We start from the raw sequence: 52157 nt of genomic DNA on the forward strand, positions 1-52157 counted from the left end.
AATCTATGAAATTCTTATTACTTGGCGGAACATCTTTTTTAGGAAGGCATATTGCAGAGGCAGCACTGGCTAAAGGACATGATGTGACATTATTCAACCGGGGCAGAACCAATCCGCATTTGTTTGACGAAACTGAAAAATTAACAGGTGACCGCGATAAAGGTGAACTTGAAGCTCTGAGAAAAGGCGAATGGGATGCGGTCATTGATACATCCGGGTATACTCCGGGGAAAGTCGAGCAAAGTGCTTCATTGCTGAAAGGTCGGATTGATCGTTACATATTCATTTCATCCATTTCCGTGTATAAGGATTTCTTGTCAGGAGAAGCTCACGAAGGCAATGAGACAGGCACTCTTGATAACCCAAATACCGAAGAAGTGAATGGTGAGACATACGGCCCCTTAAAGGCTTTGTGTGAACAAAAACTGGAGGAAATACTCCCTGGAAAGGTCTTGAACATCAGGCCGGGACTGATTGTGGGACCGCACGATACGACGGACAGGTTTACGTACTGGGTCCAGCGGTTTTTAGAAGGCGGGCAAGTTCTGGTTCCTGGGAACAAGGAAAGGGTCATACAGTGGATTGATGTACGAGACCTTGCCCAGTGGATCATCCTGATGGCGGAAGAACGTCAAAAAGGAACTTATAATGTGACTGGACCTCAACAGGGATATACTATGAAAGAGTATGTGGAAGACCTGCTCTTTGTAGGACCGAATGATACAGAAGTTACCTGGGTGGAGGACGGCTTTTTAGTGGAGAGGGAAGTTGTTCCGTTTGTGCAGCTTCCCTTATGGATTCCGGTAAATGATCAGTACCCCGCCGGATATATATCAGCTGATTATTCCAAGGCTTTGCAGAAAGGGCTGGTTCTGCGGAATCCGCGGGAAACCATTCAGGATACACTGAACTGGATCGGAACAAGAGGCCAAGTTGATTTGAAAGCAGGCTTGACGCGTGAGGAGGAGGCTGGCCTTTTACAAAGCTGGTCTGTAGTTGGGCAGCGAAGGGCTAGTATATAAGAATAACAATTGCCGCAACTGGAAATAGTAAAGGTTGCGGTTTTCTTTTTGAGGATAGTAAGACCATAGCGTTTTAAATAGTATGTAGATATCAAGTAATAGGGTAGATTTACTTATTCCCCAATAGGGTAATAAAGAACCAGAGGCAGAATCTGAAAGGAGCATTTTATGATGGAGTATAAAAACATCACAGTAGCCGGAAGCGGCGTTTTGGGAAGCCAGATCGCTTTCCAAACGGCATTCAAGGGATTCAATGTTACTGTCTATGATATCAATGATGAAGCGATTGAAAAGGCAAAAGACCGAGTGGCGAACCTTAAGCCGCGTTATCAGGAAGACTTGGATGCTTCCCAGCAGGAAGTGGATGCTGCATCTGAACGGATGTCCTTCTATTCTGATTTAGGGAAGGCTGTGGAGGACGCCGATTTGGTGATTGAAGCCATTCCGGAAGTAGTGAAGATCAAGACGGATTTTTATGAAAAACTTGGACAAGCTGCGCCGGAAAAAACCGTGTTTGCGACAAATTCATCCACATTACTGCCAAGCCAATTCGCTGAGGCAACGGGACGTCCAGAAAAGTTCCTGGCCCTGCACTTTGCGAATGAAATCTGGAATAATAATACAGCAGAAGTCATGAAGCACCCAGGAACGAATGAAGCTGTCTTTAATGACGTAATGGAATTTGCCAAAGCTATTGGAATGGTAGCCTTGCCTTTACAAAAAGAGCAGCCGGGCTACATCTTGAATTCCTTATTGGTCCCATTGCTGGAGGCAGCCCAGATGCTGCTTGTGAAAGAGGTAGCGGATCCTCAAACCATCGATAAAACATGGATGATTGCCACAGGAGCACCAAAAGGGCCATTTGCCATCTTGGATATTGTCGGCATTACAACTGCCTATAACATTTCCAATGCCAAGGCTGAAGCAACTGGTTCTGAAGAGTTCGCCAAACTCGCTTCTGTCCTGAAAACAGAGTACATCGATAAGGGTAAACTCGGCAGGGAAACAGGGGAAGGGTTCTATACGTATCCAAACCCCGCTTATGAAGAGGACGATTTCCTGAAGGGATAATAAGCACAGTGAAAAACAATCTGGACGAAATCTTTAATGGTTTCGTCCTTTTGTTTGGGCTAGAGCAGAGAATGAATAGAAGCTATTTATGGTGGATTTCCAGTTCTTTCTCCAGGGTTTTAATGTTTCTGACATACATGAAATAAATGGGAGCGAGAAGGATGACAACCATCCAATTCAAACTGGAAATATAAACATTGAAGCTGGAAAGGTTTAAGTTAACCAGGGCTATGAGCAAATTAACGCCGGCCAGGATGCCGAATAAATTGGCAATTCTCCTGTAATGAATGATGCGGGAGGCGCTATCGGAGTAGATTTCAAATGCCCCATCTGCGGTTTTTTTACGGAAATAAACCCAGCGGAAATAGGTGTCAACGAGTTCTACCTTGTTTTCTTCCATGAATTCAATGTACTCTTTACTTTCCTCTTGGTCCGGTAATTGATCAAGCAGTTCAATACGATAGCAATACTCTCCTGGTGTCCCTTCCTCAAAGTGATATGTGCAGAATGTACACTTCTTGAGATGCAGCCCTTTTGCAGCCATCTTGTTAAGCCATTTCTCTTCTTTTTCATAATTAGTAAAGATTTTCCTTATTTTAATTGTCATGGTCCCCGCCCCTTGTCATTTTGTACCCATTCTCGAGTAGTTCCTCCAGTCTTTTCATCTCTGAATGAAGGACTTCCTTTCCCAGGTCCGTGATTTGGTATTCTTTCCTGCGACTGCTGGAATCTTCGCCCTGTAATTCGATCCACTCTTTTTCAACCAAAGACTTTAAAGCCCCATAAAGAGTGCCTGGTCCCAACTCAACTCTTGATCCGCTTATTTCTTTAATGAACTGCGTAATGGCATAGCCGTGCATCGGCTGCTGCAAAGCTAGAAGGATATAGTAAACACCTTCTGTCAGTGCAATGTGTTCTTGATTATTAGTCAAAATTAGAACCTCCTGAGGTATATATATCGTCAGACGATATATCGTATGTTGATTATATCGCCTGACGATGTAATAAGTCAATAGATGAATACATACTTTAGCACTTTAAAGCACCCGGGGACTGTCCCCGGGTGCTTTAAAGTGCTAAAGTATCAAAAGGCAGCCCCATGGCTGCCTTTTGATGGTTATAAGATTGGAGATAATAGCCTTGAAATCGACTCTTTAAAGCGGATCCACAACGGCCGTTTCAAATAGTCTTCCATGGTAAGTTCCCTGCATAAGTGTATATCTTTGAGGAAAATGGAGCCTAATTCCCGTGAAAGCTCAATATCATAAATAAAGGCATTGACCTCAAAATTCAGCCTGAAGCTGCGGACATCAATATTTGCCGTCCCGACAGATGAGGTTTTACTGTCAACAACAATGGTTTTTGCATGGATGAAGCCATTATCATAAATGAAGATCCTGGCACCTGCCTTCAACATTTCCCCTATGTAAGAAAAGGTTGCCCAATAGACAAACATATGGTCAGGCTTGTTTGGGATCATAATTCGCACATCGATCCCGGAAAGAGCGGCAATCCTTAAGGAATCCAGAAGACTGGCATCAGGAATGAAGTAGGGCGTCTGGATATAGATGGATTCCTTGGCGGAGGAAATCATTTTGATGTAACCATTCTTGATTTGCTCCCACTCTGAATCAGGTCCGCTGGTGACAATCTGGACGCCGGCATTGCCTGTGAACTTGGCCATCGGGAAGTACCTGTGCTCCAAGTGTATATCCCTTGAAGCGGATGCCTGGTTCCAATCAAGGATGAACCTTGTCTGCATGGCAAGTACGGCGCTGCCTTCCAGCCTTAAATGAGTATCACGCCAATATCCGAATCGCGGGTTCAGCCCCAAATATTCATCTCCGACATTAAATCCCCCGACATACCCGATTACCCCATCGATAATGACAAGCTTCCGGTGGTTCCGGTAATTCAAACGCGGATTGATATAAGGGATCCTTGAAGGGAAGAAGACTTCCACTTCTCCGCCAGCTTTGATCAATTCACGAAAAAACCGCTTATTCAATGTCCTCGAGCCCATTTCATCATACAACACCCGGACCTTCAGCCCCTGCTTTGCTTTTTCCGTAAGGGCACTCAGGATCCGTTTTCCGAGAGCATCCTTCCTCAGGATATAATATTGAAAATGAATGTGATTTTCAGCTTCATTGATATCCTTTAAAAGAGCATCAAATTTATCTTCTCCATGTGTGTAGACGGTAATGTCGTTATCCTGTGTCAGGACTGCTTCATTATTCATCAAATGCATGTAGATCAGTTCTTTATTTGTACTGATAGTGCTGTCCCTGAAGGAAAATGACTCGCCCTTGATTTCTTTTACCTGCCTTGCAATCAGCTCTTCAATGCCGATTTTTTTCATATCGTCCCATTGAAATAACCGTTTTCTCGTAAGGTTCTGTCCGAACACTAAATACATGATGAAGCCCAGCACCGGGATGAAAACAAGTACCATCAGCCAGGCCCAGGTAGCGCCAGCATCTCGTCTTTCCAAGAAAACGACGACACAGGCAAAGGCAATATTCAAAACTAAAAAGATCCCAAGTAGAATAGACAGGATATTCATATAATTCCCCTCTGAACGTTAAAATAAGAAGTTTGTTTATACTTAGTCATTCTATCATAACGGAAGGTGTTATTCCGTTTCCTTCCAGATAAAGTTTTTCCTTTGTAAGGTTATAACGTTTAAGACTCTTAGTATATTCCCTTCCCGTTGTTCTGATAACATACAATAATTAATTCCTTCATATGATGTAACAGCAGCGAACATTTGCTGCGGCCTGTAAAACCATCATTAATTAAGGGAGGGAAGGGAATGACCAGTTTGGCTTTGCTTGCCAACATTGCTGCTTTTATCATCATTGCAGGGATCCTCTTTTACATGCAGAAGAAACATCTGTCTTTTTCCAAAAGAGTCTTTGCTGCATTAGGCCTGGGAATTGTCTTCGGGTTTGTTCTTCAATGGCTGTACGGACCAGGCGATGAAACTCTGGCACAGTCAATCGATTGGTATAACATTGTCGGTGTCGGTTATATCAAGCTTTTGCAAATGGTTGTCATGCCTCTTGTCTTTGTATCTATTCTTTCTGCTTTTACCAAGCTTAAGCTCGGAAATAACCTCGGGAAAATTGCAATTCTGATTATTGGGCTTCTGGTCGGGACAACGGCCATTGCAGCTGTTATCGGTATCGCGGCTGCACAGGGGTTCGGTCTTGAGGCGATTCAAATCGAACAGGGAGATGCGGAGGCTGCGAGGGGTCTTCAGCTTGAAGAGCGTTCTGCTGCCATGGAGGGTCAAAGTTATCCGCAGCGGATCCTTGAGCTGCTGCCGGCCAATCCGTTTCTTGACTTTACAGGAGAACGTGCCACTTCAACGATTGCAGTGGTGATCTTTGCCGCATTCTTAGGTGTAGCCTATCTGGGAGTCTACCGCAAAGAACAGGAAACGGCAGAGTTCTTCAAAAAAATAGTGGATGCTGTGTATGGGATTGTCATGCGGGTCGTGACGCTTGTACTCCGGCTTACGCCATATGGTGTGTTTGCGATCATGGCCAAAACGGTTGCAACCAGTGATTTTGATGCGATATTGAAACTCGGGAAATTTGTTGCCGCCTCCTATGCTGCCTTGATTGTAATGCTGGCGATCCACTTGATCCTGCTGACACTTGCTGGATTGAATCCGATCACTTACTTGAAAAAAGCATTTCCGGTTCTCACCTTTGCCTTCACTTCCCGTTCAAGTGCAGGAACCCTGCCGTTGACAATTAATGCCCAAACAAAACATATGGGCGTGTCAGAAGGAATCGCCAATTTCTCTGGTTCGTTTGGCTTATCCATTGGGCAAAATGGCTGTGCCGGTGTCTATCCGGCAATGCTGGCCGTCATGATTGCACCGACAGTTGGCATTAACCCAATGACGCCATCCTTTATTTTCACGCTCATTGTCATCGTTGCCATCAGTTCGTTTGGAGTGGCCGGTGTCGGAGGCGGGGCAACCTTTGCGGCCATCCTCGTGCTCTCCGCAATGGATTTGCCCATTGCTCTGGCTGGTTTGTTAATATCGATTGAACCGCTGATCGATATGGGCCGGACTGCTGTCAATGTCAGCGGAGCCATGACCTCAGGATTGATTACAAGTAAAGTGACGAAAGAGATAGATACATCTGTATATGATGACCCGGATGCAGTAGAGGGATAAAATAATGGGGAAGACCTGCCCGCGAGGTATCGGGTGGGTCTTTTTTGCATTGGCGGGGCTTGGCGCCTGTTCATATGACTGTAATTGAGCCGGGGGCGACCGATGAAAATCTTATGAAGTCTTTATAAGCCCAAACCCAGATGTAAAAAGGAATCAGAGTGTCTCATGAAGGGTTCATAAGACCAAAATCAGATGAAAAAAAGAATCAGGGTGTCTCATAAAGCATTCATAAGCCCAAACCCAGAGAAATACTCCAAACAGGGTGTCCCCTAAGACAGTTATACGACCAATACAACAATGAAAATTAACCCTGGATGCTTCATAATGGCATTAAGACAAACCTACCTTTCAAAGACCCATAATGCTGAACTGAAACCGCAAAAAAAAAAACGAAACCCCTAAAGGAGTTTCGCCTTTTCAAAACCATCAACCTAAAAGTAAAATCCGCTTACCCACTCAGCGAGCATCGCGCAGGCGACGGCAGCATACGTTCCGACGACATTTCCCATAATTCCCATCAACAAACCTACAGGTGCAAGGGAAGGCTGGAACACAGAGGCAACAACCGGTGCGGAGCTTGTCCCCCCGATGTTACCTTGGGAACCTACTGCAACAAAGAACAATGGAGCACGAAGCAGTCTGGCAGCCAGGAAAATAACAAAAACGTGAATGGCAAGCCATACGATCCCCATCAATACATATTGTGGTGCTTCCACAACATAAGCCAGGTCTGCTTTAGCCCCGATGGTTGCAAGAAGGATATAAATGCCCGCATATCCGACTTTACTGGCTCCGTAGTTCTCCAGTTTGCTTACCTTTGTAAAAGATAGCAGAATCCCGACAGCCGAAATAATCATGATTGTCCAAGTTCCCGCAGAAAGTACTGAAGTTTCGGGCAGCGTTTCAGCGAAAATACGGACCACATAGGCTACCCCGAAACCAAGACCGAGAATGGCTGCCAGCTGAGGCACATCAATCGGACGGGAGTTCTTCCGCTGAAGTTCGCCCATATCTTCGTTTACTTTTTGTATGATGGAATTGTCCGCTTTATTCCACTTGTTAAACTTGTGCTGGAAGCTGGCAAGGAAAATCATGATTCCCATCCAGCCGTAACCGACAACTGTATCGACGACAATGATTGGTGACAGAATATAGTCCGGTGTGCCTGTAGCTTCGATAAGAGCCGCCATATTGGCGCTTCCGCCAATCCAGCTTCCGGAAAGGGCAGCAACTCCTGTCCATGCTTCTTCAGGAAGGAAAGGCTGGAAGATGGCAAGAGCAATCGGCCCTCCGATAATGACACCGACTGTCCCGGCAAGGAACATCATGATGGCTTTCGGTCCCAGCTTGAGCGTTGCCGGTACATTGGCGGATAGCAGCAGCAAAAGCAGTCCTACTGGTAATATGTATGTGGACACAAAGCTGTATAAATCAGAGCTGTCCGGGATAATACCGACCGTAGTCGAAAGCATTGGAATGAAATACGTCCAAATCAAAGGAGGAGCATAATGAAAAAACTTTTGCAGTAAAGGATTTTTCGACTCTCCCAAGACGAAAATCAGGCCGACTATCGCTGCCAGGTAAGCAAATATGGCCATCGGATCCTGAATTAATGGTGTAGAGAAAAATACCATTCTTTTTACCCCCTATTTTTATAGTACGTTGCCATCATAACATGGAAGCGCTTAAGCCAAGCGAATTTTAAAAAGGAACAATAATCGGAAGATTGGTACATCTAGAAAGTAATGTTTTGGCAGTTCACTGACATGAATTTGTCTTGAAAAAGGGGCAGGATTCTCTTTGATCATGACGAATGTTAAGTGTTAAAGGATAGGTGATTGGAAATGACAGTTATTTATATGGTCAGGCATGCGCATTCGGTATTTAACCTGGAAGAGGAAGAGATAAGGAGCCTATCCGTTCGGGGGATGGCCGATGCGGAACGGGTGAGAGAGATTATGCTGAATGAGAAAATTGATGCGATTTATTCCAGTTCATATACAAGGGCAATCCAGACCGTACAGCCACTGGCAGATGCACTTCATCTTGACATTCAAGCCGATGAGCGATTTCGGGAAAGAGACCTGGCGGCAAAGGATCATGTCCTGGATCATCCTGAGGACGCCATGAAAATGGTGTTTGCTGATGCAGATTACGCATTCCCGGGGGGAGAGAGCAATAATGAGGTAAAGGCGCGAGGGACAGCGGCATTGAAAGAAATTCTCCATAAGCATAGGGGAGAGAAAGTTGCAGTCGGTATACATGGACATGTGATGACGATTATTTTGGGTGCTTTCGATTCGGCTTATGGGACGCTCGACTTTTGGCGCGGGACGACAAAGCCGGACATCTATAAACTCCGTTTTGAAGGGGAAAAGCTGGAAGGGGTCAGCCGGTTGTGGGAAGCCCCTGTAGTGGAAAAAAGCGTATGAATCATACAGTAGAGGTACAGTGGGGTAGCGGGATTGTCGAATTGACTTGGATCGGGTCCGTCCATCTGCCAAAGCTTGAGATGGTAACCAGTGTTCATGGCTGCTGTTTTGTCCAAGGGAAAGTCCTGCTTGTTAATAGTAGGAGCAGAGGATTTACCTTTCCTGGAGGGCATATAGAAGCGGGGGAGACGCCAGAGGAAGCGTTTCACAGAGAAGTGCTTGAAGAGGGATATGTAAAAGGGAGAGCCAGGCAGGTTGGCATGATCGAGGTCAGCCACAGGAATAACCCTCAATTTGACCCAAAAGGAAAGTACCCATTGGTTGGGTACCAGGTTTTTTACCGGATGGATATCGAAGAGGTGCTGCCATTCATACGGAATGAGGAATCTTCTTGCCTGGTCTGGGCGGAGCCTTCAGAAGTCCCGTTTGTAATCGATGACCATGAATTAGCGTTGGAAGCCTTGAAAGAAGCGTTAAAAATGAGTTAAATTCCATAATTTAATACAAGCAGCAAGACACAGGTGATCATCGTGATTCCGATCATCATATACAGGAAGTCGACCAGGTTATCAAGCATGGCTGTCTTTTGTTTTTCGCGCCGGTAGCTTCTTGGTGCACGGCGGGAAGTTTCTGCAGAGCGCATTGGTATTCCCCCTTAATGCCTTATTCATTTTATTTAACAAGGTTCGACAAAAAGGGTTGAATTCCTTCCTGATAATGAAAAAATAACCAGGCGAATATAGAAAGAACGCCCGTATAAACGGACGTTCTTCTGATTAATGAAGTTGATCTTTCTCGGAAATCTGTGTAAGGGCAGCCCCCGCTTTTTGATCGGACTGCTGCTGTACTGCCAAATCACCAAGCGCGAGCATACCGACAAGATTCCCGTTTTCAACAACAGGAAGGCGGCGTACTTGGTGCTGGGACATCAAAGCTGCTGCTTCTTCTACCGACGCTTGGGGAGAAATGGTGACAACGTGAGCCGACATAACCCCTTGAATGGTACCACCTGTTTCGTTATGGGATAAGCCTCTGACAACAAGGTCTCGGTCCGTTACCATACCAACCACTTGACCATTCTGCATTACCGGTAAAGCGCCAACACCTAAAGAGCTCATCTTGCCGGCTGCCGATTGGAAAGTATCCTGTGCTGAACATGCCTCAACATTGGCTGTCATTACATCACGTACTCTCATTCTGATTCCCCCTTGAACGTTTTGGTCAGTACATAGTTAGTATGGGAAATCGATGGTGATTTATTCTGATACAACGCCTTCTAAATCCAACCAGCCGGTTATAACTGATAAGGATAGGCTTCATCAGAGGGAGCATTTTTCTGAAGGATAAGTACGACCAATGGGAACACGAGAACGGCTGAAAAGATGAAGAGAAGGATCAAAGCTAAAGACAAAGGGCTGATTTGCTTCCGATAATCATCCTGATGGTTGGCGATAAAGGCCCTGGATTTTTCATTTCCAATAACAGCAGTGTTTTCAAGCAGGCTATTCGTGTCGAGGCTGTAATAGAAGATTTCCTGCTTATTGAAATGGAAGATTGTGTCGCGGTCAATTTGATATTTCAAAAAGACCATCTTCACTTTCTGTTCTTCCGTTTCTCCATCGTTAATGGCAATATCCAGTGTGAGGTCCACAAAGTCTTTTACATGGACTGATCCGTTCTGGTAGTAAGGGTCGGTGGCTTCAAGTTTTTCATTGATGCTTTCGATGATCGGATCCTCTGCTAAAGCCTTGGTGAAAGGCAGAGAAAAAGTGAGAAAAGGGATGGATAAACACAGGAAAATCATGATTTTTTTCAATTGATTGCCTCCCTAAGCGTTTGTATATATATATGCTTGGGAGAATTATGTTAGGACAAAAACAGCAGAGCCGTCGTATGGACAACTCTGCTACAGAATTCAGTTCCTTATTTTTGAATAAACATCTGTGTCCAGTAGGACCCGTAGGAACCGCCTTTAACGTACCCGACTCCGATATGAGTGTAATTCGGGGTCAGGATGTTCTTTCTGTGGCCGGGACTTTCCATCCAAGCCTGTACAACCGCCTGCGCACTAGGCTGTCCTGCTGCAATGTTTTCTGCAGCGGAACGGTAGTTGATGTTGAAGTTTTTCATCATCGTAAATGGAGATCCATACGTTGGGCTCGTATGTGAAAAATATCCTTTATCTCTCATGTCTGTGGACTTGTAACGGGCTACTCTTGAGAGCTGCCAATCAGCACGCAGAGGCGACAGGCCGTTTTTGGCACGTTCCTGATTCGTCAGTCTGATGACTTCCCCTTCAATGCCTTTTACAACGTCTTTATTAGGGATGGTGATTTTCTGTCCTGGATAAATCAGGTCAGGGTTTGGAATCTGAGTATTGGCATTGATGATTTCAGAAAGCCCGATTTGGTACCTTTGGGAAATTTTCCAAAGTGTATCCCCTTTTTTGACATAGTAAGCATCAGCCGCATGAGAAATGGTTGGAGCAAATAACCCAAAAGCTAAGGACAACGTGACAACAATGGAAATAATTTTAGTTTTCATGGTACATAGGATGTCTTATACATGAATAATTATGTGAGTTTTTTAAAAAAATGATTTTAAAAAGGACATAAAAAAGTGAAGAGGCCAAGGGAAGTGTCTATAGAAGAGTTCTATAGGCATGAAAAGACTATGGAAAGTCTCTTGAGGGCAAGAAAATGTACCCACTGAAACTCCCCCTGGCATGCCGGGCGCCCGCCCCGTGGAGCTGTACATCTGGAGTGAAAGATCAACTTGATCCAAATAGTTAAAAAATTTTCAAAATAAGGTTAAAAGGAATATTAAGTGGTAATATAAAATGGACTTAGGAATTTCGGAAAAAGTGAAACTAAATGTAAATTCGTTCGTAATACGGTAAGAGACAATTTTATGAGAGGGTGTACACAGTGACAAATGAAAATGAACGGTTGAAGAAAGTCGTTTCCAAGCTCTCGAAAGTCGGTGTCAATATTACAAAGACCAAATCCAGAATGGAAGTTTTTCAAGCGCTTAAAACCCTGCAGCCTTTACCAAAACCATTGTCACATGATTCATAAAAATGAAATATGGGACAGACATAAACATCCTTTCCTTTTGATATAATCTAACAAGAAGGGGAGGGGATAGTATGCCTGAATCCATGTTCGATGTAGAAACGTTAAAAGGGATTAGACGCAAGGCTGATGAACTTTCGTATCAGTGTATGAACAGGAAGCTGGCCAATGATCCGCAAGCGCTGAAAATGGCACTGGATAATATTTGCCGGGCACTTGGAACCTTTGCAGAAGTTGAAATCCACAGGATTAAAAATGAAAACATCGCTTATGATCCGCAATCCTATATCAGAGGAAGGCTGGCTTTCGCTTCCAAGGCGATGAAAACGGTTCCTCAAGAGGATTCGAATACAGCCTGACCTGCATCTAACTTTATGTTAGGTGTTTTTTTCTTGCTTGGAAGTGGTATGAATAAAGAGTAATAATAGTGAAAAGAGTTTGGGGGCTGGAGGATAATGAACCGGTATAGAAACGCTTTACTGATCTACAATGGAAAAGCAGGCCAAGAGGACATGGATTCGACCTTGGGAGACTGCATAGGTGAACTGACATCATGTTGTGATGAATTGACTCTATATGGTACCAAAAGCAAATCTGATGCAGAGCGGATATGCAGGGACAAAGGCGGAAACTATGAGCTCATTATCATTCTTGGCGGTGATGGTACCGTTCATGAGTGTGTAAATGGTTTGGCTCAACTCCCGGACAGGCCCAAAACAGCGATTCTTCCAGCTGGAACCTGTAATGACTTCAGCCGCTCTCTAATGATTCCACAGAACATCAAGCAGGCAGCCATGCTGATTAAATATGGCAGGATTGAAGAGATTGATATTGTAAAGGCGAATGACCGTTATTTTTCGAACTTCTGGGGAGTCGGCATTATTGCTGATGCCTCTCAAAATGTAAATGAGGCGGTTAAAGGGATATTCGGCAAGATAAGCTATTACCTCAGTGCCTTCCAAACCTTACAGCAGGCAGAAAGTTTTACCTTTAAAGCTGAGATTGATGGGAAGGCTGTAGAGGAAAAGGCTGTCATGGTGTTTGTCGCCAATGGAAGGTTCATTGGCACAAGTGAACTGCCCCTTTCTCCACAGAAGTATAATGATGGAGTGGTGGATATCTTCATTATAAAAGAAGCAGGATTCACGCTCTTAAAAGAGGTGCTTGCCGCCAAAGGAACGGGCAAGCTGAATGAAAATAGCGGAGAAATCCTTCACTTCCAGGCAAAGAATGCCTCAATAGAGACGAATCCCAGCCAGAGTATTGATATGGATGGCGAGGTATATACTGACACCCCCATGCAAATGGAAGTGTTAAACAAACATATCCCGTTTATAGTCGGGGAGGAAGAGAGAAGAGAAGCAGCAGAGTAACGAAACAAAAATCAGTTGAATCCAGTGGCGGGCAAACTTGATTTGAGCCCTGGATCAAACTGTTTTTTTTTTGACCAGCAGGACAGAAACAGACACATGGACGGGCATTATGATAATCTATAGCAAATAATGTCTGATGATGGTAAACTGATGTAGCGGTTATTTCAGTATATTTAATAGCTACTAGAAAATAAAGTCATCTAAAATTCGGGACGTATTGTGGTTAGCGGTGGTTGATTGGAGTGGAAGGATCGTGACCTCCTCCGGGATTAGCGGGATGCCTTCAGCTCCAGTGTTCAGCGACTAGCTGATGTCGGTCTCTTTCCTTGCGATAAGTCAACATCGACTCATTCTGTTCGTCGTGTTTCCTTTATCTCATGCAAGCGCCGTCCAATCCGTACGGCGCTTAACGGCCGCTTCCGCTTTTTATCAGCTGAGAAGGCTCACCGCCCGCTCAGCGGAGTCACCCATTCTGCCGGAAATGAACCGGCTGATCCAATACTACTAATTAAGCATAGAAAAAGGTAAAGGAGATCATCAAATGTGGGAATGGAAAAATATATATAGAGGTATGATAATGGGCGCGAGTGATGTAATTCCCGGGGTGAGCGGGGGGACGATTGCCGTCATGCTCGGTATTTACGATCGTTTGATTGCAGCTATCAACGGAATTTTCAGTAAAGATTGGAAAGAGCACCTGCGGTTCTTAATACCGCTTGGCATTGGAGTGGTCACATCCATTCTGATACTGGCGAGGCTGATCGAGTGGCTTTTTGAACACTATCCCGAGCCTACTCAATTTCTATTCATGGGCTTGATCATCGGAATCATCCCGTATTTAGCAAAGAAGTCAGAAATGAAATCAAAGTTTAAGTCCAATCATTATATATTGCTCCTGATAGGCGCTGTCATCGTCGCTTCCATGATCTTCTTCAAATCGGAAGAGTCTGCTGTGATAGAGAACATTACAGCAGGAACCTATGTATTGCTGTTTTTCTCAGGCTTTATCGCGAGTGCAGCAATGATTCTCCCGGGCATCAGCGGCTCATTCATCCTGTTGATCATCGGTATCTATTCAACAGTCATCAGCAGTATTTCCAATTTGCAGCTGGATGTCATCTTGGTTGTTGGAATGGGGATCCTGATGGGGATTGTCGTGATGAGTAAGCTTATCAAATTCTTTCTGGAACACTATTCCTCTGGGACGTATGGCCTGATCATCGGCCTTGTCATTGGATCGATCGTGGTCATTTATCCGGGTATTCCTGATAGTGCCGCGCTTATCATTGTGAGTATTATAACATTTCTTGCAGGTCTCTTTTTTGCAAGGGTGCTGGGAAGAATCGAATATTCATAGAAAACAACAGTCCAATTTACAGGTTGCTTTGTAAATTGGACTGTTGTTTTTTTTTGCCCGCGATATTGAGCAGGTGCAAAATCCAGTATCTTTAAGAAAAGTTCGGGGATGGAGAAAACATTTCTCGGGAAATATCGACAATCTACATCTGTTTTGGTGCTTTGATTCCCAGAAGGCTCAATCCGTCACTTAGGGTGTCGGTGACAGCTTTCACCAATAAAAGCCGTGATGGCATTTCTGCATTTTCCTCTACTATTCTTGTTTTTCCATAGTATTTGTTAAAGGCCTTGCTCACAGCAAGTAAATATTTTGCCACTATCGATGGAGAGTAATTGACATATGCGTCTCGCACTGCCTCAGGATACTTGTTCAACATTTTAATGAGTTCCCAGCTCTCTGGGTCCTTCAGGCCGGAAAAATCAGTTTGTTCAGATGGCGCAGCTTTTCTCAAGATGGAGTGGGCTCTTGCATGAGTATATTGGACGTAAGGGCCGGTTTCGCCTTCGAAAGTGAGCATCTCCCCAAGGGAAAACTCAATATCATTCATTCTGTCATTTTTTAAGTCATGGAAGATGACAGCTCCCGTTCCTACCCAGCGTGCGGTTTCCAGAGCGTTTTCAAGGTTCGGATTCTTCTCTTTAATATTAGTATGGGCAATGGCAATGGCTTCCTTCAATACTTCCTCAAGGAGGACGACCCTGCCTTTTCTTGTCGACATTTTTTTGCCGCCCTGAAGGAAAAGTCCGAATGGGATATGAACCATTTGGTCAGCCCACGGCATTCCCAACTTTTCCAAAACACCGATCACCTGGCGGAAATGGATGGTTTGCTCCTGGCCGACAACATAAAGGGCTTGCGAGAAATCATATGTTTTTTTTCTGTAGAGAGCAGCAGAGATATCCCGTGTTGCATAAAGGGTTGCTCCATCTGATTTTTTGATGAGGGACGGCGGAAGACCTTTGTCATCGAGCCACACCACGTCTGCACCTTCTGATGTTTCGAGAAGGCCTTTTTCCTTGATCAGCTCTACAGCTGCTTCCATTTTGTCATTGTAAAAGGATTCGCCATGGTAAGAATCAAAGGAGACACCCAGCAGTTCATAGATTTCTTCAAAGGCGGTAAGAGATTCTTTCTTGAACCAGGTCCAAAGGGCAACCATCTCCGGGTCACCATCTTCCAGAAGCTTAAAGGCTCTTCTGCCTTCATCATTGAGGGATGGATGCACCTCCGCTTCTTCATGAAATTTTTTATAAAGACTGAAGAGTTCGGGGATTGGATTGGTCCTCACCTTTTCCTCATCCCCCCATTTTTTGTAGGCAGTGATCAGTTTTCCAAACTGAGTTCCCCAGTCACCGATATAATTGATTTTGACTGTTTCAAAGCCGCATTTCTCAGCCAGCAGGGCGATCGAGTTACCGATCACCGTTGAGCGAAGGTGCCCCATTGAAAAAGGCTTGGCAATGTTAGGGGAAGACATATCGATGGTGATGACTTTTCCCTCCCCGAAAGTGTGTCTCCCAAATTGATCTCCATTTGCAAAAATGCGGGTCATGATTTCTTTTCCGGTTTCTTTTCTGTTAAAAAAGATATTTACATAGGGCCCGGCAGCTTCTGCTTTTAGCAAGTACGAGCTGGCAAGTGAGCTTGCCAATTCGTTTGCAATGGCTGCAGGTGATTGTTTTTTCTTTTTTGCTAACTGAAAACAGGGGAAGGAAAGGTCTCCCTGGTGGGAAAACTTCGGTGTTTCAATAGCCAGTTTAATTTCTGCTCTGCTCATGTGTTCACCAAGCTGCTCTTTCAATAAATCAGTATAAAAATCATATAAATTCATGAGTTCCACCTCCGACAGAATTGTGCGTTGGATGACCAAGAGCTGTTTTGTGGATACAAAAAAACCCCGTCTCAAAATAGAGACGGGGTTCCCGCGGTACCACTCTTCTTCCCCAAACAGGGCAGCTCATCAGATAACGGGATGTACCCGGCGTATCCTACTGAATGGTTTCGGATATGCTTCTCCAAAGTGCGGTTCATTTCAAGGGGAACGCCGGGCTTCCACCATCCCCGGCTCTCTTAAGTCCTGGCCTTGAAACTACTCTCTTTGTCATCGAACTTATTATTGTTAGAGAGTATTATACACATATCCAATACGAAAGGAAACCTTTTGTATGGAAAATTTTACGAATCGTCTGACGAGAACATGTAATTTTTATGGTAAAACCTCATGCTGAAGACCAATCCCAGGGCGAGCATATTCCCCATCAGAGCGCTTCCCCCGTAGCTGATGAATGGAAGGGGGATACCAGTGATCGGAAGAAGTTGGATTGTCATGCCGATATTCTGGAATACGTGGAAGGTGATCATGCTGATGACACCTGCACAGACATAAGCGCTGAACGGTTCTTTAATATCAAGAGCTGTCTTCGTCAAATGATAGATAAGCAGGAAGAACAAACTGATGACAATACTGGCGCCGATGAATCCAAATTCTTCACCGATGACACTGAAGATGAAGTCTGTATGATTCTCCGGGATATAAACCTGTTTATCCTGGTATCCTTTCCCCAATACCTGTCCGGACCCGATGGCTTTCAGGGAATTGACCAAGTGATAACCTTCTTGCTTTTGATAGTTGTAGGGATCAAGCCAGGAATAGATCCGGCCGAATTGATACGGCTGGACTTTCAGGTATTTCTCCAAAAGCTGTGGTGCGTATACGACCAATGCAAGGATTGAGCCGCCGATCGCAGCGACGCCGGTAAAGATAGGGACAATCAATTTCCATGTGATTCCTGAAACAAGGATCAAGCCTGAGACAATCGCGATGATGACAAGCGATGTACCTAGGTCGGGCTGCAGCATGATCAGTCCAAGAGGAATCATGGTAACCACGCCGATTTTTACAAGTAACATGAAATCGGTCTTTAATGTCTTCTTTGGATTGGCCTCATGGTGGCTGCTGATGACCCTTGCTATGGCGAGAATCAAGAAGGTCTTCATGAATTCAGATGGCTGAATCGAGCCGACTCCCGGAAGTTCGAACCAGCTTTTTGCTCCGTTTCGAACTGGTGCAATACTGGAAGGAGCGATGGCTAACACTCCAAGCAGGAACAGCCCGAATCCATAGGCATACCAGGCAAGTCTTTTGTATTGGTCCGGATCAAACAAAAGAGCGAACCCGATCAGGATAAATCCAACGACATACCAGAAAGCCTGCCTCAATACAAAGTTATATCCGGCATATTGCCCAGTCTGCTGGGCGCTGCTGATGGCAATGGTGCTGACAATGAAGAAGAGGAACAGTAAAAATATTAATCCCCAATCGATTTTATCTGAAAAACGCTGGCGAGTTTCCATTTGCATTCACCTTAATTTCTAATTGAATTCTATAGTACAGTTTAATGGAAGTCCGTGAAATATGAAAATGTTTTTAATAGTAAAATTATGGCTAAAAAGCGCAAGCGGCCTTGAACAGCCCCGACAGGCATAAGACGAGCCGGCAGGAAGGTTGCTCTTTAACCTTCCAGACGGATTGGCTTATGACCCCGAGGGGCTAGGCGCTGTAGCTGGATTGATAAAAAGCGCAAGCGGCCGATCAGCGACGTACTGATTGGAAGGCTCACGCATGAGATAAAGGACACACGGCGAACGCAAGCGAGCCGATGTTGACTTATCGCAAGAAGAGAGCCTGAAATCAGCTAGACGCTGGAGCTGGATTGTGGGGTTAAGAGTACCGCAAATTCCACTCTAACCACCGTCACAACTTGAATAGGCAGCTAATAAAAATGATAAAGCTGTTGAATAAAGGAAAATTGGTTTTGGGTGTAGTGTACTCACTGGTTAAAATGATTGGAGCAATCAATAAAATATTTTTATGTAAAAAGCTGCTCCAAAACCAACCCTCCTTAACTCTATCAAAGAAAGGATTCTGGAACAATCATTCTATTACCCTAAAATGACAAATTAATGCGTCCCGGCAAACAAGAAGGACTGCCGGAGCATGCCGGTCAGTCCTCTTTCATTCTTCTTACTTCAACATAAAAGATATGGTGTCCTTCCATTTCCTTGGCAGTGATTTTATATCCTCCTTCTGTCAGGGAGTCCCCTTGTTTAAGATCATATCTTTGGGTGAGCATCCAGCCGCCGATGGTATCTACTTCTTCGTCAGAAAGGCCAGTCCCGAGCAGGTCATTGAATTCATTGATCAGGAGTTTTGCGTCAAAGATAAAGTGTTCCTCGCCGAGCTTTTGTACATGTGGACGTTCGTCGATATCAAACTCATCCTGGATTTCACCTACTATTTCTTCTATAATATCTTCCGCTGTTACGAGACCTGCAGTACCGCCGTATTCATCAATGAGAATCGCCATATGTGAGCGTTCCTTCTGCATTTTCAGTAAAAGGTTATGAATCGGAATGGTTTCAATGACTCTGATTATCGGTTTGATATAGTTAGGGACCGGCTGATCTTGAGGGCACTCATTGCTCAGGCAGTCAGTCAGAATCTCCTTGATATTGATGAGCCCCAGAATGTTATCTTTATCTCCCTCGATGACAGGATACCGGGTGTAGCCTTCCTCTTTTACTGTCCGGACGATTTCCTTTAATGGTGTATCCTTTTCAAGGCTGACGATTTCCGTTCTGGGAACCATCACTTCTTTGGCGATCCGGTTATCAAATTCAAAGATTTTATTTACATAATCAAGTTCAGATTGATTAATTTCCCCACTTTCATAGCTCTCAGATAAAATGATCCTGAGTTCTTCTTCAGAATGTGCGACTTCATGTTCAGATGCAGTTCCAAGCCCGAACATTCTGGTGATGAAGCGGGCAGAACCATTCAATGTGAAAATGAAAGGATACATGATTTTATAAAAAAGGATTAATGGTTTCGCTGTGAGGAGTGTGATTTGCTCAGCTTTCTGGATTGCCCATGTTTTTGGTGCCAATTCCCCGATGACCACGTGAAGAAATGTAATCACACCAAAGGCAATAATAAAGGAAATGATATGGGATGCCGATTCCGGGACGGCAAAGTTATTAAAGACTGGGTTCAGCAGGACGACAATGGTGGGCTCACCCAGCCACCCCAAACCCAATGCCGTAATGGTAATGCCGAGCTGGCAGGCTGACAGGTATCCATCCAGATTGGAGATGATTCTTTGCGCTGCCACCGCTTTTTCACTTCCTTCGGCAACAAGCTGATCGATACGGCTCGACCTCACTTTGACTATTGCGAACTCGGAAGCGACAAAAAAAGCTGTTAAACCAATTAAGACCGCCACGAGAAACAGATTTAAAGCAATCATATATTAAGGGCCTCCCCTTGGATTTTTAAGAGGAATGGGCCGCTGCACCTCCTGAAAAAACTGTTACCATTACATTCCCCCATTAGATTGTAATTAGTCTTTATACATAGAATAATTCAGGGCAGAGGCCTCTCTACATGATTGAATGAATAAAAAATGAGGCAATACCAAAATAGATGAGCAGCGATAAAATATCATTGATAGTCGTGATTAACGGTCCAGAAGCTACGGCCGGGTCGATCTTCAGTTTATATAATATCAACGGAATCACTGTGCCGGCCATCGTACCGATGATCAGTGTAAGCAGAAGGGAAGAGCCTACCACAAAACCAAGTATGTAACTGCCCTGCCAGACATAAGCAATGACGGCAATCAGGATAGCACAGGTAATACCTATAATCAGTGCTACACCGAATTCCCGTGCAATCAAGCGTAAGACCATTTTCATATCAATATCACGGGAAGCAAGTCCGCGGACAACGACCGCAAGAGACTGTGTGCCGGTGTTACCTGTCATTCCGGCAATCATCGGCATAAAAAAGGCCAGAGCGACAGCCTGTGATAATGTTTCTTCAAAAGAAGCGATGATGCTTCCGGACACAAGCCCGATAAACAGGAGCAAAATCAACCAGGGCAGCCTTCTATATGCAGCAACATGTGATTTTGTATCAAAGTCGATGGCTTTACCGGATGCGGACAATTTTTCTATATCTTCATTGGCTTCCTGGATGACAACGTCGATGATGTCATCGAAAGTAATAATTCCTTTCAATATACCCTCATCGTCAACGACGGGGATGGCGAGGAAGTCATATCGTTCAATCAGCCGTGCGGCTTCCTCCTGGTCCGTTTCCAGCCCGATGGAAATAACACGGGTGTACATGATATCCTTGATCATGTGGTGTGTATCAGCAAGAAGGAGATCGCGGTAGGAGACGACCCCCACCACTTTTCGGCCTTCATCAACCACATACAAATAATTGATGGTTTCGGCAAATTCAGCAAACGTCTTTAGTTTGTCGACGGCTTCCCTGACAGAGTAAGAGTGTCTGATCCAGACAAAGCGGTTGGTCATCAAACGGCCAGCAGTTTCGGGCGGATAATTCATCATATCCTGGACAATGGAAGATTCCTCTTGCGTCATTCCTGACAAAAACTGTTGGATCCGCTCGGGAGACATGTTGTCGAGCAGGGAAGCAATATCATCATTATCCATATCATCAAGGACTTGGCCGGATCGTTCTTTTCCTATCTTTTGGAGGGCAGAAATTTGTTCCGCCTGGTCAAGCTCCTGAATCATATCCGCCAGAACGGGTATAGTTAATTGCAGGAGAAAACGGGACTGATGTTTTTCGGGCAAATCTTTATAAGTCAAAGCCATATCATAGGGCTGCAATTCTTCCATGATTTGCTGGAGTTCAGTGTTCTTTCCCTCTTTTAGGGCTTTGATGGTTAGCAGTGTCAATTGGTCTTGCGGCAATGTCTTGTACATGCTCAGACCTCCCTTGGTGGAGATTTCATCTTTTATTATAAACACAAACTGAATTAAAAAAATGTAATCATAATAAAATATTATTTTCGTCAAAATTTGATAAAATTAACAGTATGAATTCGGATTCCAGAATAAGGGATGTGGTACAACTGAAACAGAACGGCAATTTCAAAGACGTCATCTATGTACACCAAAATGAGATACTGAAATATGTGATGTCTTACGGATTGGAGTTCCGTGATTTCTCGCAAAACCTGCCGCAGCCTCTCAATCATCTGCTGATGATCAAGCATCAATTCGATCACGGATCATTCAATATGAATACCATGATGGAGTATACAAACAAGAAAGAGGTCAGCAAACTGGCGGGAGATAATATACACAATTATGGAGATTTCTGCTGGATCGATTTTGAAGAAGTGGACGGTCTCGATCAGCTCAGCGGACAGGAACTGGCTGAAATCCTCTATTTGGGACATACAAAACAAAGCCTTCATTCTCCTTTTTATTCAAAATTGAATAACCGCTACGTTTATCTTTCCCATGATGACGGATGGTTCAACAAAACCTATTACCGCTATTCTGATGACTTCTACAGTATGCTCGGAAGCACTGTTTCTGCGAAGCTGCTGCAGCAAAAAGGAGACAAGTCCTTGAAGCGCCTCCTGCCCGGCCAAAAGGTTGCCAACCTCCCGGCGATTCCTAAAGAAGTGATGTATTCTTTAAAGGAAAAGATCAAGGAAGGTGTGGCTATCTCAATTGAAAAGACTGTGAGAGGCAGAGGGAATATCAAGATTCCGATTTGGGTCATGGGAGATTACATGAACATGGACACCATGTATGACGACTATAAAACACGTTCGGGCAACCAGCCATACGGATACTTCGTCTTTGATCGGAAAACCAAAGAGTGGGGACTCTACATCAACTAAAAGAACCAGACCAAGCCGTGTGCTTGATCTGGTTCTTTATTTACTGCAGTCCTTTAAAGCGGTGGGGACAGTCCCCCACCGCTTTAAAGGGATAAAGGGCGAACGAAATCAGCCGAGATTGACGAGAAAGTCCAAATCCAGCAATGATTTAGTTAGCAAGCGGTGCTATTTGTCTGAAAGCGCGAATTGATAGTATCCATAGTCATCCGCGTTTCACTTAGATGACCAGAACAAAACCTGTCTAGAAAGAGGATTTCAGGACATGAACAGAAAAAATCCCGTCCCGAAAGTGGATTTCAAGAACATGGATAGGAAGAAACCGGTCCCAAAGAACCTTGAAGGAGGATGATTTTAAGTACTGACCGGAAGAACTCCCGCCTCAAAGAGTCTTGAAAAAAAGCCTGTTTTCAAATATATTGTTGCTATCGGAAAGATCCCAAAAGCCGGATTTTTCCCCTGTATACTAAGTTGAGTTGTTCGCTCTGAACGAAGAGAGAAGCTCTTTTCTCTCTAGCTAAACAGGATTTTTCCCGGTTCATTACGCCACTATCTTTCGGAATTATTATCAAATAGCAACAAAGTGTACGAAAAGAGCTTAAAAAAACAGGACAAGCAGAGCTTATCCTGTCACCGTATGAAATCCGGCCTATTCTCTTCCCACTCTTCACGAAGCACACCCATCCGGATGGAATCATAATATTCTCCATTGTAATAACGGCATTTCCTCAGACGCCCTTCAAGAACCATGCCGATTTTTTCGGCTGCCTTCATCATGCGCTCATTTCCTGACCAGGTGGTGATGCCGACACGCGGGATATCAAGAGTGGCAAACAAATGTTCAACCCATAAAGCCAATGCCTCTGTACCATAGCCGCCGTTCCAATACTCGGGGCGGTAAATCCCGATGCCGGCTTCAAGCCATTTGGTGTCCCGGTTTTCCCAGTAGTAAGTGACAGTGCCGATGATGGTCTCATTGACAACGATGGCCATTCTCTGGTTGTCACGTCCTTCTTTTATTTTTTTCTCGGTCCCTTTTACGTAAGCTTTATAGTTTGGTTTGGGGTGTGGAAAATAAGGGGCATCCCAATTTTTCCACTCAGGCAGAGCATCGCCTTCCCCATAAATTAAATGGAACAGCTCTGGAAGATCTTCAGGTTCGACCGCCCGCAATATCACTTTTGTGCCTATAATTGTCATTGTATCTCTCCTATATCCAATTCAGAAAATTACATCTTTATTTCATTTAAACATATTTGTCTGTTTCTCAAAAGGAAAATCCATTGCAGGATAGACCGGCAAGGTACCGTTTTTCATCCCTATTCACATTTTCAATCCCGGGTTCGAATAGAAATAGTAGTAACAAATATCCAAGGGATGGGGAATGAAATGATACAAATAGCAGGAAGACCCTTTCAACAGATGAATTCACTGGACCAGGACAGTGTTGAGAACCGTATCGCAAGCAAGATGGCCGATGCGGGGACCGTTTATTCATATCCTTCAAACAATGATTTTCTGTTTGAATTGAAATACCGGAAAAACATGATGGGGAGCGCGAAACAAATGAGTGAGGGCAAGGCGGTATTTACCACCTTTGCCTATGCTGCTTGCAACCCTTTCTATTGGAATCTGACAGAAACGGGAGGCTTCATGCTGAAGAAGGGAGTAAACCCTTCTGATGCGGTCCGCGACATTTTTACGAACAGTCAGCAGTATGCATTTGAATGTGCTACAGCGTGTGTCATCATTTTTTATCATGCAATCCTGAACACCATACCCCAGTCTGATTTCAATAGGATCTTTCAAAATCTCTATTTGTACAGCTGGCATACTGATCCTGATCTTGGAATTCACACTTTTTATGGAGATCATATCCTTCCCGGAGATGTGGTGTATTTTAATAACCCGGACTACAGCCCGGAAAACCCTTGGTACAGGGGAGTAAATGCGGTCGTAATGGAGGATGGGCAGTATTTTGGACACGGACTTGGCATCATGAGTGGTGATAAGATCATTGATTTCCTTAATGAAATGAGGAAAGAGGGGAGTTCACAGCCGGCTCACCTATCCAATTTGATCACCAGGCTTTCGTTTAACAGCGCAGCGGGCTATGGGGTTTCCCAATGGAGCAGGCAGAAGAAACACCACTGGGTTGCACATCACAACAAAGATTCGATTTCCTGCATGAGGTATCATCGCTATCTGTATAAAGGGATAAGTTCACCACTGTAGACTTCTACCCAATTTCAGGGTTGACGGGCTCACATCACGCATGTAAGGAGTACTATAGTTAGTGATAAATATGCCCTAAAAGGAAGTGACTAGAAATGTATGGTAATGTAAATGCAGCTCCTAATGTAAATATGGCACCAACAGCTGTGTCTCCTGCGTACACTGCGCCTGCTTATGGATATTGTGCTCCCGTGGCTCCGGCCCGCGGATATGGAGACTTTGTATTGATCGTCGTGTTGTTCATCCTGTTAATCATCGTCGGCGCTTCTTTCATCCCTAAGTGTTAATATAAAATCGCAAAAAATCCTGTACAGCACAGCCTGTACAGGATTTTTTCTTTTTCCAATTCCTTCAGGCGGTTTCCCTGGAGGGTTTTGAAGCCAGGAGTGAAGCTAAGATACCCAAAGCTGGCAGAATCAAGGTCAGCAGCAGAATTTCCGTATAGCCATCGAAGGTGTCGTATGCAAAACCAAAGGGCAGCGGCCCGAATGCGGAGCCTAATACCATGACCGTGGTGGCGGTTCCTTTGATTCGCCCAAGAGACGCGCGTCCGAAATAACTTGGCCAGATATAGGTCAGGGCAATTCTTTCAAACCCTCCGCTGATTCCCCAAAGAAGACCAAAGACAATCGCAAGCCAAGGTGACTTTGTTATAAAAAGAAATAAGATGAAAATAATTTCACCCAAAAAAATGCCGGCGAGTACATAGTTGACTTTTATTTTATCCAGCACCCTTCCGGCAAGCAGTGTCACAGGAAACCCGACAAGCGCCATCAGACTCAATACAAGCGCGGCAGACCCTGCAGACAGATCATTCCATTTGAAGATCGAGATGAGGTGGAAGGTGATGCCTGTATTCACCAATGCCGGGATGCTGACACAGAATAAGAGCAGCCAGAAGGCTCTGGTTCTCACGGCTTCCTGGAACGTCCAATTATCCTCAAGGTCATGTTCTTCCTCTACCGGCCCGTCAGGTCTGACCTGCCGGCCGTCGGGCAAAAGACCGATGTCTTCAGGCTTGTTGCGTACAAAAAAGAGGGCGAGTGGTGTGAAAATGATGAGAAGAAGCACTGCCCATACTTGCCATGTGAAACTCCAGCCGAATTGCGCCACGAGCCAGGCGTTGACCGGCGGAAGTGCGGCAGAGCTGGCGAATCCACCAATAGCCATAAAGCTCAATGCTTTGCCCCGCTTCAAGATGAACCATTGAGGGACGAGCGTATTCGGGATAAGGGTCAGTGAACCCTGCCCGAACAGCCTGATCAGGAAAAAACCAAAAAAGAGCATTGCAATGTTCGCCACCATGCTGTTCAGAAAACAGGCAAGAGCAAGCCCGATGGAAACAAATACGAACATCCGCCTCTGCCCGAACCGGTCGATGAACCAGCCGACAAAGAACATGCATAAACCTGAGAGTAAGGTTGCGGCGGAATAAATGGAAGATACCTGTGAGCGGCTCCAGCCAAACTCTTCAATATATTTATCGATGAATACGGACACTGAGTATGTTTGGCCTGGCCCTGAAAAAAATACAGCCAGTCCTGCAACAGCAACAATAACCCAGCCATAGTAGAATTTCGTATGTATAGGTGCATCTGAATTCATTGTCACAACCTCCTTTTCCCAGGATAGCAAAAAGGTGAGTTGTATTTGAAACATTTGACTTGTAAACAAGGAAGTTTTTTTCTGAATAATTGAGATTTGGCTGAACGTAATTTTATGGATGGGTAGAGTAATTCAAAGGTAATCAAAGAATAGTAGAGAAAATAATGTGTAATAACGCTTACATAACCTCTTGTTAAGTTTCTCGATAGACGGTATGATTACTGATGTTTTGGTCGGAGTCTTTTCTACGGGAAAAGAAATACTATAGTACTAGAAAGAGGTGCAAGTTATTGTTCAAAAATTATAAAACTGAATGGTTCCACAATGTGCGGGGAGATATCCTTTCAGGTATCGTCGTTGCCCTGGCTTTGATACCGGAAGCGATTGCGTTTTCCATCATTGCAGGTGTCGATCCGATGGTTGGGTTGTATGCTTCCTTCTGTATTGCAGTTGTGATTGCTTTTGTTGGTGGACGTCCTGCGATGATCTCTGCCGCAACAGGTGCAATGGCACTTGTTATGGTCACTTTGGTGAAGGATCACGGACTTCAATACTTATTTGCAGCCACGATTTTAACGGGTGTCCTGCAGATATTATTCGGCGTGTTCAAGCTGTCCAGATTCATGAAGTTCATTCCCCGCTCCGTTATGGTGGGGTTCGTAAACGCCTTGGCGATCCTAATCTTTATGGCGCAGGTACCTCATTTCCTTGGTGAAGGCATGATGGTATATGCCTTGATTGCAGGTGCTCTTGCTATCATTTACATTCTTCCCAGGTTCACGAAAGTTGTTCCATCTCCGCTGATTGCGATCATTGTCATTTCCATGATTGTTATTTTTGGCGGACTGGGTGTCAAAACGGTTGGAGACATGGGGGAATTAACAAGATCCCTGCCTATGTTCCTGGTGCCGGAAATCCCATTTAACATGGAAACGTTGGCTATTATCTTCCCTTATTCCATCGCGTTGGCTATGGTTGGGTTGTTGGAATCTCTATTAACAGCTTCCATTGTCGATGATATGACAGACACGGCAAGTGACAAGAACCAGGAAAGTAAAGGCCAGGGGATTGCAAACATCGTTGCCGGATTCTTCGGCGGGATGGCAGGCTGCGCAATGATCGGCCAATCAGTCATCAATGTCAAATCAGGCGGACGCGGACGCTTGTCTGCTTTCGTCGCTGGTGTATTCCTGATGTTCCTTATCCTTGTGCTGGGTGATCTTGTTGTCCAAATTCCGATGGCGGCACTTGTGGGAGTCATGATCATGGTCTCGATCGGAACGTTTGACTGGGGTTCTTTGAAAACACTGAAAAAAGCCCCTATTACAGATTCATTGGTAATGATTGTGACAGTGGCAGTCGTTGTCTACACTCATGATTTATCCAAGGGTGTATTTGCCGGTATTATTCTTAGTGCTCTATTCTTTGCGGCAAAAATCTCTGAAGTGCATGTGCGCTCATTCATTGAGGATCAGACAGGTAAACATGTGTATCAGGTGACAGGCCAGATCTTCTTTGCCTCTGTAACCGACTTTATTGCAGCATTCGACTATAACGATAGTGCAGAAAAGATTGAAATCGACTTATCCAAAGCGCACATCTGGGATGACTCCGGTGTCAATGCTATCGATCGTGTTGTCCTGAAGCTGAGAGAATCAGGCGCCGCGGTGACACTGGTAGGCATGAACGATGCGAGTTCAAACCTTATAGATAAATTGGCTGTGCATAATAAAGAAGGCGCCAAGATTTCAGGCCATTAAGATAAAGAGACTGTTCTTCTTCGGAGGAGCAGTCTTTTTTTGTGGTTTTTTTAAAAAGGCTGTTTTCGCATATATTGTTGCTTTCGGAAAAATCCCAAGTGCCGGATTTTTCCCCTGTATTCATAGGGTTTTACTCTCGAAAAAGAACGGGCAGCTCTTTTCTTTCCTGCTCACCGCGGTTTTAACGACGATTTACCAGGATATTAGTTAAAATTTATATTGAATAGCAACAAAGTTTACGAAAAGAGCCTTTAAAAAAGAATTATTAAAGGCTTGGAAAAGGACAGCCACTCAGGGCCGTAAGAGGTTCTTAGGAGGGAAATGAAGTCTGTAGAGTGCGCGTGCTTGGTGGATGAGGAGTAAGAAGATGTCTAAAAAGGCTTTAGAATTGAAGAGCAGAAAAGTAGTAAAGTGAAAGGTTCCCTTTAGCTCATTGGGCGCACCCGCCTTTGAATGGTATCTTTCTTCCATGCAGGACCAAAGACGTACTCTATAACAAGGCGTGAGGTTAATAGACCACATATGATTAGTTCAAAAGAAGGCTTCCATATGGATCGCCGCATGATAAAATAAAATCAAAAGAGGTGTAGATGATGAGGTCAATCCTATTGGCATCTGACGGATCGCCGTATTCAAGCAAAGCGGCTGAGCATGTAGCGACCCTGTTAAAGGGCGGCGAAGAATACAGATTGATGGTGGTACATGTGATTGATCATGAAGCCTCCAAGCACGATGCCTGGCTTGGCATGAATCCCGGCGCAAGGCAGAGGGAGCGGGAAGAAAAAATCAAGCCGATTTCCAAAGTGCTTGAGCAAGCGGGCATCTCCTATTCCGTTAACCTGACAAAAGGAGATCCTGCTGAAGAAATCATAGAATGTGCACAAAAAGAAAATATGGATATGATCGTAATTGGAAGCAGAGGCTTAAATGCCATGCAGGAGCTAATGCTCGGCAGCGTGAGCCATAAAGTTGTACAAAAAGCGGACAGACCGGTTCTTGTGGTGAAATGATCGGCGGCAGTCACGCCCCGAATTTGTCAAATAGTGCCGGGTGCAGCCAAAAACTTTAACGCATTAACGCACTGAGAGGGACTGTCCCTCTCAGTGCGTTAATGCGTTAAAGGGAATAACGGCAGTACGATTCCCTTATAATAAGCATGTTTGATAAGGCACTCTTCACGGGTATATTTTACAGGGTGAGAAAAAACGGATATACATAGACTTTTTGTGTTGCTTTACGCCCCGAGCTGCATAGGCTGATATCAAAGTCAGGGATGAACATAAGGGCTTGAGGGAGCGAATCACACAGCTGCAAGACTTAATTTTCTATTTCCTGCATAATCCTTCTTCCGCTTTTAAGCGAAAGTGATAAAATAGAAACATCTATTCACATTTTTGGAGGCTATATATTTATGAAAACGAAAATCTGTTTACTATACGGCGGCAAATCAGCGGAGCATCAGGTCTCGCTGCAGACAGCCAAAGCTGTTATCAGTGCACTTGATAATGATAAATATGATATACATCCGATTTACATCTCGGAAGAAGGCCAATGGATAAAAGGGCCGGAACTGGAAGGTCCGGTGGAGAACGCGAAACAGCTGGCATTCTCTGAAGGAGAAGCCATTGCACCCAATGCATTGAGCACTACGTTGAATTCATCTGAAACGGAAGGCGGCACATTTGATGTGATTCTCCCGCTACTGCATGGACCGAACGGCGAGGATGGAACGGTACAGGGGATGCTTGAACTTCTGAACCTTCCATATGTCGGTAATGGCGTTCTTGCGTCAGCGGCCGGAATGGATAAAGTCATCATGAAAAACCTGTATGCACAGGCTGGGATTCCGCAGGTGGATTATGTGTGGTTCTTGAAGAAGACATGGGAGAGCGATCCGGAAGCAGCTTATCTGAAAGCCGAAAAAGAACTGGGCTACCCTTGTTTTGTCAAACCTGCCAATCTGGGATCTTCCGTAGGAATCAGCAAGGCCACTTCACGCGAAGAACTTGTCCTTGCTTTTAAGGAGGCCTTCCAGTTTGACCGCAAGATCATCATTGAACAGGGTGTCAAGGCACGTGAAATAGAGCTTGGTGTCCTGGGGAATGATGAACCGGAGTGTTCTGTAGCCGGAGAAATTTTACCGAAAAAAGATTTCTATGACTACAAGGCGAAATACGAAGATGGCGATACAGCCCTTATCATTCCGGCCGAAATTCCGGAAAATGTATATGAAAATATGAAGCGGATTGCTGTCGATTCCTTCAAAGCTTTGGATTGTTCAGGACTTGTACGTGCCGATTTCTTTTTAACAGAGGAAGGCCGCATATATATGAATGAAGTGAATACAATGCCTGGTTTCACTCCTTTCAGCATGTTTCCTCTCCTTTGGAAGCACAGTGGAGTTGAATATCCTGAATTGATCGAACGCCTTGTGCAATTGGCTCAAGAGCGTCATGCTGAAAAGCAAAATATCAAACATACCATGTAAGACTCGGAAGGGCTGACGGAGAAACTGGTCAGCTCTCTTCTTTTATACATACTAAAAGAGTAACAAAGTTCAAAAAAGAGCCTATAATAAAGGAAAGTAGGCGGACTGGAAAGGGAGCTGTCGGAATGATAAAGAAATCGTTGGGTGAACTATCTAAAATGATACAAGTGGAGAATGATCTATCGGCATTTCAGGATGTCACCATTCAAGGGGTCTGCATTGACTCCAGGAAGATTGAAAAAGGTAACTTGTTTATCCCTTTCAAAGGGGAGAATGTTGATGGACATAAATTTGTGGAAGGGGCCATCGAGAGCGGAGCAGCTGCGTCCCTCTGGGAAAAAGATGTCCCCAATCCCCCTGAAGGCATGCCGGTCATTATAGTTGAGGACAGCCTCAAAGCATTGCAAAATCTGTCCACAGCGTACCGACATGAACTGGGTATCCAAGTCGTTGGGATTACAGGAAGCAATGGGAAGACAACGACAAAGGATATGGTGGCCAATCTGTTGAGCCTGAAATTCAAAGTGCAAAAGACGCAAGGGAATTTCAACAGCCATATCGGTCTCCCTTTAACCATCCTTGACCTGGAAAAAGGGACAGAGGTCGCTGTACTGGAAATGGGGATGAGCGGTTTTGGCGAGATCGAGCAGCTGTCAACGATTGCGCGCCCGGATGCAGCCATTATCACCAATATCGGTGAATCACATCTTCAGGATCTGGGTTCCAGGGAAGGCATCGCCAAAGCCAAGCTTGAAATTATCAGTGGATTAAAGGAAGACGGCTTGTTCGTGTATTACGGGGAAGAGCCGCTGCTAAAGGAAAGGATCGACGAAGACTGGACATTTAAAGTGGAAACGTTCGGGAAAGGTGCAGAAAACACATTATATCCTCTTGAGGTGAAGACCACTGATTCTGGAAGTGTCTTCAAGGTGAACGCAGACCGGGACACAGAAATCGTTCTGCCTGTCCTGGGTGAGCATAACGTCATGAATGCACTGGCTTCCATGCTTATTGCCAAAGAAATGGGTATAGACTATAAAGAAATGCCAAAAGCTTTCCAACAGTTGAAGCTGACACAAATGAGAATGGAAATGATGGAAGGGAAGCGCGGGGAGAAAATCCTCAACGATGCCTACAATGCGAGCCCGACTTCGATGAGGGCGGCCATCAATCTTTTATCAGGGCTTCAGGGCTACAGCAAAAAGATTCTTGTAGCCGGCGATATGCTCGAGTTGGGGCCGAGGGAGGAAGAGTATCATTATGAAGTCGGCCGGGAGGTCCAAAAAGGGAAAGTTGATCTGGTGTTCACTTACGGAAGCCTTGCCAAACAGATTGCTAAAGGAGCTGCAGTGAATATTGGCGCAGAGAACGTCTTCAGCTTCGGTGACAAACAGGAACTCAGTGAAAAACTTGGAAACGTTCTTGAAGGAGGAGAAATCCTTTTGTTCAAAGCTTCGAGAGGAATGAAGCTGGAAGAAGTCATCGAGCAGCTGAAGTAGCCTTTCATTGACTGTATTGGTGCCATTGACCGGTGGCTGGTAACAAAAACGGGCACATGTACCAGGCGCCGATCCATTTAGATATGTTTTCGCAGTCCTGCCAGTGAGGTAATCCTCATATGAGCTGCACAGCCTTTTATAGGAAAACCCTCCTCTTCCAGCCATGCTGCATTCATCCCTGCTTTACAGGCGGCTGCCACATCATTCTCATAGTGGTCACCAACATAAAGACAATCGGAGGGTGTGACGTTCAACGCTTCCGCAGCCATTTCAAAGATCGCCGGGTCGGGCTTTTTCACTCCGGCTTCTTCAGAAATGATAATTGCATCAAAGTAACCGCGAAGCCCGAGAGCGTTGATGGTCCGATTTTGCATATCTGTCTGTCCGTTTGTAATCATTCCGAGCCTATACCCCATTGATATACTAAAGTCCAGGATATCGGAAGCTCCATCCATCTCCAGGCAGTGCCGATGGAAGCTTGTCAGGTAATCATGAAGCAGTTCTTCAGGGGAGAGAGGAAGGTTGAATTCTTCCGATAAGGCGGTGTATACCTTATCTTTCCAAACATACCCTTTGCGCTCAAGCTCGATGAAACGGTCAATGTAAGTAACGGGAATGGGCGAGTCATGGAGGGTATTCAACTTTTGGTGCTGCATTTTCAGGAATGAGAGAACCGAAGCATCCCGGTCATGTAAAGTCCGGTCCAAATCAAATAGAATCGCTTTCATGAGAGAAACCTCCTTAAAGAGAATTTTTTGAGAAACCAATAGTTCCCAATGTCCATTTCACAGTAATCAGCACTTCTTATAGGCTGTGGTTGTTTTTTCTCCGGAAGTTGATTGGGACGGGTGGAAACGCCGCCACGGAAAAACTTGTTCTTGAAGTGGAACTCAACAACCTTATAAAAATAATAGGCAACAATAAATATAATACCTTGAAAACGGTGATAATGATGAATGGATGCTTACTTATACATGGTTTTACAGGAGGACCTTACGAAGTCAATCCTCTGGCCAGCTACCTGGAACGTCATACGGACTGGAAGATTGTTGTCCCTACCTTGCCCGGTCATGGAGAAATCCTTGATTTGAGAGGGAAGAAGGCAGATGAATGGGTGGAACACGCCAAGGAGGAATTACGGGCTTTGCTGGAAGAATGTGAACAAGTATATGTTATCGGCTTTTCCATGGGAGGCTTGATTGCCAGTTATCTTGCAGTAGAATATCCTGTCAGCAAACTGGTCTTATTGAGTGCTGCTGCTTATTATGTCAATCCGAAACAGCTCCTTACCGACATCAAGGAAATGTTCAGGGATGTGTTCAAGGGAGAATTGTCCAATAATGAACTATATGTAAGGTATAAGAAGAAAATCAAGGACACACCGATTTCAGCCACCTATCAGTTTCGGAAGGTGGTGCTGATGGCAAAGCCGCTGCTCAAGGACATCAAGGTCCCTGTTTTTATCGCTCAAGGGAAAAAGGATGGAATCGTTCCTCCGAAAAGCGCAGATTTCTTGTATGAGGAAATTACATACGAAGAAAAGGAAAGGCATTTTTCGGAAGAAGCAAAACACCTGATCTGCCACAGCGATGACAGTGACGAGTTGTTCGAAAAGGTGAAGGAATTCCTGATAAAAGAAAAGTGAATAGCAAGATATTTTTACTTTAATTGAAATCTTTTTCTATTAGTGGTAACATAGCCATAACATTGTTCACATTTTTTTGTGCAAACTCTTCTTTAAGAAGAGTAATTTTTTTTGTAGGGTAGAAATTGTCCCAAACACGTTGCCGATAAGGATAACACGGCTTTCTTAATAAATATATTCTCGGTAAAATCCATGACCTTGAAATTCAGGGCGCTTAGACTATAGCCGGGTTCTCTTTAGGAAAATGTAGACCATGTCAATAAAATAAAAGTATCAACAAACAAAAGGAGAATGAGAAATTGACAAAGTTTTCAGATTTAAATTTAAGTTCTAGTACATTAAAAGCTGTCAATCGCATGGGCTTTGAAGAAGCTACACCAATTCAGTCAGGTGCGATTCCGCTTGCTCTCGAAGGCAAGGACGTTATCGGCCAGGCGCAGACAGGTACTGGTAAAACAACAGCATTCGGTATTCCGATGGTTGAGAAAATCGATGTGAACAATCCAAACGTACAGGGCCTTATCATTGCCCCTACGCGTGAATTGGCCATCCAGGTTTCAGAGGAACTTTTCAAAATCGGCCAGGATAAAAGAGTGCGTGTATTGGCTGTTTACGGCGGTCAGGATATCCAGCGCCAGATCCGTGCGATGAAAAAGAACCCTCATATCATCGTCGGTACACCTGGGCGTATGCTTGACCACATCAACCGCAGAACGTTGAAGCTTGGCAATGTAAGCACGCTTGTATTGGACGAAGCGGATGAAATGCTTAACATGGGATTCATCGAAGATATCGAATCAATCCTGAAAAATGTACCAGATGAGCGCCAGACACTATTGTTCTCAGCAACAATGCCTGGTCCGATCCGCAAGATTGCAAACAACTTCATGACAGATCCTGAAACAGTAAGTGTGAAGTCCAAGGAAATGACAGTACCGCACATTGAGCAGTATTTCGTAAAAGCGCATGAAAAAGAAAAGTTTGATGTGCTTTCCCGTCTTCTTGATGTCCAGTCACCTGAACTTGCCATCATCTTCGGGCGCACAAAGCGCCGTGTCGATGAACTGGCACGTGCATTGACGCTTAGAGGCTACTCTGCAGAAGGAATCCACGGCGATTTGAGCCAGGCGAAACGTATGACTGTACTTCGCCAGTTCAAGGAAGGCCGTATCGACGTTCTTGTCGCTACAGACGTTGCTGCCCGTGGATTGGATATTTCCGGTGTAACACACGTTTATAACTTCGATATCCCTCAGGATCCGGAAAGCTACGTTCACCGTATTGGACGTACAGGACGCGCAGGTAAAGAAGGTATGGCGATGACGTTTGTAACACCAAGAGAAATGGGCTACCTGCGCATTGTCGAGAAAACAACGAAAAAGGCTATGACGCAAATGAAGCCGCCTACTTCCAACGAAGCATTGGAAGGACAGCAGCGCCTGGCGATGGAGAAGCTTGTTGAAACAGTGAAATCCAACGAACTTCAAAATTACCGCAGCATGGCTAAAGAGCTTCTTGAGGACCATGACAGCGTGGAAATCGTTGCGGCAGCTCTTCGTCTCATGACCAAAGAGCCGGATGATACTCCAGTTCAAATCTCGGAAGAAAGACCACTTCCAAACAAGGGTAACGGAGGACGCGGCGGCGGAAAGCGCGACTTCAAAAAAGGTTCTTCCCGCGGCGGCAAAGGCGGAGGAAGACAAGGATACTCTTCTTCAAGAGGACGTACTTCTTCAAGAAACCCTCGCCGCAAGCAGCAGCGCGAATCTTAATAAAAGTGAAAAACCATTCCCGGGCCGGGGATGGTTTTTTGTTTTTTTTAAAAGGAATTCGTGTGCTGCTGGAGGGTGATATCGAATTCGACACAAATAAGTCCAATGAAATCGCGGGTGTGCCAGTAAAGAAGCCCTTATTTCCTAAGCATTTTCTGATAGAACGCGCGTCAATCGCAGATACTAATGCAAAAAAGGCGGGAAAGAAATGACGATAATTCGATTGGGGTATGTGGCGATGAGTGTTCACCTCGAAAATGCTTCTCCATCTCAGACCATGACGTATAAGCAGTTTTCTCAGCTGAAGGACAGGGAGGCGGGCTTGCGGAAGCTTGAACGGATTGCCGTCTCCAACCTGCAAAACTGTCTCAGGCTCCTCAAGCATAATCTTGCACACGATATTAAATTCTTTCGATTCAGTTCCAAGCTGATCCCGCTTGCTAACCATCCGGAGCTGAAGGATTGGAAGTTCATGAGGGCAGTAAAAGAGCCATTGAAGGAAATCGGGAATTTTATCACAGAGAATCCACAGCGAGTCGGTTTTCATCCAGACCACTTTGTCCTTCTCAACACCAATAATAAAGAGACGCTCAAGAACACACTGCAAACATTAAAGATCCATGAGGCATTGCTGAAAGGAATGGATGTTGAGCCCAAACACCGCTGTGTCCTTCATGTCGGCGGCGCCTATGAAGATAAGGAACAGGCGCTGGAACAGTTCATCCATAACTGGGGACTCACTCCTGTATCGCTGCAGGACCTGGTCATATTAGAGAACGATGATACGGTCTTTACTCTGCACGATACTTTATATCTGTGTGAAAAGCTTGGGATTCCCATGGTGTTTGATTATCATCATCACCTGGCCCATCATGAAAAAAGCTGGGAAGAGGATTGGGAAAGGGTCGTGGGAACCTGGGCAAATTCACCGCTTCCTGTGAAGATGCATATTTCCAGTCCGCGTTCTGAAAAGGAGTATAAAGCCCATGCTGAGTACATTGATCCGGAAATGTTCATGGACTTTCTGAAGGGAATCAAGGGATCCGTAGGTCAAGTCGACTGCATGATAGAAGCGAAGAAGAAGGACGATGCCTTGTTCCGCTTAGTGAAGGACCTTCGGGAAAACAAAGCTCTCCAATGGATTGATCAGGCATCTTTTGAAATTTTATAGGGAATTGAAACTAAAATGTGCCTGCAATCGTATACAATGAAGGAAAGGATTGGATTGGAGGCAAAACAATGGTGAACGAACCGAGCACTAGAATATCGAAAAAAGCGCTCCCCGTGTGGAGGTGGTCCGGGCTGATCCATTCAGCTGGGGTGATCCTTCTTGCGATCGCGGCGTTTGTTCTTGCAATTATTTTTGAATGGCCGCTATGGATACCGGTGACGGCAGTTGTCCTGGCAGCCATCTATACATACTTTTTTGCTGTGTTATTTCCGAATATACGATGGAAGCGATGGCGTTATGAAGTAAGAGAGCAGGAGATCGAGCTTCAGCGGGGAGTCTTCTTTGTAAAAAGGACACTTGTGCCGATGGTCAGGGTCCAACATGTGGATACAGTACAGGGACCGCTTCTACGGAAATACGATTTAGCGACCATTACGATATCGACGGCGGCGACTACTCATGAAATCCCGGCGCTTGATATGCATGAAGCGGATGAATTGCGTAATTCCATCTCAGCTCTGGCGAGGGTGGCTGAAGATGATATCTGAAAAAAAGAAGCTCCATCCTATTTCAGCAGTGGCAAACTTTTTAAAGCAATTAAAAGAACTTATTATCCCATTTATCTTTCTGGTGTTTCTAAACAGAGGGGAGAGTGTGGAAGGATTCCTGGAATGGCTTCCGTTTATCATTGGGGGAGCAATCATGATCTTTCTGCTCGCCTCAGGAATCATCAAGTGGCTTCGGTTCTCCTTTTGGCTTGAGGATGGAGAGCTGAGGATTGAATACGGACTGTTTGTAAAGAAAAAAAGGTACATTCCTTTTGATCGAATCCAAAGCCTGAATTTGACGGAAGGAATCCTGCAGCGGCCGTTCGGGCTTGTCAAAGTGAAGGTGGAAACGGCCGGCTCTTCTGATTCCAAGCAGGCTGAAGCGGAACTGACGGCCATCAGCAAGGAGGAAGCTCAAGACCTTCAGAGAATCATTAATGAAGCCAAAACGGGAAAACGGACTAAAGGGGCTGAAGAAGATCAGGCTGTTTCCGGGGACACAAGCGAAATCGTGTTCAAGATGAACTTTAAGGACCTGCTGCTGATGGCTACGACTTCGGGAGGGGCAGGGGTGGTCATATCGGGCGTATTATTCTTCCTGTCACAGTTTGATGAACTCATCCCGTATGAAGCCGTATTTAATGAATTGGAAGAAATCGTCCGAAGCGGGATTGTGTTCGTGAGTATAGTGGTCATCCTTGGCCTGCTGGCGGCATGGATTTTAGCCATCATCGGAACGCTGCTTGTCTATGCTGACTTCACTGTCAGGAAGCAGGGAGAAGACTTGATTATCACGAGGGGGCTCCTGGAGAAGAAGCAAATGACAGTTCCTTTGAATCGGATCCAGGGAGTGAGGATTTCGGAAAACATCCTGAGGCAGCCATTGGGATATGCGGCAGTCCAGATAGAAAGTGCGGGTGGGTCGGTGCTGGAAAAGGAAAGCAGCACGATCAAAATCCTCCCCATGATCAAAAAACAAAAAATTGCTGCTATCATAAAGGATATTCTTCCTGAATACACGGTTTCTGTTGATTTTAAGCCGGTACCCCAAAGGTCTCTGAGGCGGTATCTCTTCAGGGAAAGCCTGCTCGTCACAGCAGTCGCTGCCGGTTTGTCCCTTGCCTTTTGGCCAATCGGGCTATGGTCAATGCTCCTTTATGTACCATTCTGGCTGTTCGGCTATTCAAAGTTCCGCAGTGCAGGCTGGAGTATTCAAGGCAATCAGCTGGGATTACGATACCGCATGCTTCAGAAGCATACGTTATTAATGAAAAAACACCGGATTCAATCCCTGGAAACAGAACAGAATTTCTTTCAGGTGAAGCGGGAGCTGGCTAACCTCAGGGCGACAGTGAAATCCGGAGAAACGGGAGCGGCTGGTAAAATCATCGACCTTGATGATAAGATTATAAAAAGCATTTATGAATGGTACTATCCTGAGAAGCAGGGTGTTTGAACAGACTGTGGCTGGTCGGGAATAAGACGGTATATGGTGCTCCGCCCATTGGGAAGCGGTAGATATCTAACGATGGAGATTCAAAAATGAAATCCCTGTACAACCAGAAAGCTTAATAAAGGACGAAAAAACAAACGGCATACACGGGGATAACTCCCTATTGTGCATGCCGTTTGTTTAATAGCGTGTTTTCTTAACCATCATTGGAAGCAGCAGCCAGGAAATGAGGATGCCCGCAAGCAGTCCGAATAGATGAGCTGTAATATTAATATTGGACTGAAAGAAAGTCATGACCAAACCAATCACGACAATAGGAATGACCACTTGCTTGTTTTGGGTGGAAATCAACTGTTTGTGAAACAGGGCCATACCGACATAAATGCCGAATAAACCGAAGATGGCTCCCGATGCACCTACATGATTGTAGGTGAGCGGTTTTAAAAGGTATGTGGCAATGTTGGCGCTGATGCCGCAGATGAGATAAATGGCAGTGAATTTTATCTTACCCAGCATCCTTTCGAGAGCCGGGGCAAAAAGGATGAGTGAAAACGAGTTGAATAGCAGGTGGGCAAATCCCAAGTGGACAAATATTGGAGTGATGAGCCTCCACCATTCACCATTGAATATATAGAGATTGATTCCGGCAAAATGTTCATAGACCCATATCTCTGGAAGGAACGGAACCAGCGTGACGCTGAATAGCAGCAGATGAATGAATACAATAATGGAGACAATGGGATAAAGGCGGATAAATTGAGAAAAGCTTTCGGTGCGGACAAACATTTTCTACATGACCTCCTATAATAGCGGTGTGTCCGGATAAAAGGTAATCCATACTTCTACCATTCTACCTGTATATACGCGAAGTGTGTAGCGGGAAATATGGTACTATCAGATTGGGATATCTTGTACTAATACTATGTAAACATAGACAGAAATAGAATGAGGAGGATTTAAATGATCAAAGGAATCGGCCTTGATATTGTAGAGATTGACAGAATTGCCGAGCTTGCAGCAAGGCAGCCGAAGTTTATCAGGAGGATCCTGACCGGTACTGAAATTGAGCAGTACATTTCTTTAAACGGTGCCCGGAGATATGAATTCCTCGCAGGCAGGTTTGCGGCGAAGGAGGCATTTGCTAAAGCGAGGGGAACGGGTATCGGGTCGGAGCTTTCTTTTGTCGATATTGAAATCAGGAAAGACTCATCCGGTAAGCCGTATATTTTCTCGCCTGTTGAAAAAGGTGTCCACCTTTCCATTACACACAGCAGGGATTTTGCGGCTGCGCAGGTAATTATAGAAGATATGGGGTAGAATGAGGATCGTATTTAGCTGCTTCTTCAAGGGCACGAACCAGGGAAAAGCGGTTTAAATCTGTCTGGAACCATGATTTCAAGGACACCGGACCAGCAAAAGACGACAAACAGACTTGAAAAGGGCTGGCCAAGGACATCAACCATGTATGCAGCCCTAAAAATATCTTGAAAGACCAACCCCAAAAAATCAGCAAGAACACAGCCATTACACGCAATTCAACCAGACAAACGATCCGATTAATTTTTCCGGGCTTGTCATCTTTCCTAGCATAAACCTCAAGGTTGTCTCATATATTCATAGTGCAATAGGAGAGACAAGACCAACCGGCAGCAGGATTGCTGTTCTTTACAGGTATTCGGACGGCGGATGTTGAGCGGGCTTGGATTGGAGAACGGTTCATTCGTGCCGGCTGGTTTTCCCCTCTCTCTAATACGTTAACTGAGATAAAAGGGGTTGAAAGGATGAAGAAGAAGTTAGTTGTGTTGGCTGCGGCAATGTTGGCAATATTGATGCTTGCTGCCTGCGGAGCGAAGTCTCAAGAAGATGTTTTAAAGGATTTGTCTGCCAAAGCGGAAGATATGAAGGGATATAAAGCGAAAGCAAAGATGACTCTTCAAGTCGGGGATGAACCGCAAACGTATGAGGTGGATATTTGGCATAATGATCCCAATTACTACAGGGTGAACTTATCAAATCCTGCAAAAGAGCAAAGCCAGATGATCTTGCGGAATGAGGAAGGAGTTTTTGTTTTGACGCCTGCGTTGAACAAGAGCTTCAAATTTGAAAGTGACTGGCCGAATAACAGCAGCCAGGCTTACCTTTTTGAGTCGCTTGTGGAAGATATAAAGGCTGATAAGGAAGCAAAATTCACGGAGACTGATAAACACTTTGTATTTGAAACAGCCACGAGGTATCAGAACAACCAAATGCTGCCCTCCCAGGAAATCAGCTTCAACAAAAAAGATTTGACGCCCGTTTCTGTAAAAGTGATGGATGCAGATAGAAATGCGCTTGTAACCGTTGAATTCTCAGAAATGGATACCAAAGCGAAATTTGATAAGAATGACTTTGACATGAAGAAGAACATGACAGGCGCCCAGCTTGAAATGCCTGTAACCGCAAGTGTGGACGACAGTGAGTTCACTGTAACCTATCCTCTTGCAGCAGCTGAAAAAGGAGCAGAGCTTGTAGAGGAAAAAGAAGTGAAGACAGATGATGGGAAACGGGTTGTCCTTACGTACGATGGTGAAAAGTCCTTCACACTCGTTCAAGAAAAATCAACCGTCGTTCCTGCTGTGACCGTCTCCACAACTGTTAACGGAAATATCCAGGACCTTGGCTTTACCATTGCAGCAATGACAGACCGCACCATTACATGGACATATGATGGAGTCGACTATATGCTGGCATCCAACGACCTGACTCCGGATGAAATGACCGAAATTGCCCGCTCAGTCCAAGGGTCAATGGTGAAATAAACCCTTTATCAAGGAGCTGCTCTGTATGGGCGGCTCCTATTTATGCTGCTGTTAGATAATTCTGGTGAAGGTTTGGTATAATTTTATAAGAAGAGTGGAGAACCCTCCGGCAAGTGCCAGCTGTTCAAAAGATTGAGAATCTGGCGGTTTTCGGAGGAGATAGAGAATATAAGGTTTGACAGAAGACAGCCCGAAGGCAATAATCGATTATTATCTGTTCTCGATTATTTCAGAAACTCTTTGGTTAAACTTAGTCGCCATCTAATGAAAATTTTAAAAATTTCGCTATAATTAATCCAGGTAATCTTGGAGAGAAAGAAAAAAGCCGCTCTCCGTGTTTGGGGAGGAACCCCCTGGTTTTCAGAGGGAAATCCGGGTTTTGCGGCGTTTCCGAACGTAAATCTATACGAAGATAGCCTTTTAGAAAGAGGAAGTGAACCCATTTTGATTACTCAAACCCGATTCTTCAGGGATACCTGGGTAGAAATCAATCTCGATCATTTATATAAAAATGTTCATAATATCAAGCGGCATCTACCCGAAGGCATCACGATGTTTGCAGTCGTGAAGGCCAATGCATACGGCCACGGAGACGTCCAGACTGCACGCACTGCCCTGAAAGCTGGAGCCGGCGGCCTGGCTGTGGCATTTCTTGATGAAGCCATCTCCCTCAGAGAAAATGGGATCACTGCACCGATTCTGGTGCTTGGCGCTACACGGGCAGAAGATGCCTTCCTTGCTGTAGATCATGATATCTCACTGACAGTATTTGATCATGCCTGGCTTGAATCAGCAAAGGGATTCCTTGAGAAGGAAGAAGGAAGACTGAACCTCCATATCAAGTGTGACACAGGGATGGGCCGGATCGGAGTCCGGAATCCACATGACCTTCGGAAAGTAGAGAGCTTCATCCGCAATGAGGATAAGTTCTGCTTCGAAGGGATCTTCACGCATTTTGCCACAGCGGACGAGCTCGATACGGCATATTTTGAACAGCAATTGAAAGCATTCGACGAAATGGTCTCCAGTTTATCAGAACGTCCCCGCTATATTCACAGTTCCAACAGCGCAGCCACGCTTTCCCATCCGGAATCACATTTCAATGCGGTTAGGGCAGGGATTGCAATGTACGGTCTCTCGCCTTCAGTTGAAATGAAGAGCATACTCCCGTTTCCGTTGGAACAGGTATTCTCCCTTCACTCCAGAGTGGTTCAGGTGAAGGAACTGCAGGCGGGAGAAAAGGTCAGCTATGGGGCGACATATGAAACGAAAAGGAATGAATGGATCGGCACGCTGCCGATTGGTTATGCCGATGGCTGGTTAAGAAGGCTGCAAGGGCAGGAGGTTTTGGTGGAAGGGAAGCGTGCCCCGATTGTCGGGAGGATTTGCATGGATCAATGTATGATCAGCCTGCCGGGAGAGGTCAAACCGGGGACGAAGGTGACCTTGATTGGAGCACAAGGCGGCGACTTCATCTCGATGGATGAAATTGCCGGACATCTCGATACCATCAACTATGAGATCCCCTGTATCATATCGAACAGGGTGCCAAGGATTTATATCAAGGACGGGGAACCAGTTGAAGTGTCCAATCAGCTGCTGGCTACCAGCGGGTTTTATAAAAAATGAAAACCGCACAGCATAGAATGGGAAATTATAAATACATTAGGTAAAAGATGCATAATTCCCCAGTGAATAAGCCGATAATAGAGGAGGATTTTATTTTAGTCTTTTATCTTGCGTTAATTGATGGTATGATAGGTATGGTAGTAAACGAAACGGTATATAGTGATTGGTGGAGGTGTGGTTTGTGTCTGAATCCAGCACAACAACAGAAATCTTAATTCGCTTACCGCAACAGCTCGTTACAGAATTAGACGGCTTTGCAGAACAGGAAAACGTAAATCGCAATGAGTATATCTATCGTGCGACTAAAATGTATCTTCGTGAACGTAAGAAGCGCCAAATCCGTGAAACAATGAGACGTGGATATATGGAAATGGCAAAGATCAATCTTGCTATCGCTTCCGAAGCCATTCAGGCAGAATATGAGGCGGAACATACAGTCGAACGTTTAGTGAGTGGAGGCTAATCCTTTGATTGTCAAGCGTGGTGACGTCTATTTTGCGGACCTTTCCCCAGTAGTCGGATCCGAGCAGGGAGGCGTAAGGCCTGTTCTTGTCATACAGAACGATATCGGCAATCGGTTCAGTCCCACAGTGATCGTGGCTGCCATCACAGCCCAGATACAAAAAGCAAAATTGCCTACTCATGTTGAGATTGATGCAAAGCGCTATGGCTTTGAAAGAGATTCCGTTATCTTGCTCGAACAGATTCGAACCATCGATAAACAGCGTTTAACGGATAAGATTACGCATTTAGATGATGAAATGATGGAGAAAGTGGATGATGCCCTTCAAATCAGTGTGGGCCTCATACAGTTTTGACAAAAGAACGCTCTTTGATTTAGGGCGTTCTTTTTTTATATTTAGAAGGCATGGTTTAACGGGCCGGCGGTATTTAGTTATGCCAGCCGGCCTTTTTGTTTATTGCGATTCTGCCGGTGTATTCAAGTGGCTGGATAAAGCGGCTTGTCTATTGTAAAGTGGATTATATGACAAATAATCAAAAACTACTTATAATATAAGGGAGATTAGCCGGAAGTACAGATACTTGACCAAAAAGGTTTGTTTTCATATGTTCGGAACCGATGACCGTTTTAGAGGGTACAGTCTATATTTTTACATTATTTTAAATCGACGTTACAACTGGCACTTCTTAGAGGGAACAGAAAATCTTTATGATAAAATGGGGAGGACTAGATGTTTAACGACCTAATAGGAACAATCAAAGAAAATAAGACAGAATTTGTCTCAAAATGGATGGAGATAATGAAAGACGAATCAGATGATATCGTAACTGAAGTCGTATCTGACCAAGTCTTTATTAAAACAAGCCATGAGTTTGTTGATCTGCTTGTGTCGAATCTAGAAGACTCTAATGAATACTCTGCCAGGCTTGATGAATTTGCGGAAAGGGTTGTCCGTCTGGGATGGCCGCTGACCTTCGTAACATCGGGACTCCGCATGTTTGGCAGGATTGTCTATGACTATCTATCTGAAAGCGGAAAGATTACTAATGACAATCACAGACAGGCTGTTGAGGACTTTGACAAGTGGCTGTCGCCCATGTACAACGAAATTGTACATGCCTATGCGAAGACATGGGAAAAAACGGTTTCTCTGCAAAAGATCGCCCTTCAGGAACTGTCTGCCCCATTGATACCTGTATTCGAAAAAATTTCTGTCATGCCGCTTGTCGGCACGATTGATACTGAGCGGGCCAGACTGATTATGGAGAACCTGCTGACTGGTGTCGTGAAACACAGAGCCGAAGTAGTATTGATTGATATTACCGGGGTGCCGGTAGTGGATACAATGGTTGCCCACCATATCATACAGGCATCGGAGGCTGTCAGGCTTGTTGGCGCCCAATGCATGCTTGTGGGAATCAGGCCGGAGATAGCCCAGACCATCGTAAATCTTGGAATTGACTTAAATCAGTTCAGTACCAACAGTACATTAAGAAAGGGTATTGAAAAAGCCCTGGAAATGACGAATAGAAAAATTGTGGCAACGGAGGGAACAGTGTGAGAATACCAATACTAAAGCTGCATGATTGTCTGTTAATATCCATCCAATGGGAATTAGATGACCAAACGGCACTTCAGTTCCAGGAAGACCTGCTCCATAAGATTCATGAGACAAGCGCTAAGGGTGTGGTAATCGACATTACTTCAATCGATTTCATCGACTCTTTTATCGCTAAGGTGCTCGGTGACGTTATCAATATGTCCAGGCTTATGGGGGCAAAAGTTGTCATTACAGGAATACAGCCGGCTGTTGCCATCACTCTTATCGAACTTGGCATTCACCTGGATGATGTTTTGACGGCTTTGGATCTAGAAAAAGGTTTGGAGAAATTACAACAGGAATTGGGGGACTAGTGAATGGAAATCCAATCCTGCGTTAAGATTACTAATGAGTGGGATATCGTTGCAGCCCGACAGCTGGGGCGTAATGTAGCGAAGGATTTGGGATTTGGCACAGTCGACCAAGCCCGGATAACCACTGCAATCTCTGAACTGGCGAGAAATATATACCTGTATGCCGGACAGGGACAGATATGTATAGAGAAATTAAGCGAGAACGGAAAGAACGGTGTTCGCATAATCGCTTTGGATGAAGGACCGGGAATTAAGGATATCCGAAAAGTGATGGAAGATGGCTTCTCGACTTCTGGTGGCCTGGGTGCCGGACTGCCGGGTGTAAAGCGATTGATGGATGAATTCAATGTGGAGTCTACCCCGGGAGAAGGTACAGATATAAGAGCTACAAAGTGGCTCCGCTAGGGGGAGAGACATGGACTTTAGAGAATTGATGGATGTCAAATATAAAGAGATCATCGAGAACTATTTGAAAGAGCAGGATGAACAGGCGCTGTATCTAGGCCAAAAGTTCAGCCGGAAATCAATTGAGCATAATATTTCACCCGAAGAAATCATCAGTCTCCATAAGAGCATCATGCTTGAAATGGAACCTGGATTGTCTGGGAGGGTGCTTGATTCTTTTGATATATTACTAGAGGTGATGATTGGCTACGGGTTTGCCTATCGTGAGCATCAAAGCCTGCGCTCGAAGCAGCAGGAATTGAATAATGAGATTGAAATCGCTTCGAACATGCAGCAGACCCTGCTCGGTACTACGGTACCCGAGGTCGAGGCGCTGGATGTCGGGGCGATCAGCGTCCCTGCCAGGAGGATGAACGGCGACTACTATCACTTTGTCCAGGATGACAATGATTATATAAGTGTGGCCATAGCCGATGTAATTGGGAAGGGGATACCCGCCGCGCTTTGTATGTCTATGATCAAATATGCAATGGACAGCCTTCCTGAACACCGCCATTATCCTAGTGCTGTATTGGAAAGCCTTAACAGAGTCGTGGAGATGAACGTAGATCCAAGCATGTTCATTACAATGTTCTACGGCATGTATGATCCATACAAACATACTTTTAACTATTCTTCTGCCGGTCACGAACCTGGCTTCTTTTACAATTATGAAAGCAGGGGGTTTGAAGACCTTGATGCAAAGGGTCTCCTGCTGGGCGTTGATAAAAGGGCGAAGTACAGACAGTATGAACGTCAGGTCAACGTCGGCGACTTAATCATCCTTCTTTCTGATGGTGTGACAGAATGCAGGACCGAAGAAGGGTTTATCGAAAGGGAGGACTTGATCGGATATATTGAAAAATACATCCATCTGCCTGCCCAGGATATCGTGAACAGTGTATATAAAGAACTGGAAAGGCTTCAGCATTTCCAGCTACGGGATGACTTCACCCTCATTATTTTAAAAAGAATTTGTTGATCAATGTTTATTATCCCGAATACAGGGTAAACAAATATAGCAATGGATTTGTAGAAGAGGTGAAAATTGATGAATTTGACGATAGATTTGAATGAAAACGATAAATTGATCGATGTGAAAGTGAACGGTGAAATTGATGCCTATACGGCTCCTAAATTAAAAGATGCCCTTTCTTCTTCAGCTGAAGAAGAAAATGTTGTTATGAATGTTGATTTATCCGAGGTTTCCTATATGGACAGTACAGGCTTAGGGGTTTTTGTAGGATTATTCAAAACCATTAAAGCAAACGGTGGCCAGCTTTATTTAACCGGTTTATCAGAACGCTTAAAACGCCTGTTTGATATCACAGGACTTGGAGATATTATGAATATTAATTCCGAGGTAAAAGGTGGCGTAGAATAATGCAAGATTTTGACTACATCGAGATGAAAATTCCTGCTAAACCAGAATTCGTGGGTGTCATAAGGCTGACACTGTCCGGAATTGCGAGCAGAATGGGGTTCGCCTATGATGCGATTGAAGATTTAAAGATAGCTGCAAGCGAAGCTATTACGAATGCGGTGCAGCATGCTTATAAGGATGATACCGGAGAGATTATTGTCGGATTCGCTTTATATAAAGAGCGCTTGGAAGTTATGGTAGCGGATAATGGCGAAAGCTTTGATTTCAAAAAGACTCGTGAAGAAGTGGGTCCATATGATGCGGAAAACTCTGTGGAATTCCTCAGGGAAGGCGGACTAGGGCTATACCTTATTGAAAGTCTGATGGATGAGGTGAAGGTCCACCATCAAGAGGGTGTAACAGTCTTCATGACTAAGTTCCTCGAAGGAGAGCAGGTGGAGAAGGATGCCGAGACTATCTCAACCTAACCAAACAAAAGAAAAAGTAAAAGAATGGATAAAAGCATATCAAGAGGAAAATGATGAGGAAGCTCAGAGTAATCTCGTCCTTCATTATGAAAATCTTGTAATATCCATAGCGCGCAAATATTCAAAAGGGAAATCTTTTCACGAGGACATTGTGCAGGTAGGTATGATTGGTCTGTTAGGTGCCATCCGCCGTTATGATGATTCCTTCGGAAAGACATTTGAAGCATTTGCAATCCCTACAATCGTAGGCGAAATCAAACGTTTCCTTCGTGACAAGACATGGAGTGTACACGTGCCTCGAAGAATTAAAGAGTTAGGGCCCAAAATTAAATCGACGGTCGAAGAGCTTACCAATACATTGGAACGCTCGCCAAAAGTCGATGAGATTGCGGATTTTCTTGAAGTAACGGAAGAAGAAGTCCTGGAAGCAATGGAGATGGGAAAAAGTTATCAGGCATTATCTGTCGACCACTCTATTGAAGCTGATTCCGAAGGCAGTACAGTCACGCTTCTTGATATTGTCGGAAGTGTCGACGATGGATATGAACGAATCAACCAGAAACTTGTCCTGGAGAAAGTACTCCATGTTTTATCAGAGAGAGAAAGGCTCATCATTCAATATACTTATTTGGATAATCTCAGCCAAAAAGACGCCGGAGAGAAATTGGGAATATCTCAGATGCACGTTTCCAGGCTCCAAAGGCGGGCAATCAAAAAGCTGAAGGAAGCTATAGATGCAGAAATGAGAAATTCGGAGCGTTATCCTGAATGACTCATTTAGTACAAGACCAGATTGAGGTTTATGCCAAGCAAGTTTCAAAGGGGAAGAATCCTTATTGTGGAGACAGTTTCTTTTTTACATCCACCAAAGACTATTTCATCTGCATACTCGCAGACGGTTTAGGCAGCGGGAAGTTTGCCTACGAGTCTTCGAATGCAGTAGTGGAATTGGTAGAGAAGCACCACCATGAAGATGTTTCAACACTGATGAATCACTGTAATCAAGAACTGATGCATAAAAGAGGCGCAGCTGTTGCGATCATGAAGGTCTATTATAACAGTAATGAATTTGAATACAGTTGTGTTGGCAATATCCGCTTCTACCTTTATTCTTCGGTAGGGAAGATGATGTACCCTCTGCCGGTAACTGGATACCTTTCCGGCAGACCCCAGAAATATCGAACGCAAAGATTTACCTACGAACCCCAATCTAAATTCTTACTGCACTCAGATGGATTGAACATCACCAATATTAAATCCCTGCTACAAAATAGTAATTCCTTAAGAAAAATCAATGATGAAATCAGCTTGCGTCTGGCAGAGCCCATAGACGATACGACTTTTATAGTAGGAAGCTTACTCTGATGTCGAGTAGGCTTTTTCTTTTTGACTAAAAACGCGGAAGTGGCAGTCAAGCGGGAATGCTTTATGATTAAACAGTATATATAGCATAGGCTATGGTAAACTTGGTAGGTAAAGAAATAATTGGAGGGATACAGCAGTGACATTCGTACTGGAAAAACCAAATCTCATCGAAAAGATTTCTAAAGATCTTTCAATTAATAGTAAACAGATAAAAAGTGTCATATCCCTGCTGGAAGAAGGAAACACCGTTCCATTTATTGCCCGGTACCGGAAAGAGCAGACCGGTGCTTTGGATGAGGTGCAAATCAGGGCGGTGATGGATGCATGGAACTATATCCAAAACCTGCATAACCGAAAGGAAGAAGTTCTTCGTTTGATCGAGGAGCAAGGGAAGCTTAGCGGTGAACTGAAAAGAGATATCGAGAAAGCGGATAAACTTCAGGTCATTGAAGATCTTTATCGTCCTTACAAGCAAAAGCGCAGAACAAAAGCAACTGTCGCAAAGGAGAAAGGACTTGAGCCTTTGGCACATTGGATGCTCTCATTTCCGGCAGCAGGCAGCCTGCAATCTGAAGCAGAGAAATATATTTCCGAAGCAAAGGAAGTTTTTTCGGCAGAAGAGGCAATTCAAGGGGCGAAAGATATTATTGCGGAGAGTGTTTCCGATGATGCGAAATACAGGGAATGGATCCGTAACGACACATTTAAAACAGGAATACTAGCCACCTCTGTTAAAAAAGAAGCTGAAGACGATAAGAATGTTTTTGAAATGTATTACGATTATAGTGAGCCAGTGAGCAAAATTGTTCCCCATCGAGTTCTTGCTGTAAACAGGGGGGAGAAGGAAGGTGTCCTGAAGGTATCTATCAACCCTGATACCGACAGAATTCATAACTTCCTTGTCAAAAACGTCATTAAAAAGGAATCAATTGCATCCCCAACCATTGAAGAGGCCATTGAGGACAGTTATAAAAGGTTGATACAACCCTCCATTGAGAGGGAAATACGGAACACATTGACTGAAACGGCGGAAGATCGTGCGATCCATATTTTTACAGAGAATCTACGCAAGCTTCTCCTTCAACCGCCGCTAAAAGGGAAGATGGTACTTGGAGTCGATCCTGCGTATCGTACCGGATGTAAGCTGGCGGTAGTCGACCAGACAGGGAAGGTACTGGATATCAATGTAATCTATCCTCACCCGCCTAAGGCTAAAAAAGAAGCTGCAGCCGAAGCCTTTAAAAAGACCCTGCAAAAATTTGATATCGAAATCGTTGCAATTGGAAATGGAACTGCCTCTAGGGAAACCGAGCAGTTCGTAGTGGACAATCTTAAGGAAGTGGGCGGAGAAACTTCTTATATTATTGTTAATGAAGCAGGAGCCAGTGTGTATTCTGCATCTGACATAGCAAGAGAAGAGTTCCCTGACCTGCAGGTAGAGGAAAGGAGCGCAGTGTCCATAGCGCGCAGGCTGCAGGACCCTCTTGCAGAATTGGTGAAAATCGATCCGAAGTCTGTAGGGGTAGGCCAATATCAGCATGATGTGTCACAGAAAAAGCTGAATGAATCCCTCACATTTGTAGTTGAAACGGTTGTTAATCAGGTGGGTGTTAACGTCAATACGGCGTCTGCATCACTTCTGCAATATGTAGCCGGTTTATCCAAAACGGTGGCCAATAATATTGTGAAGAAAAGGGAAGAAGAGGGAAGGATCACTTCCAGAAAACAATTGAAGAAAATCCCTCGTCTCGGAGCAAAGACCTATGAGCAATGTATCGGTTTTCTGAGAATTATCGACGGCGAAGAAGTGTTGGACAGAACGCCAATCCACCCTGAAAACTATGATGAAGTCAGAAAGCTCTTAAAGAAGCTGGATTTAGATGAATGTTCTCTTGGTACGGAAGAACTGAGAAAGAAAGTGGAAAGCATTCATCTTGAAGAGATGTCAGCTGAGCTTGGCATCGGTAAATTGACACTGAAGGATATCCTCGATGCCCTTGTACGTCCTGGCCGTGACCCGCGGGATGAATTGTCAGCCCCGCTGCTTAAGAAGGATGTTCTGAAGCTGGAAGACCTTCAGCCGGGCATGGAACTGCAGGGAACAGTCAGAAATGTGGTCGATTTCGGGGCGTTCGTAGATATTGGCGTGAAACAAGACGGCCTTGTCCACATTTCGAAATTGCGCAAAGGGTTTGTAAAGCACCCTCTGGAGGTTGTATCTGTAGGGGATGTAGTAACAGTATGGGTAGAGACTGCTGATGTAAAAAAAGGAAGAGTCTCCTTATCCATGGTAAAAGAATAAGGAAAGAGGAAACACTGCTTATCATGAGCAGTGTTTTTTTCTATAGAAGTACCAGCACTGATTAAGAAGTTTGATCTGGTACCGGTCTTTTTCAAAGTAGGCTTTCCGCATTTGGCTGACGAGCCAGTTAGGCATAACCAGACCTCCTTTAATTTGATCGTTAAATTAGTGAACCTGGCTTAGTTCAGGCATGATTAAATGATGGCTGAGTAATTTTTGCTCATTTCCGCCTGGAGCAGGCAAAACGCAAGAGCAATGTATTTGCTCGGGCGTTTCGCTTGCTCCAGGCAACCTTTCAGCTGTGCTGAAAGGCGAGTGAACTTTGTTCACGCGAATGAGCAGAAAACCAGAGTGATTTGTTTAAGAATAATGATATATAGGCATTAGAAAATCTTACTTAAATATATGCTATAATAGTTTGTCAGGTTCACCGAAAGGGGTTAAGTTCATATGGAAAACAGTGAGTTGCAGGAGCTGGTTGAAGATATATCAACACGGCATTTCGGCAAACCTTTCAGGCACACAGCTTTTTTCAACAAAAGACTGCGGACGACAGGCGGGCGGTATATGCTGCGTTCACATAATATTGAACTAAATAGTAAGTATTTAGAAGAACATGGGATGGGTGAGCTTGTCGGCATCATAAAACATGAGCTTTGCCATTACCATTTGCATATAGAAGGAAAAGGATACAAGCATAGGGATAAGGATTTCAGGGACTTGATGACAAAAGTTGAAGCGCCAAGACACTGCAGCCCGCTGCAATCCCAAGCGAAGAAAGAACAAAAAGTTCTGCTGTATATGTGTACGGGGTGCAGCCTTTCCTACAGAAGAAGACGAAGAATAAACACAGAACGGTATGTCTGCGGGAAGTGCAGAGGAAGATTGAAATTAGAGAATGTCAGCACCGACTAACTTTCAAAAAAAACCCGTTGACATCTATAATTCATGTGGTTATAAT

Annotated in this window: 53 protein-coding genes and 1 other annotated feature; of the genes, 36 read left to right on the forward strand and 17 right to left on the reverse strand. The window is 44.6% G+C overall.

All coding sequences use genetic code 11. The annotated features are described in order from the left end of the window. Positions 1-5 precede the first annotated feature (5 nt). Positions 6-1022 (forward strand): NAD-dependent epimerase/dehydratase family protein, encoded by a 1017-nt coding sequence (locus AC4E8A_RS01195; protein ID WP_490196357.1) that lies wholly within the window; start codon positions 6-8, stop codon positions 1020-1022. A gap of 171 nt (positions 1023-1193) precedes the next feature. Continuing rightward, positions 1194-2093, forward strand: a complete 900-nt coding sequence (locus tag AC4E8A_RS01200; RefSeq protein WP_490198744.1) for a 3-hydroxyacyl-CoA dehydrogenase — start codon at positions 1194-1196, stop codon at positions 2091-2093. 82 nt (positions 2094-2175) lie between these two features. Here AC4E8A_RS01200 and AC4E8A_RS01205 read toward each other — a convergent pair whose 3' ends face one another. From AC4E8A_RS01205 to cls, 3 genes are all read right to left on the reverse strand, one after another. Further along, the gene (locus tag AC4E8A_RS01205) at positions 2176-2700 is read right to left on the reverse strand and encodes a DUF2812 domain-containing protein (RefSeq protein ID WP_490196358.1); all 525 of its coding nucleotides are present in this window, start codon (positions 2698-2700) and stop codon (positions 2176-2178) included. After that, positions 2690-3025, reverse strand: coding sequence for a PadR family transcriptional regulator (locus tag AC4E8A_RS01210; protein ID WP_490196360.1), 336 nt, complete (start codon positions 3023-3025; stop codon positions 2690-2692). Before AC4E8A_RS01210 ends, AC4E8A_RS01205 begins: the two co-directional genes overlap by 11 nt. Positions 3026-3210: 185 nt before the next feature. Continuing rightward, positions 3211-4659, reverse strand: coding sequence for a cardiolipin synthase (cls, locus tag AC4E8A_RS01215; RefSeq protein ID WP_490196361.1), 1449 nt, complete (start codon positions 4657-4659; stop codon positions 3211-3213). Between the two features lie 249 nt (positions 4660-4908). Here cls and AC4E8A_RS01220 point away from each other — a divergent pair, with 249 nt between their 5' ends. Further along, positions 4909-6291 (forward strand): L-cystine transporter, encoded by a 1383-nt coding sequence (locus tag AC4E8A_RS01220; RefSeq protein WP_490196362.1) that lies wholly within the window; start codon positions 4909-4911, stop codon positions 6289-6291. Positions 6292-6722: 431 nt separating this feature from the next. Here AC4E8A_RS01220 and AC4E8A_RS01225 read toward each other — a convergent pair whose 3' ends face one another. Beyond that, entirely contained in the window at positions 6723-7925 is a 1203-nt protein-coding gene (locus AC4E8A_RS01225; protein ID WP_490196363.1) for a DUF819 family protein, read from the reverse strand. A 210-nt stretch (positions 7926-8135) separates the two neighbouring features. Here AC4E8A_RS01225 and AC4E8A_RS01230 point away from each other — a divergent pair, with 210 nt between their 5' ends. After that, positions 8136-8723 (forward strand): histidine phosphatase family protein, encoded by a 588-nt coding sequence (locus AC4E8A_RS01230; protein WP_490196364.1) that lies wholly within the window; start codon positions 8136-8138, stop codon positions 8721-8723. Then, the gene (locus AC4E8A_RS01235) at positions 8720-9211 is read left to right on the forward strand and encodes an NUDIX hydrolase (protein ID WP_490196365.1); all 492 of its coding nucleotides are present in this window, start codon (positions 8720-8722) and stop codon (positions 9209-9211) included. The genes AC4E8A_RS01230 and AC4E8A_RS01235 overlap by 4 nt, the downstream gene beginning before the upstream one ends. On the opposite strand, the gene AC4E8A_RS01240 is transcribed toward AC4E8A_RS01235, so the two are convergent. The 4 genes from AC4E8A_RS01240 to safA form a co-directional block, all read right to left on the reverse strand. Beyond that, a complete protein-coding gene (locus AC4E8A_RS01240; RefSeq protein ID WP_490196366.1) occupies positions 9208-9366 on the reverse strand; it encodes a hypothetical protein in 159 nt (52 codons plus the stop codon). The genes AC4E8A_RS01235 and AC4E8A_RS01240 overlap by 4 nt on opposite strands. 133 nt (positions 9367-9499) lie before the next feature. After that, positions 9500-9919: a CBS domain-containing protein gene (locus AC4E8A_RS01245; protein ID WP_490196367.1), complete on the reverse strand. Its 420-nt coding sequence runs from the start codon at positions 9917-9919 to the stop codon at positions 9500-9502. Positions 9920-10017: 98 nt separating this feature from the next. Further along, positions 10018-10539 (reverse strand): hypothetical protein, encoded by a 522-nt coding sequence (locus AC4E8A_RS01250; protein WP_490196368.1) that lies wholly within the window; start codon positions 10537-10539, stop codon positions 10018-10020. 107 nt (positions 10540-10646) lie between these two features. Beyond that, complete coding sequence (gene safA, locus AC4E8A_RS01255; protein ID WP_490196369.1) at positions 10647-11267, reverse strand: SafA/ExsA family spore coat assembly protein; 621 nt, start codon at positions 11265-11267, stop codon at positions 10647-10649. 383 nt (positions 11268-11650) lie between these two features. On the opposite strand from safA, the gene AC4E8A_RS01260 reads away from it, so the two are divergent. The 4 genes from AC4E8A_RS01260 (at position 11651) to AC4E8A_RS01275 (ending at position 14527) form a co-directional block, all read left to right on the forward strand. Further along, the gene (locus AC4E8A_RS01260; RefSeq protein WP_490196370.1) at positions 11651-11800 is read left to right on the forward strand and encodes an Lmo0850 family protein; all 150 of its coding nucleotides are present in this window, start codon (positions 11651-11653) and stop codon (positions 11798-11800) included. Between the two features lie 71 nt (positions 11801-11871). Then, a complete protein-coding gene (locus AC4E8A_RS01265; RefSeq protein ID WP_490196371.1) occupies positions 11872-12156 on the forward strand; it encodes a hypothetical protein in 285 nt (94 codons plus the stop codon). A gap of 96 nt (positions 12157-12252) precedes the next feature. After that, positions 12253-13170 (forward strand): diacylglycerol/lipid kinase family protein, encoded by a 918-nt coding sequence (locus AC4E8A_RS01270; RefSeq protein ID WP_490196372.1) that lies wholly within the window; start codon positions 12253-12255, stop codon positions 13168-13170. A gap of 541 nt (positions 13171-13711) precedes the next feature. After that, a complete protein-coding gene (locus AC4E8A_RS01275) occupies positions 13712-14527 on the forward strand; it encodes a DUF368 domain-containing protein (RefSeq protein WP_490196374.1) in 816 nt (271 codons plus the stop codon). Positions 14528-14669: 142 nt separating this feature from the next. Here AC4E8A_RS01275 and argS read toward each other — a convergent pair whose 3' ends face one another. The 4 genes from argS to mgtE all read right to left on the reverse strand — a co-directional run bounded on the left by argS (position 14670) and on the right by mgtE (position 21325). Then, positions 14670-16358, reverse strand: coding sequence for an arginine--tRNA ligase (gene argS, locus AC4E8A_RS01280; protein ID WP_490196375.1), 1689 nt, complete (start codon positions 16356-16358; stop codon positions 14670-14672). Positions 16359-16433: 75 nt separating this feature from the next. Then, positions 16434-16641, reverse strand: a binding site (T-box leader). A 61-nt stretch (positions 16642-16702) separates the two neighbouring features. Continuing rightward, positions 16703-17881 (reverse strand): FtsW/RodA/SpoVE family cell cycle protein, encoded by a 1179-nt coding sequence (locus AC4E8A_RS01285; RefSeq protein WP_490196376.1) that lies wholly within the window; start codon positions 17879-17881, stop codon positions 16703-16705. Between the two features lie 650 nt (positions 17882-18531). Continuing rightward, a complete protein-coding gene (locus tag AC4E8A_RS01290; RefSeq protein ID WP_490196378.1) occupies positions 18532-19833 on the reverse strand; it encodes a hemolysin family protein in 1302 nt (433 codons plus the stop codon). 133 nt (positions 19834-19966) lie between these two features. Further along, entirely contained in the window at positions 19967-21325 is a 1359-nt protein-coding gene (gene mgtE / locus AC4E8A_RS01295) for a magnesium transporter (RefSeq protein ID WP_490196379.1), read from the reverse strand. 140 nt (positions 21326-21465) lie between these two features. On the opposite strand from mgtE, the gene AC4E8A_RS01300 reads away from it, so the two are divergent. Then, positions 21466-22257 carry a hypothetical protein gene (locus AC4E8A_RS01300; RefSeq protein WP_490196380.1) on the forward strand — a complete coding sequence of 264 codons (792 nt, stop codon included), beginning with the start codon at positions 21466-21468 and terminating at the stop codon, positions 22255-22257. Between the two features lie 627 nt (positions 22258-22884). On the opposite strand, the gene AC4E8A_RS01305 is transcribed toward AC4E8A_RS01300, so the two are convergent. Continuing rightward, positions 22885-23454: a GNAT family N-acetyltransferase gene (locus tag AC4E8A_RS01305; protein ID WP_490196381.1), complete on the reverse strand. Its 570-nt coding sequence runs from the start codon at positions 23452-23454 to the stop codon at positions 22885-22887. 189 nt (positions 23455-23643) lie between these two features. On the opposite strand from AC4E8A_RS01305, the gene AC4E8A_RS01310 reads away from it, so the two are divergent. Together AC4E8A_RS01310 and AC4E8A_RS01315 are read left to right on the forward strand one after the other, a co-directional pair. Next, the gene (locus tag AC4E8A_RS01310; protein ID WP_490196383.1) at positions 23644-24489 is read left to right on the forward strand and encodes a protein-glutamine gamma-glutamyltransferase; all 846 of its coding nucleotides are present in this window, start codon (positions 23644-23646) and stop codon (positions 24487-24489) included. A gap of 191 nt (positions 24490-24680) precedes the next feature. Beyond that, positions 24681-24776, forward strand: a complete 96-nt coding sequence (locus AC4E8A_RS01315) for a YjcZ family sporulation protein (RefSeq protein WP_113927699.1) — start codon at positions 24681-24683, stop codon at positions 24774-24776. Between the two features lie 64 nt (positions 24777-24840). Here AC4E8A_RS01315 and AC4E8A_RS01320 read toward each other — a convergent pair whose 3' ends face one another. Next, the gene (locus AC4E8A_RS01320) at positions 24841-26094 is read right to left on the reverse strand and encodes an MFS transporter (protein WP_490196385.1); all 1254 of its coding nucleotides are present in this window, start codon (positions 26092-26094) and stop codon (positions 24841-24843) included. Positions 26095-26384: 290 nt separating this feature from the next. Here AC4E8A_RS01320 and AC4E8A_RS01325 point away from each other — a divergent pair, with 290 nt between their 5' ends. The 4 genes from AC4E8A_RS01325 to AC4E8A_RS01340 all read left to right on the forward strand — a co-directional run bounded on the left by AC4E8A_RS01325 (position 26385) and on the right by AC4E8A_RS01340 (position 31841). Further along, on the forward strand, positions 26385-27854 hold the full coding sequence (locus AC4E8A_RS01325; RefSeq protein ID WP_490196386.1) for a SulP family inorganic anion transporter: 1470 nt from the start codon (positions 26385-26387) through the stop codon (positions 27852-27854). 590 nt (positions 27855-28444) lie between these two features. Beyond that, the gene (locus tag AC4E8A_RS01330) at positions 28445-28864 is read left to right on the forward strand and encodes a universal stress protein (protein ID WP_490196387.1); all 420 of its coding nucleotides are present in this window, start codon (positions 28445-28447) and stop codon (positions 28862-28864) included. A gap of 401 nt (positions 28865-29265) precedes the next feature. Next, entirely contained in the window at positions 29266-30342 is a 1077-nt protein-coding gene (locus AC4E8A_RS01335; RefSeq protein ID WP_490196388.1) for a D-alanine--D-alanine ligase, read from the forward strand. Between the two features lie 125 nt (positions 30343-30467). Beyond that, complete coding sequence (locus AC4E8A_RS01340; protein ID WP_490196389.1) at positions 30468-31841, forward strand: UDP-N-acetylmuramoyl-tripeptide--D-alanyl-D-alanine ligase; 1374 nt, start codon at positions 30468-30470, stop codon at positions 31839-31841. 77 nt (positions 31842-31918) lie between these two features. Here AC4E8A_RS01340 and AC4E8A_RS01345 read toward each other — a convergent pair whose 3' ends face one another. After that, the gene (locus AC4E8A_RS01345; RefSeq protein WP_490196390.1) at positions 31919-32569 is read right to left on the reverse strand and encodes an HAD family hydrolase; all 651 of its coding nucleotides are present in this window, start codon (positions 32567-32569) and stop codon (positions 31919-31921) included. Positions 32570-32793: 224 nt separating this feature from the next. Here AC4E8A_RS01345 and AC4E8A_RS01350 point away from each other — a divergent pair, with 224 nt between their 5' ends. The 5 genes from AC4E8A_RS01350 to AC4E8A_RS01370 all read left to right on the forward strand — a co-directional run bounded on the left by AC4E8A_RS01350 (position 32794) and on the right by AC4E8A_RS01370 (position 38433). Then, positions 32794-33486 (forward strand): alpha/beta hydrolase, encoded by a 693-nt coding sequence (locus tag AC4E8A_RS01350; protein ID WP_490198746.1) that lies wholly within the window; start codon positions 32794-32796, stop codon positions 33484-33486. 299 nt (positions 33487-33785) lie between these two features. Then, a complete protein-coding gene (gene cshA / locus AC4E8A_RS01355; protein ID WP_490196391.1) occupies positions 33786-35258 on the forward strand; it encodes a degradosome RNA helicase CshA in 1473 nt (490 codons plus the stop codon). 208 nt (positions 35259-35466) lie between these two features. After that, positions 35467-36429 (forward strand): UV DNA damage repair endonuclease UvsE, encoded by a 963-nt coding sequence (gene uvsE, locus AC4E8A_RS01360; protein WP_490196392.1) that lies wholly within the window; start codon positions 35467-35469, stop codon positions 36427-36429. A 68-nt stretch (positions 36430-36497) separates the two neighbouring features. Next, on the forward strand, positions 36498-36977 hold the full coding sequence (locus tag AC4E8A_RS01365; protein WP_490196393.1) for a PH domain-containing protein: 480 nt from the start codon (positions 36498-36500) through the stop codon (positions 36975-36977). Then, positions 36967-38433 (forward strand): PH domain-containing protein, encoded by a 1467-nt coding sequence (locus AC4E8A_RS01370; RefSeq protein WP_490196394.1) that lies wholly within the window; start codon positions 36967-36969, stop codon positions 38431-38433. Before AC4E8A_RS01365 ends, AC4E8A_RS01370 begins: the two co-directional genes overlap by 11 nt. A 177-nt stretch (positions 38434-38610) precedes the next feature. Here AC4E8A_RS01370 and AC4E8A_RS01375 read toward each other — a convergent pair whose 3' ends face one another. After that, complete coding sequence (locus tag AC4E8A_RS01375) at positions 38611-39216, reverse strand: rhomboid family intramembrane serine protease (protein ID WP_490196395.1); 606 nt, start codon at positions 39214-39216, stop codon at positions 38611-38613. Between the two features lie 174 nt (positions 39217-39390). On the opposite strand from AC4E8A_RS01375, the gene acpS reads away from it, so the two are divergent. The 14 genes from acpS (at position 39391) to AC4E8A_RS01445 (ending at position 51196) form a co-directional block, all read left to right on the forward strand. Then, a complete protein-coding gene (acpS, locus tag AC4E8A_RS01380) occupies positions 39391-39747 on the forward strand; it encodes a holo-ACP synthase (protein ID WP_490196396.1) in 357 nt (118 codons plus the stop codon). Positions 39748-40211: 464 nt separating this feature from the next. After that, a complete protein-coding gene (locus AC4E8A_RS01385; RefSeq protein ID WP_490196397.1) occupies positions 40212-41228 on the forward strand; it encodes a LolA family protein in 1017 nt (338 codons plus the stop codon). A gap of 444 nt (positions 41229-41672) precedes the next feature. After that, positions 41673-42857, forward strand: a complete 1185-nt coding sequence (gene alr / locus AC4E8A_RS01390) for an alanine racemase (protein ID WP_490196398.1) — start codon at positions 41673-41675, stop codon at positions 42855-42857. A gap of 181 nt (positions 42858-43038) precedes the next feature. Then, the gene (locus AC4E8A_RS01395) at positions 43039-43320 is read left to right on the forward strand and encodes a CopG family ribbon-helix-helix protein (RefSeq protein ID WP_006838213.1); all 282 of its coding nucleotides are present in this window, start codon (positions 43039-43041) and stop codon (positions 43318-43320) included. A 4-nt stretch (positions 43321-43324) separates the two neighbouring features. Further along, complete coding sequence (ndoA, locus tag AC4E8A_RS01400) at positions 43325-43675, forward strand: type II toxin-antitoxin system endoribonuclease NdoA (RefSeq protein ID WP_006838214.1); 351 nt, start codon at positions 43325-43327, stop codon at positions 43673-43675. A gap of 375 nt (positions 43676-44050) precedes the next feature. After that, a complete protein-coding gene (locus tag AC4E8A_RS01405; RefSeq protein ID WP_490196399.1) occupies positions 44051-44881 on the forward strand; it encodes an RsbT co-antagonist protein RsbRA in 831 nt (276 codons plus the stop codon). Beyond that, positions 44878-45234 carry an STAS domain-containing protein gene (locus AC4E8A_RS01410; protein ID WP_119547305.1) on the forward strand — a complete coding sequence of 119 codons (357 nt, stop codon included), beginning with the start codon at positions 44878-44880 and terminating at the stop codon, positions 45232-45234. Before AC4E8A_RS01405 ends, AC4E8A_RS01410 begins: the two co-directional genes overlap by 4 nt. 3 nt (positions 45235-45237) lie before the next feature. After that, a complete protein-coding gene (locus AC4E8A_RS01415; RefSeq protein ID WP_119547306.1) occupies positions 45238-45639 on the forward strand; it encodes an anti-sigma regulatory factor in 402 nt (133 codons plus the stop codon). Between the two features lie 10 nt (positions 45640-45649). Next, complete coding sequence (locus AC4E8A_RS01420; RefSeq protein WP_490196400.1) at positions 45650-46660, forward strand: PP2C family protein-serine/threonine phosphatase; 1011 nt, start codon at positions 45650-45652, stop codon at positions 46658-46660. A gap of 69 nt (positions 46661-46729) precedes the next feature. Further along, positions 46730-47062 (forward strand): anti-sigma factor antagonist, encoded by a 333-nt coding sequence (locus AC4E8A_RS01425; protein WP_490196401.1) that lies wholly within the window; start codon positions 46730-46732, stop codon positions 47060-47062. Beyond that, positions 47062-47529 (forward strand): anti-sigma B factor RsbW, encoded by a 468-nt coding sequence (gene rsbW / locus AC4E8A_RS01430; protein ID WP_490196402.1) that lies wholly within the window; start codon positions 47062-47064, stop codon positions 47527-47529. The genes AC4E8A_RS01425 and rsbW overlap by 1 nt, the downstream gene beginning before the upstream one ends. Then, entirely contained in the window at positions 47507-48301 is a 795-nt protein-coding gene (gene sigB / locus AC4E8A_RS01435; RefSeq protein WP_490196403.1) for an RNA polymerase sigma factor SigB, read from the forward strand. Before rsbW ends, sigB begins: the two co-directional genes overlap by 23 nt. Beyond that, positions 48298-48894: a PP2C family serine/threonine-protein phosphatase gene (locus AC4E8A_RS01440; protein ID WP_490196404.1), complete on the forward strand. Its 597-nt coding sequence runs from the start codon at positions 48298-48300 to the stop codon at positions 48892-48894. The genes sigB and AC4E8A_RS01440 overlap by 4 nt, the downstream gene beginning before the upstream one ends. A 136-nt stretch (positions 48895-49030) precedes the next feature. Beyond that, positions 49031-51196 (forward strand): Tex family protein, encoded by a 2166-nt coding sequence (locus tag AC4E8A_RS01445; RefSeq protein ID WP_490196405.1) that lies wholly within the window; start codon positions 49031-49033, stop codon positions 51194-51196. A 21-nt stretch (positions 51197-51217) separates the two neighbouring features. Here AC4E8A_RS01445 and cmpA read toward each other — a convergent pair whose 3' ends face one another. Next, the gene (cmpA, locus tag AC4E8A_RS01450) at positions 51218-51331 is read right to left on the reverse strand and encodes a cortex morphogenetic protein CmpA (protein WP_006838640.1); all 114 of its coding nucleotides are present in this window, start codon (positions 51329-51331) and stop codon (positions 51218-51220) included. 315 nt (positions 51332-51646) lie between these two features. Here cmpA and AC4E8A_RS01455 point away from each other — a divergent pair, with 315 nt between their 5' ends. Further along, positions 51647-52111, forward strand: coding sequence for a SprT family protein (locus AC4E8A_RS01455; RefSeq protein ID WP_490196406.1), 465 nt, complete (start codon positions 51647-51649; stop codon positions 52109-52111). Positions 52112-52157: the final 46 nt, after the last annotated feature.

It is taken from the genome of Bacillus sp. SRL337, assembly GCF_984799155.1.

Excerpts from the sequence above, each read along its gene's own strand:
- AC4E8A_RS01290 (WP_490196378.1), bottom strand. The coding sequence starts at position 19,833 with ATGATTGCTTTAAATCTGTTTCTCGTGGCGGTCTTAATTGGTTTAACA.
- AC4E8A_RS01310 (WP_490196383.1), top strand. The coding sequence starts at position 23,644 with ATGATACAAATAGCAGGAAGACCCTTTCAACAGATGAATTCACTGGAC.
- AC4E8A_RS01375 (WP_490196395.1), bottom strand. The coding sequence starts at position 39,216 with ATGTTTGTCCGCACCGAAAGCTTTTCTCAATTTATCCGCCTTTATCCC.
- acpS (WP_490196396.1), top strand. The coding sequence starts at position 39,391 with ATGATCAAAGGAATCGGCCTTGATATTGTAGAGATTGACAGAATTGCC.
- AC4E8A_RS01415 (WP_119547306.1), top strand. The coding sequence starts at position 45,238 with ATGGAAATCCAATCCTGCGTTAAGATTACTAATGAGTGGGATATCGTT.
- AC4E8A_RS01205 (WP_490196358.1), bottom strand. The coding sequence starts at position 2,700 with ATGACAATTAAAATAAGGAAAATCTTTACTAATTATGAAAAAGAAGAG.
- AC4E8A_RS01230 (WP_490196364.1), top strand. The coding sequence starts at position 8,136 with ATGACAGTTATTTATATGGTCAGGCATGCGCATTCGGTATTTAACCTG.
- AC4E8A_RS01330 (WP_490196387.1), top strand. The coding sequence starts at position 28,445 with ATGATGAGGTCAATCCTATTGGCATCTGACGGATCGCCGTATTCAAGC.
- AC4E8A_RS01195 (WP_490196357.1), top strand. The coding sequence starts at position 6 with ATGAAATTCTTATTACTTGGCGGAACATCTTTTTTAGGAAGGCATATT.
- mgtE (WP_490196379.1), bottom strand. The coding sequence starts at position 21,325 with ATGTACAAGACATTGCCGCAAGACCAATTGACACTGCTAACCATCAAA.
- AC4E8A_RS01345 (WP_490196390.1), bottom strand. The coding sequence starts at position 32,569 with ATGAAAGCGATTCTATTTGATTTGGACCGGACTTTACATGACCGGGAT.
- AC4E8A_RS01225 (WP_490196363.1), bottom strand. The coding sequence starts at position 7,925 with ATGGTATTTTTCTCTACACCATTAATTCAGGATCCGATGGCCATATTT.
- AC4E8A_RS01285 (WP_490196376.1), bottom strand. The coding sequence starts at position 17,881 with ATGGAAACTCGCCAGCGTTTTTCAGATAAAATCGATTGGGGATTAATA.
- sigB (WP_490196403.1), top strand. The coding sequence starts at position 47,507 with ATGCCGAGACTATCTCAACCTAACCAAACAAAAGAAAAAGTAAAAGAA.
- AC4E8A_RS01270 (WP_490196372.1), top strand. The coding sequence starts at position 12,253 with ATGAACCGGTATAGAAACGCTTTACTGATCTACAATGGAAAAGCAGGC.
- rsbW (WP_490196402.1), top strand. The coding sequence starts at position 47,062 with ATGCAAGATTTTGACTACATCGAGATGAAAATTCCTGCTAAACCAGAA.
- AC4E8A_RS01365 (WP_490196393.1), top strand. The coding sequence starts at position 36,498 with ATGGTGAACGAACCGAGCACTAGAATATCGAAAAAAGCGCTCCCCGTG.
- AC4E8A_RS01350 (WP_490198746.1), top strand. The coding sequence starts at position 32,794 with ATGAATGGATGCTTACTTATACATGGTTTTACAGGAGGACCTTACGAA.
- AC4E8A_RS01455 (WP_490196406.1), top strand. The coding sequence starts at position 51,647 with ATGGAAAACAGTGAGTTGCAGGAGCTGGTTGAAGATATATCAACACGG.
- AC4E8A_RS01200 (WP_490198744.1), top strand. The coding sequence starts at position 1,194 with ATGGAGTATAAAAACATCACAGTAGCCGGAAGCGGCGTTTTGGGAAGC.
- safA (WP_490196369.1), bottom strand. The coding sequence starts at position 11,267 with ATGAAAACTAAAATTATTTCCATTGTTGTCACGTTGTCCTTAGCTTTT.
- cmpA (WP_006838640.1), bottom strand. The coding sequence starts at position 51,331 with ATGCCTAACTGGCTCGTCAGCCAAATGCGGAAAGCCTACTTTGAAAAA.
- argS (WP_490196375.1), bottom strand. The coding sequence starts at position 16,358 with ATGAATTTATATGATTTTTATACTGATTTATTGAAAGAGCAGCTTGGT.
- AC4E8A_RS01385 (WP_490196397.1), top strand. The coding sequence starts at position 40,212 with ATGAAGAAGAAGTTAGTTGTGTTGGCTGCGGCAATGTTGGCAATATTG.
- AC4E8A_RS01240 (WP_490196366.1), bottom strand. The coding sequence starts at position 9,366 with ATGCGCTCTGCAGAAACTTCCCGCCGTGCACCAAGAAGCTACCGGCGC.
- AC4E8A_RS01425 (WP_490196401.1), top strand. The coding sequence starts at position 46,730 with ATGAATTTGACGATAGATTTGAATGAAAACGATAAATTGATCGATGTG.
- cls (WP_490196361.1), bottom strand. The coding sequence starts at position 4,659 with ATGAATATCCTGTCTATTCTACTTGGGATCTTTTTAGTTTTGAATATT.
- AC4E8A_RS01420 (WP_490196400.1), top strand. The coding sequence starts at position 45,650 with ATGGACTTTAGAGAATTGATGGATGTCAAATATAAAGAGATCATCGAG.
- AC4E8A_RS01340 (WP_490196389.1), top strand. The coding sequence starts at position 30,468 with ATGATAAAGAAATCGTTGGGTGAACTATCTAAAATGATACAAGTGGAG.
- AC4E8A_RS01320 (WP_490196385.1), bottom strand. The coding sequence starts at position 26,094 with ATGAATTCAGATGCACCTATACATACGAAATTCTACTATGGCTGGGTT.
- AC4E8A_RS01405 (WP_490196399.1), top strand. The coding sequence starts at position 44,051 with ATGTTTAACGACCTAATAGGAACAATCAAAGAAAATAAGACAGAATTT.
- AC4E8A_RS01370 (WP_490196394.1), top strand. The coding sequence starts at position 36,967 with ATGATATCTGAAAAAAAGAAGCTCCATCCTATTTCAGCAGTGGCAAAC.
- AC4E8A_RS01275 (WP_490196374.1), top strand. The coding sequence starts at position 13,712 with ATGTGGGAATGGAAAAATATATATAGAGGTATGATAATGGGCGCGAGT.
- AC4E8A_RS01220 (WP_490196362.1), top strand. The coding sequence starts at position 4,909 with ATGACCAGTTTGGCTTTGCTTGCCAACATTGCTGCTTTTATCATCATT.
- AC4E8A_RS01335 (WP_490196388.1), top strand. The coding sequence starts at position 29,266 with ATGAAAACGAAAATCTGTTTACTATACGGCGGCAAATCAGCGGAGCAT.
- AC4E8A_RS01305 (WP_490196381.1), bottom strand. The coding sequence starts at position 23,454 with ATGACAATTATAGGCACAAAAGTGATATTGCGGGCGGTCGAACCTGAA.
- AC4E8A_RS01245 (WP_490196367.1), bottom strand. The coding sequence starts at position 9,919 with ATGAGAGTACGTGATGTAATGACAGCCAATGTTGAGGCATGTTCAGCA.
- AC4E8A_RS01440 (WP_490196404.1), top strand. The coding sequence starts at position 48,298 with ATGACTCATTTAGTACAAGACCAGATTGAGGTTTATGCCAAGCAAGTT.
- AC4E8A_RS01235 (WP_490196365.1), top strand. The coding sequence starts at position 8,720 with ATGAATCATACAGTAGAGGTACAGTGGGGTAGCGGGATTGTCGAATTG.
- AC4E8A_RS01265 (WP_490196371.1), top strand. The coding sequence starts at position 11,872 with ATGCCTGAATCCATGTTCGATGTAGAAACGTTAAAAGGGATTAGACGC.
- uvsE (WP_490196392.1), top strand. The coding sequence starts at position 35,467 with ATGACGATAATTCGATTGGGGTATGTGGCGATGAGTGTTCACCTCGAA.